This is a genomic window from Streptomyces sp. WAC05292 (genome assembly GCF_003949955.1).
Taxonomy (GTDB): domain Bacteria; phylum Actinomycetota; class Actinomycetes; order Streptomycetales; family Streptomycetaceae; genus Streptomyces; species Streptomyces globosus.
Genome location: NZ_RPSE01000001.1, coordinates 1 through 56,596, shown reverse-complemented (window position 1 = coordinate 56,596; position 56,596 = coordinate 1). Strand labels below are relative to the sequence as shown.

At 72.0% G+C, this 56,596-nt stretch carries 50 protein-coding genes, 1 pseudogene and 1 riboswitch; of the genes and pseudogenes, 25 read left to right on the top strand and 26 right to left on the bottom strand.

The features are described from left to right. Positions 1–496: 496 nt before the first annotated feature. Together serS and EF903_RS00245 are read left to right on the top strand one after the other, a co-directional pair. Positions 497–1,774 carry a serine--tRNA ligase gene (gene serS, locus EF903_RS00250; protein WP_125540547.1) on the top strand — a complete coding sequence of 426 codons (1,278 nt, stop codon included), beginning with the start codon at positions 497–499 and terminating at the stop codon, positions 1,772–1,774. Continuing rightward, positions 1,771–2,583, top strand: coding sequence for an HAD family hydrolase (locus EF903_RS00245; RefSeq protein ID WP_125540546.1), 813 nt, complete (start codon positions 1,771–1,773; stop codon positions 2,581–2,583). The genes serS and EF903_RS00245 overlap by 4 nt, the downstream gene beginning before the upstream one ends. A 258-nt stretch (positions 2,584–2,841) precedes the next feature. Here the strand turns inward: EF903_RS00245 and EF903_RS00240 are convergent, their stop codons facing one another. Genes EF903_RS00240 through EF903_RS00225 form a run of 4 tightly spaced genes read right to left on the bottom strand, consistent with a single transcriptional unit; the run spans position 2,842 to position 6,332 of the window. Next, positions 2,842–3,561: an ABC transporter permease gene (locus EF903_RS00240; RefSeq protein ID WP_125540545.1), complete on the bottom strand. Its 720-nt coding sequence runs from the start codon at positions 3,559–3,561 to the stop codon at positions 2,842–2,844. Between the two features lie 14 nt (positions 3,562–3,575). Next, positions 3,576–4,487, bottom strand: a complete 912-nt coding sequence (locus tag EF903_RS00235) for an ABC transporter ATP-binding protein (protein WP_125540544.1) — start codon at positions 4,485–4,487, stop codon at positions 3,576–3,578. After that, the gene (locus EF903_RS00230; protein WP_125540543.1) at positions 4,484–5,371 is read right to left on the bottom strand and encodes an ABC transporter permease subunit; all 888 of its coding nucleotides are present in this window, start codon (positions 5,369–5,371) and stop codon (positions 4,484–4,486) included. Before EF903_RS00230 ends, EF903_RS00235 begins: the two co-directional genes overlap by 4 nt. Then, the gene (locus EF903_RS00225; RefSeq protein WP_125540542.1) at positions 5,361–6,332 is read right to left on the bottom strand and encodes an ABC transporter ATP-binding protein; all 972 of its coding nucleotides are present in this window, start codon (positions 6,330–6,332) and stop codon (positions 5,361–5,363) included. The genes EF903_RS00230 and EF903_RS00225 overlap by 11 nt, the downstream gene beginning before the upstream one ends. A 216-nt stretch (positions 6,333–6,548) precedes the next feature. Here EF903_RS00225 and EF903_RS00220 point away from each other — a divergent pair, with 216 nt between their 5' ends. From EF903_RS00220 to EF903_RS00210, 3 genes are read left to right on the top strand one after another with little or no spacing between them, the layout of a single operon-like run. Continuing rightward, positions 6,549–7,424, top strand: a complete 876-nt coding sequence (locus tag EF903_RS00220) for a M24 family metallopeptidase (protein WP_125540541.1) — start codon at positions 6,549–6,551, stop codon at positions 7,422–7,424. Continuing rightward, positions 7,421–9,226 carry an SDR family oxidoreductase gene (locus EF903_RS00215; protein ID WP_125540540.1) on the top strand — a complete coding sequence of 602 codons (1,806 nt, stop codon included), beginning with the start codon at positions 7,421–7,423 and terminating at the stop codon, positions 9,224–9,226. The genes EF903_RS00220 and EF903_RS00215 overlap by 4 nt, the downstream gene beginning before the upstream one ends. Positions 9,227–9,243: 17 nt before the next feature. After that, on the top strand, positions 9,244–10,176 hold the full coding sequence (locus EF903_RS00210; RefSeq protein ID WP_125540569.1) for a MerR family transcriptional regulator: 933 nt from the start codon (positions 9,244–9,246) through the stop codon (positions 10,174–10,176). A gap of 130 nt (positions 10,177–10,306) precedes the next feature. On the opposite strand, the gene EF903_RS00205 is transcribed toward EF903_RS00210, so the two are convergent. After that, positions 10,307–11,062, bottom strand: coding sequence for an aquaporin (locus EF903_RS00205; protein ID WP_125540539.1), 756 nt, complete (start codon positions 11,060–11,062; stop codon positions 10,307–10,309). A 135-nt stretch (positions 11,063–11,197) separates the two neighbouring features. On the opposite strand from EF903_RS00205, the gene EF903_RS00200 reads away from it, so the two are divergent. The 3 genes from EF903_RS00200 to EF903_RS00190 all read left to right on the top strand — a co-directional run bounded on the left by EF903_RS00200 (position 11,198) and on the right by EF903_RS00190 (position 16,768). Beyond that, positions 11,198–11,746, top strand: coding sequence for an RNA 2'-phosphotransferase (locus EF903_RS00200; RefSeq protein ID WP_125540538.1), 549 nt, complete (start codon positions 11,198–11,200; stop codon positions 11,744–11,746). A 115-nt stretch (positions 11,747–11,861) separates the two neighbouring features. Then, positions 11,862–13,724 carry an HSP90 family protein gene (locus EF903_RS00195; RefSeq protein ID WP_125540537.1) on the top strand — a complete coding sequence of 621 codons (1,863 nt, stop codon included), beginning with the start codon at positions 11,862–11,864 and terminating at the stop codon, positions 13,722–13,724. Then, on the top strand, positions 13,721–16,768 hold the full coding sequence (locus tag EF903_RS00190; protein WP_125540536.1) for a tetratricopeptide repeat protein: 3,048 nt from the start codon (positions 13,721–13,723) through the stop codon (positions 16,766–16,768). Before EF903_RS00195 ends, EF903_RS00190 begins: the two co-directional genes overlap by 4 nt. Before the next feature lie 41 nt (positions 16,769–16,809). On the opposite strand, the gene EF903_RS00185 is transcribed toward EF903_RS00190, so the two are convergent. Continuing rightward, positions 16,810–17,715, bottom strand: a complete 906-nt coding sequence (locus tag EF903_RS00185) for an LLM class flavin-dependent oxidoreductase (protein WP_125540535.1) — start codon at positions 17,713–17,715, stop codon at positions 16,810–16,812. A gap of 118 nt (positions 17,716–17,833) precedes the next feature. Between EF903_RS00185 and EF903_RS00180 the strand changes: the two genes are divergently transcribed. After that, on the top strand, positions 17,834–18,718 hold the full coding sequence (locus tag EF903_RS00180; RefSeq protein WP_125540534.1) for a Cof-type HAD-IIB family hydrolase: 885 nt from the start codon (positions 17,834–17,836) through the stop codon (positions 18,716–18,718). Between the two features lie 51 nt (positions 18,719–18,769). On the opposite strand, the gene cydD is transcribed toward EF903_RS00180, so the two are convergent. The 3 genes from cydD to EF903_RS00165 all read right to left on the bottom strand — a co-directional run bounded on the left by cydD (position 18,770) and on the right by EF903_RS00165 (position 24,924). Beyond that, positions 18,770–22,336, bottom strand: a complete 3,567-nt coding sequence (gene cydD, locus EF903_RS00175) for a thiol reductant ABC exporter subunit CydD (protein WP_125540533.1) — start codon at positions 22,334–22,336, stop codon at positions 18,770–18,772. A 65-nt stretch (positions 22,337–22,401) separates the two neighbouring features. After that, complete coding sequence (cydB, locus tag EF903_RS00170; protein WP_125540532.1) at positions 22,402–23,403, bottom strand: cytochrome d ubiquinol oxidase subunit II; 1,002 nt, start codon at positions 23,401–23,403, stop codon at positions 22,402–22,404. Positions 23,404–23,421: 18 nt separating this feature from the next. After that, positions 23,422–24,924, bottom strand: a complete 1,503-nt coding sequence (locus EF903_RS00165; RefSeq protein ID WP_125540531.1) for a cytochrome ubiquinol oxidase subunit I — start codon at positions 24,922–24,924, stop codon at positions 23,422–23,424. 187 nt (positions 24,925–25,111) lie between these two features. On the opposite strand from EF903_RS00165, the gene EF903_RS00160 reads away from it, so the two are divergent. Further along, a complete protein-coding gene (locus tag EF903_RS00160; RefSeq protein WP_390335706.1) occupies positions 25,112–25,480 on the top strand; it encodes a cyclophilin-like fold protein in 369 nt (122 codons plus the stop codon). A gap of 75 nt (positions 25,481–25,555) precedes the next feature. Here the strand turns inward: EF903_RS00160 and hisC are convergent, their stop codons facing one another. After that, the gene (gene hisC / locus EF903_RS00155) at positions 25,556–26,635 is read right to left on the bottom strand and encodes a histidinol-phosphate transaminase (protein ID WP_125540529.1); all 1,080 of its coding nucleotides are present in this window, start codon (positions 26,633–26,635) and stop codon (positions 25,556–25,558) included. Positions 26,636–26,996: 361 nt separating this feature from the next. Here hisC and EF903_RS00150 point away from each other — a divergent pair, with 361 nt between their 5' ends. The 3 genes from EF903_RS00150 to EF903_RS00140 all read left to right on the top strand — a co-directional run bounded on the left by EF903_RS00150 (position 26,997) and on the right by EF903_RS00140 (position 30,544). Continuing rightward, complete coding sequence (locus tag EF903_RS00150; protein ID WP_125540528.1) at positions 26,997–28,112, top strand: LacI family DNA-binding transcriptional regulator; 1,116 nt, start codon at positions 26,997–26,999, stop codon at positions 28,110–28,112. 216 nt (positions 28,113–28,328) lie between these two features. Next, entirely contained in the window at positions 28,329–29,561 is a 1,233-nt protein-coding gene (locus tag EF903_RS00145; protein WP_125540568.1) for a metallophosphoesterase, read from the top strand. A 152-nt stretch (positions 29,562–29,713) separates the two neighbouring features. Further along, positions 29,714–30,544: a hypothetical protein gene (locus tag EF903_RS00140; protein WP_185902477.1), complete on the top strand. Its 831-nt coding sequence runs from the start codon at positions 29,714–29,716 to the stop codon at positions 30,542–30,544. A gap of 24 nt (positions 30,545–30,568) precedes the next feature. Here the strand turns inward: EF903_RS00140 and EF903_RS35790 are convergent, their stop codons facing one another. Then, positions 30,569–31,342 carry a hypothetical protein gene (locus EF903_RS35790; protein ID WP_312845872.1) on the bottom strand — a complete coding sequence of 258 codons (774 nt, stop codon included), beginning with the start codon at positions 31,340–31,342 and terminating at the stop codon, positions 30,569–30,571. Positions 31,343–31,578: 236 nt separating this feature from the next. On the opposite strand from EF903_RS35790, the gene EF903_RS00130 reads away from it, so the two are divergent. Beyond that, a complete protein-coding gene (locus EF903_RS00130; protein WP_260614680.1) occupies positions 31,579–32,715 on the top strand; it encodes a glycosyltransferase in 1,137 nt (378 codons plus the stop codon). Between the two features lie 116 nt (positions 32,716–32,831). On the opposite strand, the gene thiC is transcribed toward EF903_RS00130, so the two are convergent. Next, positions 32,832–34,619, bottom strand: coding sequence for a phosphomethylpyrimidine synthase ThiC (gene thiC / locus EF903_RS00125; RefSeq protein ID WP_125540527.1), 1,788 nt, complete (start codon positions 34,617–34,619; stop codon positions 32,832–32,834). After that, positions 34,614–34,756, bottom strand: a riboswitch (TPP riboswitch). (Overlaps the previous gene by 6 nt.) Before the next feature lie 72 nt (positions 34,757–34,828). Here thiC and EF903_RS00120 point away from each other — a divergent pair. Further along, positions 34,829–36,247, top strand: coding sequence for a YibE/F family protein (locus tag EF903_RS00120; RefSeq protein ID WP_399419799.1), 1,419 nt, complete (start codon positions 34,829–34,831; stop codon positions 36,245–36,247). Positions 36,248–36,266: 19 nt separating this feature from the next. On the opposite strand, the gene EF903_RS00115 is transcribed toward EF903_RS00120, so the two are convergent. The 4 genes from EF903_RS00115 to EF903_RS00100 form a co-directional block, all read right to left on the bottom strand. Continuing rightward, positions 36,267–36,716, bottom strand: a complete 450-nt coding sequence (locus EF903_RS00115) for an SsgA family sporulation/cell division regulator (protein WP_125540525.1) — start codon at positions 36,714–36,716, stop codon at positions 36,267–36,269. Between the two features lie 97 nt (positions 36,717–36,813). Continuing rightward, complete coding sequence (locus EF903_RS00110) at positions 36,814–37,551, bottom strand: IclR family transcriptional regulator (protein WP_125540565.1); 738 nt, start codon at positions 37,549–37,551, stop codon at positions 36,814–36,816. A 305-nt stretch (positions 37,552–37,856) separates the two neighbouring features. After that, positions 37,857–38,084: a DUF5326 family protein gene (locus tag EF903_RS00105; RefSeq protein WP_125540524.1), complete on the bottom strand. Its 228-nt coding sequence runs from the start codon at positions 38,082–38,084 to the stop codon at positions 37,857–37,859. Positions 38,085–38,283: 199 nt separating this feature from the next. Beyond that, positions 38,284–38,601 carry a cupin domain-containing protein gene (locus tag EF903_RS00100; RefSeq protein ID WP_114058315.1) on the bottom strand — a complete coding sequence of 106 codons (318 nt, stop codon included), beginning with the start codon at positions 38,599–38,601 and terminating at the stop codon, positions 38,284–38,286. A gap of 87 nt (positions 38,602–38,688) precedes the next feature. Here EF903_RS00100 and EF903_RS00095 point away from each other — a divergent pair, with 87 nt between their 5' ends. From EF903_RS00095 to EF903_RS00080, 4 genes are all read left to right on the top strand, one after another. After that, complete coding sequence (locus EF903_RS00095) at positions 38,689–39,072, top strand: phage holin family protein (protein WP_125540523.1); 384 nt, start codon at positions 38,689–38,691, stop codon at positions 39,070–39,072. Positions 39,073–39,110: 38 nt separating this feature from the next. Continuing rightward, positions 39,111–40,286 (top strand): cystathionine gamma-lyase, encoded by a 1,176-nt coding sequence (locus EF903_RS00090; protein ID WP_125540522.1) that lies wholly within the window; start codon positions 39,111–39,113, stop codon positions 40,284–40,286. A 171-nt stretch (positions 40,287–40,457) separates the two neighbouring features. After that, entirely contained in the window at positions 40,458–41,363 is a 906-nt protein-coding gene (locus EF903_RS00085) for a LysR family transcriptional regulator (protein WP_125540521.1), read from the top strand. A 60-nt stretch (positions 41,364–41,423) separates the two neighbouring features. Next, complete coding sequence (locus EF903_RS00080; protein ID WP_125540520.1) at positions 41,424–41,903, top strand: NUDIX domain-containing protein; 480 nt, start codon at positions 41,424–41,426, stop codon at positions 41,901–41,903. 35 nt (positions 41,904–41,938) lie between these two features. Here EF903_RS00080 and EF903_RS00075 read toward each other — a convergent pair whose 3' ends face one another. Next, on the bottom strand, positions 41,939–43,123 hold the full coding sequence (locus EF903_RS00075; protein WP_399419794.1) for a globin domain-containing protein: 1,185 nt from the start codon (positions 43,121–43,123) through the stop codon (positions 41,939–41,941). A gap of 140 nt (positions 43,124–43,263) precedes the next feature. Continuing rightward, positions 43,264–43,914: an HAD family phosphatase gene (locus tag EF903_RS00070; protein WP_125540519.1), complete on the bottom strand. Its 651-nt coding sequence runs from the start codon at positions 43,912–43,914 to the stop codon at positions 43,264–43,266. A 171-nt stretch (positions 43,915–44,085) separates the two neighbouring features. Between EF903_RS00070 and EF903_RS00065 the strand changes: the two genes are divergently transcribed. Together EF903_RS00065 and EF903_RS00060 are read left to right on the top strand one after the other, a co-directional pair. Then, positions 44,086–44,973 carry a GNAT family N-acetyltransferase gene (locus tag EF903_RS00065; protein WP_125540518.1) on the top strand — a complete coding sequence of 296 codons (888 nt, stop codon included), beginning with the start codon at positions 44,086–44,088 and terminating at the stop codon, positions 44,971–44,973. A 22-nt stretch (positions 44,974–44,995) separates the two neighbouring features. Continuing rightward, entirely contained in the window at positions 44,996–45,448 is a 453-nt protein-coding gene (locus EF903_RS00060) for a GNAT family N-acetyltransferase (RefSeq protein ID WP_125540563.1), read from the top strand. A gap of 11 nt (positions 45,449–45,459) precedes the next feature. On the opposite strand, the gene EF903_RS00055 is transcribed toward EF903_RS00060, so the two are convergent. Beyond that, a complete protein-coding gene (locus EF903_RS00055) occupies positions 45,460–46,845 on the bottom strand; it encodes a serine hydrolase (protein ID WP_125540517.1) in 1,386 nt (461 codons plus the stop codon). A gap of 10 nt (positions 46,846–46,855) precedes the next feature. Next, the gene (gene dnaB, locus EF903_RS00050; RefSeq protein WP_125540516.1) at positions 46,856–48,331 is read right to left on the bottom strand and encodes a replicative DNA helicase; all 1,476 of its coding nucleotides are present in this window, start codon (positions 48,329–48,331) and stop codon (positions 46,856–46,858) included. A gap of 432 nt (positions 48,332–48,763) precedes the next feature. Here dnaB and EF903_RS00045 point away from each other — a divergent pair, with 432 nt between their 5' ends. Further along, positions 48,764–50,101: an MATE family efflux transporter gene (locus EF903_RS00045; RefSeq protein ID WP_125540515.1), complete on the top strand. Its 1,338-nt coding sequence runs from the start codon at positions 48,764–48,766 to the stop codon at positions 50,099–50,101. Positions 50,102–50,175: 74 nt separating this feature from the next. On the opposite strand, the gene rplI is transcribed toward EF903_RS00045, so the two are convergent. The 4 genes from rplI to rpsF form a co-directional block, all read right to left on the bottom strand. Further along, positions 50,176–50,622: a 50S ribosomal protein L9 gene (gene rplI / locus EF903_RS00040; RefSeq protein WP_114058325.1), complete on the bottom strand. Its 447-nt coding sequence runs from the start codon at positions 50,620–50,622 to the stop codon at positions 50,176–50,178. Between the two features lie 18 nt (positions 50,623–50,640). Continuing rightward, positions 50,641–50,877, bottom strand: a complete 237-nt coding sequence (gene rpsR / locus EF903_RS00035; RefSeq protein ID WP_005315025.1) for a 30S ribosomal protein S18 — start codon at positions 50,875–50,877, stop codon at positions 50,641–50,643. A 43-nt stretch (positions 50,878–50,920) separates the two neighbouring features. After that, positions 50,921–51,496 (bottom strand): single-stranded DNA-binding protein, encoded by a 576-nt coding sequence (locus EF903_RS00030; RefSeq protein WP_125540514.1) that lies wholly within the window; start codon positions 51,494–51,496, stop codon positions 50,921–50,923. A gap of 71 nt (positions 51,497–51,567) precedes the next feature. Then, entirely contained in the window at positions 51,568–51,858 is a 291-nt protein-coding gene (gene rpsF, locus EF903_RS00025) for a 30S ribosomal protein S6 (RefSeq protein WP_003956532.1), read from the bottom strand. Between the two features lie 247 nt (positions 51,859–52,105). On the opposite strand from rpsF, the gene EF903_RS00020 reads away from it, so the two are divergent. The 3 genes from EF903_RS00020 (at position 52,106) to EF903_RS00010 (ending at position 54,770) form a co-directional block, all read left to right on the top strand. Further along, positions 52,106–52,420, top strand: a complete 315-nt coding sequence (locus EF903_RS00020; RefSeq protein ID WP_125540513.1) for a hypothetical protein — start codon at positions 52,106–52,108, stop codon at positions 52,418–52,420. Positions 52,421–52,552: 132 nt separating this feature from the next. Then, positions 52,553–53,671: a peptidoglycan bridge formation glycyltransferase FemA/FemB family protein gene (locus EF903_RS00015; RefSeq protein ID WP_125540512.1), complete on the top strand. Its 1,119-nt coding sequence runs from the start codon at positions 52,553–52,555 to the stop codon at positions 53,669–53,671. 67 nt (positions 53,672–53,738) lie between these two features. Then, complete coding sequence (locus EF903_RS00010; RefSeq protein ID WP_125540511.1) at positions 53,739–54,770, top strand: alanine racemase; 1,032 nt, start codon at positions 53,739–53,741, stop codon at positions 54,768–54,770. 74 nt (positions 54,771–54,844) lie between these two features. Here the strand turns inward: EF903_RS00010 and EF903_RS00005 are convergent, their stop codons facing one another. After that, entirely contained in the window at positions 54,845–56,299 is a 1,455-nt protein-coding gene (locus EF903_RS00005; protein WP_125540510.1) for a glycosyltransferase family 87 protein, read from the bottom strand. Positions 56,300–56,386: 87 nt separating this feature from the next. Further along, positions 56,387–56,596, bottom strand: a pseudogene (locus tag EF903_RS33765) (hypothetical protein); the annotation flags it as partial.

The following is a 56,596-nucleotide window of genomic DNA, read 5'->3' as shown; positions in this document are numbered from 1 at the left end:
ACAGGTCAGGGTGCGGACCTGTGGACTAGTCGACACTTCCGGCACCCCGGGTCGACTTGTCGGCCTTCGCGGACAGGGTTTCGTGCAGGAGAGCGGGGGATGAACTGCGTCATCCGCGTATCACGAACCAACTCTTTGGGGCGAGCCATTCCCACCCGAATGAGTGTGTGAGGGCGGTTTGAACCGTGATTCCCCGGGAGGGGGCAGTGGGAGGGATTGATCTAATTCCGTGTCCACAGATACGGCGCACACCCTGTGGACAACCCTGTGGGCTGCGGCTTCCCTGTGGACAATCGGTCCCTGTCCGCCTCCCCGGCAGTGTCCGGATGCTGGGATTATCCCGCATTCCCGGAAAGGGCAGGCTTTATGGGGCGCGGAGTGCCCGACGACTTCCGGCCACCGGTACAGAGTTTTCCATTCGTTGCAATTAGGACATAGCGACACGCAGCGTGATATCGGTGTGAGCCCGGGAAGCTCTGGCCGGTAGCCTGGTGGGGTGATTGACCTCCGGCTGCTCCGTGAAGACCCCGACCGTGTCCGCGCCTCGCAGCGCGCCCGTGGAGAAGACGTCGAACTCGTCGACGCCGTGCTCTCCGCCGACGAGCGCCGCAGGTCGTCCGGCATGCGCTTCGACGAACTGCGCAACGAGCAGAAGTCGCTCGGCAAGCTCATCCCGAAGGCCTCCCCGGAGGAGCGGGCGGAGCTGCTGAAGCGCGCGGAGCAGCTCAAGGCCGACGTCAAGGCCGCGGAGGCCGAGCAGAACGAGGCCGACGAGACCGCCCGCGCCCTGCTGCTCAAGCTCGGCAACGTCGTCCACCCGGACGTGCCCGTCGGCGGCGAGGACGACTTCAACGTCCTGGAGACACACGGCACCATCCGCGACTTCGCCGCCGAGGGCTTCGAGCCCAGGGACCACCTGGAGCTCGGCGAGCTGCTCGGCGCCATCGACGTCGAACGCGGCGCCAAGGTGTCCGGCTCGCGCTTCTACTACCTGACCGGCGTGGGAGCCCTCCTGGAGCTGGCCCTCGTCAACGCGGCCATCGCGCAGGCCACCGAGGCCGGCTTCATCCCGATGCTGACCCCCGCCCTGGTGCGTCCGCGCGCCATGGAGGGCACCGGCTTCCTCGGCCAGGCCGCGGAGAACGTGTACCACCTGGAGAAGGACGACTACTACCTGGTCGGCACCTCCGAGGTGCCCCTCGCCGCGTACCACATGGACGAGATCGTGGAGGCGGAGAAGCTGCCGCTGCGATACGCCGGCTTCTCCCCGTGCTTCCGCCGCGAGGCCGGCACGTACGGCAAGGACACCCGCGGCATCTTCCGCGTCCACCAGTTCGACAAGGTCGAGATGTTCTCGTACGTCGCCCCGGAGGAGGCCGAGGCCGAGCACGCGCGGCTCCTCGCCTGGGAGAAGCAGTGGCTGACCAGCCTGGAGCTGCCCTTCCAGGTCATCGACGTCGCCACCGGCGACCTCGGCGCTTCCGCCTCCCGCAAGTTCGACTGCGAGGCCTGGATCCCCACCCAGGGCAAGTACCGCGAGCTGACCTCCGCCTCCAACTGCGACGGCTTCCAGGCCCGCCGGCTGTCCATCCGCGTCCGCGACGGCAAGAAGACCCAGCCGCTCGCCACCCTGAACGGCACGCTGTGCGCCGTGCCGCGCACCATCGTCGCCCTCCTGGAGAACCACCAGCAGGCCGACGGCTCGGTGCGCGTCCCCGCGGTGCTCCGCCCCTACCTGGGCGGCCGCGAGGTCCTGGAGCCGATCGCCAAGTGAGCCCGGCCCCGTTCCCTTACCAGCTCGTCGCGACCGACCTCGACGGCACGCTGCTGCGTGGCGACGGAACCGTCTCGGAACGCACCCGGGAAGCCCTCGCCGCGGCCACCGCGGCGGGGGCCGTCCACATCGTCGTCACGGGCCGCGGCGTGGCCTGGACCCGCCACATCCTCGACGACCTCGGCTACCGGGGCATCGCCGTGTGCGGGCAGGGGGCCCAGGTCTACGACGCCGGCGCGCACCGGCTGCTGACGTCGGTGACGCTGGACCGGCAGCTGGCCGGCCTGGCCCTGGCAAAGCTGGAGGCCGAGGTGGGCCCGCTGGCGCTCGCCGCGAGCCGCGACGGGGTGGACGGCGACGTCCTGTTCGGGCCCGGCTACCGGGTCCAGGAGGGCCTGCCGGCCCTGTACCTGGAGGACACGGCGGCCGTGTGGTCGGCGCCGCTGAACAAGCTGTACATCCAGCACCCCGAACTCGGCGATGACGCCCTGGTCGACGCGGCCCGCCGGACGGTGGGTTCGCTCGTGGACGTCGTGATGGCCGGGCCGGGGATAGTGGAGATACTGCCGCTCGGGCTGACGAAGGCGACCGGCCTCTCACTGGCCGCGCGCCGGCTGGGGGTCAAGGCCGCCGGCACCATCGCCTTCGGCGACATGCCGAACGACGTCCCCATGTTCGGCTGGGCGGCACACGGCGTGGCCATGGCCAACGCCCACCCGGAGCTGAAGGCGGTGGCCGACGAGGTGACGGCCTCCCACGAGGAGGACGGCATCGCGGTGGTGCTTGAGCGCCTGCTCGGCACCGCGTAGGACCTTTTCCCGCCGCCGGGCCCCGGGCCCGGCGCACGGAGGCCCGGACATGGAGGCGGTCCGGGGCGGCCCGCACCTGACGGTGCGCTCGAAGTGGCCGCCCCGGACCTTTTGTTGCTCCCCGCACGGCTCACTCTGCCCGGGGCCGGTGTCCCGTACCAGTGATTTTCCGCCGCCTCGGCCAGACCCGGTCCCCGCCGCCTCCGCATCGTGTTTCACGTGAAACATGCGGTGCCCGCGGGGCCCGTACGCCGGTTGCTACTCCTCGCCGGCCAGGGTGAGCCGGCGCAGCTTCTGCCCCGCGTAGACGGTGGCGCCGACCGTGACGGCCACGAGGAGCGCGACCGCGGTGGGCAGGCCGACGGTCGCGTCGACGTAGCCCTCTCCGGCCACCTTCTCGGCCAGGGCCAGCGCCCACTGCTGGACGCTGAGGGTCTTGGCGCCCGAGACCAGGCTGCCGAACAGCGACTCCCAGATCAGGGCGTACACGAGGCCGAAGACGACCGCGTGCCGGCTGACCGTGCCCAGCAGCAGGAACAGCGCGCTGTAGGCGACGGAGGCGACCAGCGCGGCGATCGTGTAGGCGACCGCGATCTGCTGGCCGTTGTTGTTGAGGATGAAGCCGGCGATCAGCGTGGGGATGGCCGAGAAGGCCATCGTGACGGCGATCGCGACGATCAGCTTGGTCATGATGATCGTCGGCCGCTTCACGGGCTTCGAGAGCAGGTAGACGATCGAGCCGTCGTCGATCTCCGGTCCGATCGCGCCGGTGCCGGCGATCACGCCGATCAGGGGGACCATGGTGGCCAGGGCGAAGCCCCCCAGCAGGTCCGCCGCGATCTTGTCGTCGAGCCCGGTGAAGGCGCGGACGGCGCCGGCGATGACGATGAGCATGGCCGGGAGCGCGAAGAGGATCAACGCGCGGCGGCGGCCGAGGAGGGCCCGGTAGGTGAGCCGGGCCACGGTGGGGTTGTACATGGATGCCAGCTCCTTCAGGCCGCGACGAGGTAGGAGAAGACCGACTCGAGGGACTCGTCGGAGGGCGAGACCGTCAGGAGGCGGATGCCGTGGGCGCGGGCGACCTGCGGCAGGAGCTCGGTGAAGCGGCCGAAGTCGGAGGCCTGGATGCGCAGGGCCCCTTCCTGGACGTCCACCTCGATCCCCGAGGTGGAGGGATCCCCGATCAGGGCGGCGGCGAGGGCCCGGTCGTCGGAGGAGCGGACCAGGTAGCGGTGGGGGCGGTCCGTCATCAGGCGCCGGATCTTGCGGAAGTCGCCAGAGGCGGCGTGGCGTCCGGCGACGACCACCTCGATGTGGGAGGCGAGCTGCTCGACCTCCTCCAGGATGTGGGAGGAGAACAGGACGGTCCGGCCGTCGTCGCCCATGCGCCGCAGCAGGTCCATCAGCTGCATGCGCTGACGGGGGTCCATGCCGTTGAACGGCTCGTCGAGCAGCAGCACGGACGGCTCGTGGACGAGCGCCGAGGCCATCTTCACGCGCTGGCGCATGCCCTTGGAGTAGGTCGCGATCTTGCGGTCCTGGGCGTACTCCATTTCGACGGTGGCCAGCGCCCGCCGGGCAGCGGCGTCGTCGAGGCCGTGCAGCTCTGCGTTGGCGACGACGAACTCCCGGCCGGTGAGGAAGTCGTACATGGCCTCGCGCTCGGGCACGACGCCGATCTGCCGGTACACCTGCTCGTTGCCCCAGATCGGGGTGCCGTCGAGGGTGACGGCACCCGTGGAGGGGGCGAGGAAACCGCCCATCATGTTGATGAGGGTCGACTTGCCGGCGCCGTTCGGGCCGAGCAGGCCGGTGACGCCTGGGCCGATGCGCATCGTCACGTCGTTGACGGCGACGACGTTCCCGAACCAGCGGGAGGTGTGGTCGATGTCGATGGTGGTCACAGCCCGGCCTTCCGGTAGCGGGCCATCAGGGCGGCGTACGAGCCGGCGATGAGGGCCAGGATGACGAGCAGGTAGACGAAGCCGGCGCCCGTGGAGGGGCCCTCGCCGCTCGGGAAGGCGGAGGTCGCCCCGAGGAAGGCGGTCTGCATGCCGTCGATCAGGGTGATCGGGGAGAAGAGGCCCATCCACTCGATCGGGCCGGTGCTGCCCGCGCTGTAGGCGACGCCCTGGACCGCGGTCACCGCGCCGTACGGGATCAGCAGCATGGCGATGATGGCCGCGACGCCGAAGCCGCGGCGCGGTGTGAGTGCGGCCATGACCAGGCCGAGGCCGGCGAAGAGCACCGAGAGCAACAGCACGGAGACCAGTCCCTGGGCGAACCCCTTGGTCTGGTCCGCGAAGTCGAATTTGGCCAGCAGCGCACCGATCCACATGATCAGCAGCGGCGTGGCGGTGAGGATGAACAGGGCGGAGGCCATCGCCGCGTACTTCGCGACGACGTAGTCGACCCGCTCGATGGGACGCGAGAAGTACAGCGGCACCGTCTTGAAGCGGAGGTCGCGCGAGACGGACTGCGGTGCCTGCGAGGCGAGGAACAGGCCGATGACCATCTGGGTGGTCAGCGCGTACGTCGTGTACTTGATCGGCAGTTCGGTGGAGCCGGGCACCGCGATGGCGACGGCGACGATGATCAGCGCGGGGATGCACATCACCGCGAAGAGGATCATCGGGAGCACCTTGGACTTGGCCGAGCGGCCCAGTCCGTAGGCGCCCCGCAGCGACTGCGAGTACAGCGACTTGCGGGCGTACGAGCGGCCGAGCCGGGCGCCTTCGTACGACCGGTAGCCGATGTTGTGGATCTGGGTGGAGGTGTCAGGCGCCATCGGTACCGGCTCCCTTCCGCTGGTCGTTGTCGCGGAAGACCTCCGCGATGTGGTGCCGCCGCTGCTCCATGCGGACCAGGCCGAGGCCGAGGTCCGCGACGGTGTCGCGGATGGTGTCGTAGGTGCTCTCCCCGGTGGCCTCGACGAGGAGGATGTGGCCGGCGCCGGGCAGGCCCTGCTCCTCGCCCGCGTGCAGGGCCAGGCCCGCCTCGGTGAGCGCCTTGCGCAGGGCGGCGGTGCCGTCCGGGTGCGTGTCGGAGTCGGTCACCTCGACCGCGAGGGTCGCCGTGATCTGCGTGAAGTCGCTGGTGGAGCTGGAGCGCAGGAGCTTGCCGCCGTCGACGACGACCACGTGGTCGCAGGTCCGCTCCAGCTCGCCGAGCAGGTGCGAGGTGACCAGGACCGAGATGCCGAAGTCGGTGTGGACGCGGCGGATCAGGCCGAGCATCTCGTCCCGGCCGACCGGGTCGAGGCCGTTGGTCGGCTCGTCCAGAAGGACCAGCTGCGGGTCGTGGACCAGCGCCTGGGCCAGCTTGACGCGCTGCTTCATACCGGTGGAGTAGCCGCCGATGGGACGGTAGCGCTCCTCGTACAGCCCGACGTGCCGGAGCGTGTCGGCCGTCCTCTCGCGGGCGGCGGCCGGCGGGAGGCCGGACATGCGCGCCATGTGGACGACGAACTCGGTGGCGGAGACGTCGGGGGGCAGGCAGTCGTGCTCGGGCATGTAGCCGACACGCTCGCGGATGGCGCTGCCGTGCGTGGCGACGTCGAGTCCGAGTACGGCGGCGCGGCCCTCGGTGGCGGGGGACAGTCCCAGCAGGATCTTGATCAGCGTGGACTTGCCGGCTCCGTTGGCGCCCACCAGGCCGGTCACGCCCGGCCCGATGTCCACGGAGAGCCGGTCGATGGCGGTCACTCGGGGGTACCGCTTGCTCAGGCTTTCGGTCGCGATGACAGTCACGGCTCCGACGTTAGCGGCGGCGTCCGTGCCGGTCGTCAGACCTGGAGGGCGGTCCGGTGTCAGCCTTCAGGACTACGGACCCTGACGCGAGGCTGATGTGAACCGGACAAGTTTGTCCACAGGCGGCACGCCCGCCCCTTGACGCGGCCTTCGGGCATTGTCACATTCGTCAGTGGCAGTTACGGGCGGTACGGCTTCTGGGGACGGGCGGCTGGCATGGCTGGGGACACCGGGAAGGGCACCACCGCGGCACCGCGCACCGGGCGGCTCGCCGCCGACCTGCGCGGCTTCCGGGAGGTGCAGCGGCTCGCGTACGCCTGCGCGGAGGCGGTCGCCGCGCAGCTGCGGCCGGGCGTGACCGAGCGCGAGGCGGCGCGCATGCAGCGGGAGTGGCTGCGCGGGCACGGCGTGCGGGACTGGTTCCACCTGCCGTTCGCCTGGTTCGGGGACCGGACGGCCTTCGCGGGCTTCCGCGTGCCGCTGCAGTTCTTCCCGACGAACCGGGCACTCGAGCCGGGCATGCCCTTCATCCTCGACATGGCCCCGGTGTACCGCGGTTGTGCGGCGGACATCGGCTACTCCGGCAGCCTCGGCCTCAACCCCGTACAGGACCGCCTCCTGTCGGACCTGCGCGCGCACCGCGAGCTGATCCTGCGGCAGGTCCGCGAGCGCCGGTCGCTGCGCGAGATCTACGAGAACGTGGACCGGCTCATGGTGCGCCAGGGCTACGCGAACCGGCACCGCGCCTATCCCTTCGGTGTCATAGCCCACAAGGTCGACCGGGTGGCGGAGCGGCGCTGGTCGCCGACCGTGTTCGGATTCGGCACGCAGTCCCTCAAGGGTCTCGTCGCAGACGCGCTGCACGGGCATCGGGAGGGCTGGTCACCGCTCTGGAGCCCGTACCGGTTCTCCGACCACGCGCCGCAGCCCGGCATGTGGGCGGTGGAGCCCCACCTGGGCTTCAGGGGGACGGGCGCCAAGTTCGAGGAGATCCTCGTCGTCACGGACTCCCGCGACCCCGAGGAGAGTGCGTTCTGGCTGGACGACGATCTGCCGCACGTGCGGCGCTGGGCCGAGGAGGGGGCAGCATGAACGAGGCGGACGGGACGACCGGGGGGCGGCCGGCGGCACGGGGCCCGGCCGGCGCGCGCGAGCGGCGCGTCGCCACGGGCGGCGTCGAGCTGTGCGTGGTGGAGCTGGGCGAGCGGGACCGGCCGACGGTGGTGCTGGTCCACGGCTACCCGGACAGCAAGGAGGTCTGGTCCGAGGTGGCCGAGCGGCTGGCGGACCGCTTCCACGTCGTGCTGTACGACGTGCGCGGGCACGGCCGCTCGACGGCGCCGGTGCCGCTGCGCGGCGGATTCACCCTGGAGAAGCTCACCGACGACTTCCTGGCCGTGGCGGACGCGGTGAGTCCGGACCGGCCCGTCCACCTCGTCGGCCACGACTGGGGGTCGGTGCAGGGCTGGGAGTTCGTGACGACCGCCCGGACGGAGGGCCGGATCGCCTCCTTCACCTCCATGTCGGGCCCCTCCCTCGACCACTTCGGCCACTGGATCAAGGAGCGGCTGAGCCGGCCCACCCCGCGGCGGGCCGCACAGCTGCTCGGCCAAGGCGCAAAGTCCTGGTACGTCTACCTCCTGCACACGCCGCTGCTGCCGGAGCTCGCCTGGCGGGGCCCGCTCGGCAAGCGGTGGCCCGGGATCCTCCGGCGCATCGAGCAGGTCCCGGCCGGCTCGTACCCGACCCCTTCGCTCCCGTCGGACGCCGCCCACGGCGCCTGGCTGTACCGGGACAACGTCCGGGCGCGGATGCGCCACCCCCGCCCCGACGCGTACGCCCACGCGCCGGTGCAGCTGATCACGCCGACCGGAGACGCCTTCCTGTCCGAGCGGCTCTACGACGGGCTGGAGCGCTGGGCCCCGGACCTGGTGCGGCGCACCCTGCCCGCGAAGCACTGGGTGCCCCGCACCCGCCCCGACCAGCTGGCCGCGTGGATCGCCGACTTCGTCACCTCCCGGGAGGAGCCGGCCGCCCGTGCCCCGGAGCTCAAGGCGCCCGGCCGGTACGCCGACCGGTTCGCCGGCCGGCTCGTCCTCGTCACCGGGGCCGCCAGCGGCATCGGCCGGGCCACGGCGTACGCGTTCGCCGAGGCGGGCGCCCGCGTGGTCTGCGTCGACCGGGACGCCGAGGGTGCGGCGCGCACGGCAGAGATGGCGCGGCTCGTCGGCGCCGCGGGGGCGTGGGGCGAATGCGCCGACGTCGCCGACGAGGCGGCGATGGAGAAGCTCGCCGCGAAGACGGCCGCCGAGTACGGCGTCGTCGACGTGCTGGTCAACAACGCCGGGATCGGACTGTCGGGGACGTTCCTCGACACCACCGCCGAGGACTGGAAGAAGGTCCTCGACGTCAACCTGTGGGGCGTCATCCACGGCTGCCGGATCTTCGGCCGGCAGATGGCCGAGCGCGGCCAGGGAGGGCACATCGTGAACACCGCCTCCGCTGCCGCCTACCTGCCGTCCAAGTCGCTGCCCGCGTACAGCACCTCCAAGGCGGCGGTGCTGATGCTCTCGCAGTGCCTGCGGGCCGAACTCGCCTCCCAGTCCATCGGTGTCTCGGCGGTCTGCCCCGGAATCGTCAACACCGGCATCACCTCCACGGCCCGTTTCACCGGAGTGGACGGCGCCGAGGAGAAGCGGCGGCAGGAGCGCGCGGCGCGGCTGTACCGGCTGCGCAACTTCCCGCCGGAGAAGGTCGCCGACGCCATCCTGCGGGCCGTCGTGCACAACGAGGCGGTGGTGCCGGTGACGCCGGAGTCCAAGGGGGCGCTGTGGCTGTCGCGGTTCGCGCCCGGCGTGCTGCGGCGGCTCGCCCGGCTGGAGCCGCGCCTGTGACCGGGGCCGCGCCCGGGGTGTCCGAACAGGCGGCGGCCGAGTACCGGATCGAGGACCTGGCGCACCGCAGCGGGGCCACGGTCCGCACGATCCGGGCCTACCAGGACCGGGGCCTGCTGCCGAAGCCGCGGCGGCGCGGCCGGTCGAACGTCTACGGCGACGCCCACCTGGTGCGGCTGCGGCAGATCGCCGACCTCCTGGACCGCGGCTACACCCTGGCCTCCATCAAGGAGCTGCTCGAAGCGTGGGACGAGGGGCGCGGGCTCGGCGGGGTCCTGGGCCTGGTCGCCGAGGTGCAGGGGCCGTGGACGGACGAGGAGGCGGGCCGGGTCAGCCGGGCCGAGCTGGACGAGCGGTTCGGCGGCACCCCGGACGACGCGGCCGTCGCCGAGGCGTGCGACCTGGGCGTACTGGAGCGGATCCCCGGGCGCCCGGACGAGTTCCTCGTGCCCTCTCCGCAGGAGCTGGCGGTGGCCGCAGAGCTGTATGCGGCGGGAGTGCCGCTGCGGGCCATCGCGGGGCACCTGCGGGAGTTGCGCGGGCAGGTGGAGCACATCGCCTCTCGGTTCCTGGAGTTCACCACCGAGCACGTCTTCGCCCGCTACCTCGGACAGGTGCCGCCGACGGACGCGGACGCGGAGGAGGCCGCCGAAATGGTCCGGCGGCTGCGCCCGCTGGCACAGCAGACGGTGGACGCCGAGCTGGCGCGCGCGATGCGGCTGTTCGCGACCCGTCACCTGCGGCACCACCTCGGGGCGGCCGGGGGCGCGCAGCCTCCCGGGACGGCGGCCGTTGCGCTGCCCGCCGAGACCGTGCGGGCGGTGCAGGAGCTTGTGGGCGCCGAGCACGTGGCGGAGTTCGTCCGCGCCGCCGCCGAGCGGGAACTGCAGGCCCGGCGGATGAACGAGCTGGCACGCCGCGGAGCCAGCCGGGGGTCCGACACGGTGTGATCCACAGACCGCGGTAGTCCACAGGGCGGATCCCTCGTTTGCCGTCAAATCCCACCCAACCGGCTGTGGACAAGCCGGGTTTTCCTGTGGGCAAACCTGTGGACGAGACACCTTCCGGATGGCTTGCGCGTCAGCCCGCGATCCCGACCGCCCTGCCCGCCGGGGGCTCCGCCGCGCCGTCCGCCCGTACGGCCGCGCGCCCGCCGCGGCCTCCGTAGAGGAGGACGGCGAGGGCGATGCCGAGCGCTCCGCCGGCCAACTGCGCCGCCACGAAGCCGGGCAGCGACTGCGGGGCGATGCCCGTGAAGGAGTCGCTGAAGGCGCGCCCCACCGTGCCGGCGGGATTGGCGAACGAGCCGGAGGAGGTGAACCAGATCGCGCACGCGAGGTATGCCGCCACCGCCCCGGGAACGAGCCGCGGCCGCCCGGTGCGGTCCAAGCCCTGGATCACCAGGACCAGACCCGCGGTGGCGACGGCCTCGCCGACGAGGAGGTGGCCGCCGCCGCGGACCTGCGTGGCGAGGGCGCCGGGCACCCGGTCGAACATCGCCTCGGCGAGGACGGCCCCCGCAACGGCCCCCGCGGTCTGCGCGGCGGCGTAGGCGAGCGCCTCCCGGCCCGGCAGTCCAGTGCCGCCGCAGCGGCGCGCCCACCAGGAGGCAAGGCTGACGACGGGGTTGAGGTGGGCCCCGGAGAGCGGCCCGAAGAGGGTGACGGCCAGGCCGAGGCCGATGGCCGAGGCGAGCGAGTTGGCGGCCAGGGCGACGCCCGTGTCGTCGCTGAGGGCCGCCGCCTGGATGCCGGATCCGACGACCACCGCGAGGAGGCCCGCGGTGCCCGCGAACTCGGCGGCCGCGCGGCGCGGCAGGGAAGCGTGGATCGTCATGGGTCCTCCCCCGAAGCAGATGCGTAATGGAAAATATATTCCGCACAACGGAACAATGATGCGGGGGTGCCCCTGGGCCCCGAAGCGGGCCGAAATCCGGTGCGGAGCCCGACCGCGCCCCGGCAAGCTGGGCACATGGACGACAGACGCACCGTGAAGGTGTCCAAGTACATGTCGAAGCACCTGCGCCACCAGCCGGAGCGCATCGGACTGCACCTCGACCCGCAGGGCTGGGTCGAGATCGACGACCTGCTGGCCGCGGCCGCCGCCCACGGCTTCCCCGTCACGCGCGCCGAGCTCGACCACGTCGTCGCCGCCAACGACAAGCAGCGCTTCGCCGTCGACGGGACCCGCATCCGCGCCAACCAGGGCCACACCGTGCCCGTGGACCTGGCGCTCCCGGAGGCCGAGCCGCCGGCGCACCTCTACCACGGCACCGTCGCCGCGGCGCTGGACGCCATCCGCGCCGAGGGCCTGCGCCCGATGGCACGCCACCACGTGCACCTGTCCCCCGACCGGGAGACGGCCACCCGCGTCGGGGCACGCCGCGGCCGCCCGGTCGTCCTCGGCGTCGACGCGGCCGCGATGCGGGCCGCCGGGCACGTCTTCCGGATCAGCGCCAACGGCGTCTGGCTCGTGGACGCGGTGCCGCCGCGGTTCCTCCGCCTGCCGGGACCGCACTGAATTTCCCGGGAGATTGTCAGATCATCCCCCTAACCTGTTCCTCATTCCGGGATCCGTGAGGGGGGGCACCTCGCGATCACCGAACCACCCATGCACCAACGCGAGGTGACTTTCCATGACATCCGCATCCCCTGCCGCGCTCCCCGACGACCCCGGGTCCAACACCTTCCAGGTGGACCTGCGCGGCCTCGTCGACCTGCTCTCCCACCACCTCTACTCCAGCCCGCGCGTCTACGTCCGCGAGCTGCTGCAGAACGCGGTCGACGCCGTCACCGCAAGGCACGCGGTGGATCCGCAGGCCGCGGTCCGCATCCGCCTCGCCGCCTCCGGCGGACGCGTCACCATCGAGGACAGCGGCATCGGCCTGACCACCGACGAGGCGCACTCCCTCCTCGCCACCATCGGCCGCAGCTCCAAGCGCGGCGGCGAACACGGCCTGGAGACCGCCCGCCGCGAGTTCCTCGGCCAGTTCGGCATCGGCCTGCTCGCCTGCTTCGTCGTCGCCCGCCGGATCCGCGTCACCACCCGCTCCGCCCGCGACCCGCAGGCCGCCCCCGTCGAATGGCTCGCCGCCGACGACGGTACCTACACCGTCCGCGAACTCCCCCACGACGCACGCAGCGAGCCCGGGACCACCGTCGAGCTGGAGGCCCGCCCCGGCGCCGAGGAATGGGTGGCGCCCGCCAAGGTCGAGCAGCTCGCCCGCGACTACGGCTCCCTGCTGCCCTACGACATCATCTTCGACGACGGCACGGGCGGCGAGCCGCGGCCGGTCACCGACCGGCCCGCCGTCTGGGACCGCCCCTTCCCCACACCGGCCGCCCGGCGCGTCGCGCTCGCCGGCCACTGCTCCGGACTCTTCGGGTTCACCCCGCTCGACACCATCGACCTCGACCTGCCGCTCGCCGGAGTGCGCGGTGTCGCGTACGTCCTGCCCGAGCCGACCAGCCCGGCCCACCGCTCCGGCCACCGCGTCCACCTCAAGGGCATGCTGCTCACGGACCGGGCCGACAACCTGCTGCCCGACTGGGCGTTCTTCGTGCGCGCCGTCCTGGACACCGACACCCTCCGGCCGACCGCGTCGCGCGAGAACCTGTACGACGACGAGACCCTGGCCGCCGTCCGCGAGGCTCTGGGCGCCCGCATCCGCGCCTGGCTCGCCGAGCTCGCCGCGAGCGACCCGGAGCGCCTGGCCGCGTTCCTTGGCGTCCACCACCTCGGTGTGAAGTCCCTCGCCCGGCACGACCCCGAACTCCTCGGCCTGATGCTGCCGTGGCTGCCGTTCGAGACCAGCGCCGGATCGATGAGCCTCCAGGAGTTCACGGCCGCCCACCCCGAGATCCACTTCACGCGGTCCGTCGAGGAATTCCGCCAGATCGCCCCGATCGCAGCCGCCCACGGCCTCGGCGTCGTCAACGCCGGATACACCTACGACGCAGACCTGCTCGCCCTGCTGCCCGCCGTACGGCCGGACCTCAAGGTCGCCGAGCTCGACGCCGGAGCCGTCACCGAGCGGCTGGACCCCGTCCCGACCGCGGCCGAACTGGCCCTCGCCCCCTTCCTGTCCACCGCCCGCAGCCGCCTCCAGGCACAGGGATGCGACGTGGTGCTGCGCGCGTTCCAGCCCGTCTCCGTCCCCGCTCTGTACCTCGACGACCGGCAGGCCCGGCAGGAACGCGACCGCACCGCCGCCCTCGACAACGCCGACTCCCTGTGGACGGGCATCCTCGGCGCGCTGCGCGGGTCGGCGCCGCGGGCCCGCCTCGTCCTCAACCACAACAACCCGCTCATCCGGCGCATCGCCTCCCTGCCCGACGAAGGCCTCACCGGCACCGCCGTCGAATCGCTCTACGGGCAGGCGCTGCTGATGTCCCAGCGGCCGCTGCGCGCGGCCGACACCGCCCTGCTCAACCGGGCCTTCCTCGGGCTCCTGGAATGGGCCACCCACCCCGCCGACGCCCCGGAGGACCCGCAGTGACCACGATGACGCCCGACGAGGTGCGGCAGGCCCTCGCCGAGAACCGCAACGCCCCCAACGGGTCCGCCCGAAATGCCCACGCCGAGGCCCTGGCCGGCGCGGCCGAGGCCACCGGGGACAAGGCACTGTTCCGCGAGGCGCTGGACAACCTGATCACCTCCTACCTGCACAGCGCCGAATCCTCGAAGATGCTCGTCCCCTTCGCCCGGCTGCTCCAGGAGTACGACCAGGACCCCGGGTCCTTCGGCCAGTGGGACGTCCACACGCTGTTCTGGCAGTTCAAGTGGATCGGGACGGCCATCAGCGACTCCCCCGAGGTCCCCTTGGACTCCGCCGTCGCCTGGCTGGAGGAGATGGAGCGCCGCTACCGGCTCGCCGGCTACAGCGAACGGCCCGTCCGCGAGGCCGAGATGTGGCTCGCCCACGCCACCGGCGACGACGAGCGCGCCGACCGGGCGATGCGCGCCTGGCTCGCCGCCGAGCGGGACGCCATGAGCGACTGCCACGCCTGCGAGCTCAACAGCCAGGGCCAGTACGCCGCCCTGCGCGGCGACGACGCCCGCGCCCTGGAGCTGTGGCAGCCGGTCCTCACGGGCGGTCTGACCTGCGCGGAGGAACCGCACCGGGTACTGGCGGCCTCCCTGCTGCCCCTGCTGCGGCTCGGCCGCCTCGACGAGGCCCGCCGCAACCACATCCGCGGCTACCGGCTGGCGCGCGGCAACGAAAGCCTCCTCCCGTCGGTCGGCCGGCACATCGAGTTCTGCGCCCTCAGCGGCAACGAGTCCCGCGGCTTGGAGATCCTCGCCGAACACGCCGGGTACCTGGGCGCCCTCGCCAACGCCGACGACCAGCTCGACTTCCACGGCGGCGTGCTCGTCCTGCTGCGCCGGCTGGAGGAGCTGGGCCACGGCGGCAGCCCGGCCGTCCCCTACGGGGACGGCCCCCGCACGGTGTCCGCGCTGTACGCGCGCCTCCACGCGAGCTCCCTCGACATCGCCCGGCGCTTCGACGCCCGCAACCGAAGCCCCCGCACCTCGGAGCGCTTCCTGGCGCGAGTCGGCCGACAGCCGCTCGTGGGCGTACTGCCGCTCGGCGTCCGCAGCGCGCCGCTGCCGCAGGCCAAGGCGGAGGCGCCGCTCGCGGCCCCGTCCCGGCAGGCCGCCGGAACGGCGGAGGCGCCCGCACCGGCGGAGGGCTTCGCCGAGCTGGTGGAGCGGGCGCGCACGGCCCGAGACCAGGGCCACCCCTCCGCGGACGCACTCTGGGCCGAGGCCGCCGCCCGGGCCTCGACGCTGCCCGAAGACGCAGTGGACGCGCTGACGGCCGCCGACCTTGCCGACAGCCGCGCGCTCGCCGCCGCCCGCGCCGGCGCCCCGGACGCGACGGACCTGCTCGCCGCCGCCCGCGACGGCTACCGGGCCCTCGGGCAGGCGCAGCGCGCGGCGCTGGCGGAACTGCGGCTGGCCAGCGCAGCCGCACAGGACGGGGCTGCCCCCGAGCAGATCCGCACCCTCCTCGCGGCGGCGGCGGACGCCGCCGAGGCACTGGAGGGCAGCGAGCCGCTGCGCGGGCGCCGGATCGCCCTGGCGGAACTGGCCGCGCTCCGGCTGGAGCCCTACCTGCGCTCCCTGGAGGCACACCGCGGGGACGGCCGCCCCCCGGAGGACCACAGGCACGGCGCCGACGCCGCCGCGGAGCAGGCCGCCCGGCTCACGGACTTCGCCGCCGCCCACCGCGAGTCGCTGCCCGACCTCGCCGCGGAGGCGGAGGAGATGCTGGGCCGCATCGCCCTGTCGCAAGGCGATCCCGAGCGCGCCGCACCGCTGCTCGACGCGGCTGCCGCGCTGGCAGTGGCCGCGGGACGTCCCTGGCTGGCGGTCGACCCGCTCACGCTGCTCGCCGGTGTGCTGATGGCGCTGGGCCGCCCGCAGGAGGCCGAACAGGCGGCGCGTACCGGCCTGGAGCACGCGGCCGAGGTGACCGACGCGGAAACACAGGGCGCGATCCGCCTCACGCTCGCGGACATCCTGCTGCGCAGGGGCGACGCGGCCGCGGCCGAGGCGGCGGAGCACGCGCTGGCCGCGGCGCACTGGTTCGACCAGGCCGGACTGGCCGCCGGCGGCGGCGCGCAGGCCCGGTTCACCCTGGCCCGGGCCCACGCGGTGCAGGGGCACCACGTCGATGCGGCGGAGGTCCTGCGGTCGGCGCTCCCCGACCTCCTGGAGCACGGGGAGGGGCAGGCTGTGGGGGCCCGCGAGTTCCTGGGGGACCTGCTGGCGCAGCTGAACGAGCCGCAGGAGGCGGCGGAGCAGTATCTCCTCGCGGCGGAGACGGCCGAGCACTGGGAGGACCAGCGGCCCCACGCACACCTGGCGCACTCTGCAGCCGACCAGCTTGCCCGGACGGGCCTGCCGGAGGAGGCGGCCGCGGCCTTTGAACGCGCCCTGGAGCTGTACCGGAAGGCGGGCGGCGAGCCGGTCTCGGAGGCGCGGATCCTGCGGTCGCTGGCCTGGCAGGCCCTGCGGGAGGAGGTCACCGCCCCCGCGGTGGCGCAGGCCCGGTTCCGGATGGACCAGGCCGCCGGCGTCCTGCAGTCGGCGCTCGCCGGCGAGCCGGAGGCGCCGCACCTGCTGGCCGAGCTGGCCCAGACCTGGTACCAGCTGGCCCAGCTGGCCGACCGGCAGGTGGTCAGGTCCGAGGCGCTCGGCGACACCTACGGCGACGGCGGCGGGGAAGACGTCGGCGGCGGACCGCGGCCGGCCGGCCGGCTGGACGCGCAGGAGACCGCGGCCCTCAGGCGCGAGGAAATCGAGCTGTGCGGGCGTGCCGCCGCGGTCTACCGGACGCTGGGGCCGGACCACCTCGCCGACCGCCTCCAGTGCGAGCAGTACGCCGCCTGGACCGAGCAGGAGCTCGGGCTGGAGGAGGAGGGCGCGGCGCGGATCGCCGCGCTCGTCGCGGAGTTCAAGTCCCTTCCCGAGGGAGTCGTCGGCGACCTGCTGGAGCGAGCCGAGTACACGCTCGCCCAACTGTCCCAGAACTGACCCGCCCCCCGGCCGGCAGGCCGGGGGGCCGGCCGGGGGGCTCAGCGGGCCAGCTGGGCCAGGCCCTCCGTGGCGATCTCCTCGAAGACGCGCTCGTCCGAGGCGAAGTCGGAGTCGGGGATCGGCGCGTGGATCACCAGCTCCGTGAACCCGAGTTCCTGATGGCGGCCCGCGAAATCGACGAAGGCATCCACGGACCGCAGCATGGTGTTGCGCTCCGGGGTGAAGCCGGTCAGCAGGATCCGCTCGATCGAGGAGGTGTCCCGCCCGGCCTCGGCGAGCGCCTTGTCGAGGCGGCTCGACTGTCCCCGCAGTGCTTCCAGCGACTGCTCGGGGGTCCCTTCCTCATACAGCTTCGGGTCGCCGGTGGTCACCCAGGCCTGGCCGTGGGCGGCGGCGAGCTTCAGACCGCGGGGGCCGGTCGCGGCGACCGCGAACGGCAGCCGGGGCTGCTGGACGCAGCCGGGGATGTTGCGCGCCTCGTCGGCGGAGTAGTACGCACCCCGCGCGCTCACCGCCGGTTCGGTCAGCAGCCGGTCCAGCAGGGAGAGGAACTCGGCGAAGCGATCCGCGCGTTCTCGCGGGGTCCATGGGTCCTGCCCCAGCACGCTCGCGTCGAAGCCGCTGGTTCCCGCCCCGATGCCGAGCGTCACCCGCCCGCCGGAGATGTCGTCCAGCGTCATGAGTTCCTTGGCGAGGGTCACCGGGTGGCGGAAGTTCGGCGAGGTGACGAGCGTGCCCAGCCGGAGCCGCTCGGTGGCCGCTGCCGCTGCCGTGAGGGTGGGAATCGCGCCAAACCAGGGAAGGTCGCGGAATGACCGCCAGGACAGGTGGTCGTAGCTGTAGGCGGTGTGGAAGCCCAGTTCTTCGGCGCGCCGCCATTGGTCGCGACCGCCTTCGTGCCACGGACGTACAGGCAGGATCACCGTGCTCAGACGCAGACTCATGCGATTGAGCGTAGGGCCGTGTGATGTTTCACGTGAAACCGAGCAGGCCGCTGTTTCACGTGAAACATCGCCACCGCGGCCGCTCCGTCAGCGGATCGAGACCTGTCGCCGCAGGTGCATGGGTGAAGATGGACCCGTGACCTCGGCTCCCCAGCGCCCGGAAGGGCCCACCCCGACCCCCCGGCTCATCGCCACCGACCTCGACGGCACCCTGCTGCGGGACGACAAGTCCGTCTCACTGCGGACCGTGGCCGCTCTCGCCGCTGCCGAGGAGGCCGGGATCGAGGTCTTCTTCGTCACCGGGCGCCCCGCCCGTTGGATGGACGTGGTCAGCGAGCACGTGCACGGGCACGGCCTTGCGATCTGCGCGAACGGCGCGGCGGTCGTCGACCTCCACGCGGGCCGCAGCTTCGTCGAGGTGCGGGCCCTGCCCCGAGCCACCGCCCTCACGGTCGTGCAGACGCTGCGCGCCGTCGCCCCCGGCACGTCGTTCGCGGTCGAGATGACCACCGGCATCAACTACGAGCCCCTGTACCCGCCCTTCTTCCAGGACCCGGGTGCCAATGTCGCAACCGCGGAGAAGCTGCTGGACGGGGAGGGCGACGACACCGCCGCTCCCGTGCTGAAGCTCCTGGCCCACCACCCCGAGCTCGCCCCGGACGCGTTCCTGGAGCTGGCCCGGACCGCTGCGGGCGGACACGCCTCGATCACCCGGTCCAGCCCGACGGCCCTGCTGGAGATCAGCGGCCTGGGCGTGTCCAAGGCCAGCACCCTGGAGCTGTGCTGCGCCGAGCGGGGGATCACGCCGTCCGAGGTGGTCGCCTTCGGCGACATGCCGAACGACGTGGAGATGCTCCGCTGGGCAGGCACCTCCTACGCGATGGGCAACGCCCACCCCGACGTCGTCGCGGCCGCTTCGGGCCAGACGGTCGCCAACAACGAGGACGGGGTCGCGGTCGTCATCGAGCGCATCCTCGCCGACCTCGCCGCACAGCGGGGCTGACGCCGGCGCGAGGCCGGCCCATCCGATCAGCCGGCCCGTCCGATCGAACGATCAGCGGGAGAGTCCGGCCAGCACGCCGTCGGCCCTCCGCTCCCGCTCCAGCAGCCGGCGCAGCGGGCCGTCCACCGAGGCGAGTTCGGCGTACGGACCGCGCTGTGAGACCGCACCGCCGTCCAGGACGATCACCTCGTCCACGGCCTCCAGGCCGGCCAGCCGGTGCGTGATCAGCAGGGTGGTCCGCCCCTCCGTCGCGGCCAGCAGGTCGGCAGTCAGCGCGTCCGCGGTCACCAGGTCGAGGTGCTCGGCGGGCTCGTCCAGAACCAGGACGGGGAAGTCCGCCAGCAGGGCACGGGCCAAGGCCAGACGCTGTCGCTGTCCTCCCGAGATCCGCTCTCCGTGCTCGCCCACCAGAGTGTCGAGGCCGTCGGGGAGTCCCTCGGCCCAGTCCAGCAGCCGGGCCCCGGCCAGAGCCCGGCGCAGGTCATCCTCGCTCGCCTCGGGGCGCGCCAGGCGCAGGTTCTCCCGTACGGAGCTGTCGAAGATGTGGGCGTCCTGGGCGCACAGGCCCACCAGCCGGCGGACCTGGTCGCCGTCGAGGGTGCGGGCGTCCGTCCCGGCCAGGGTGTAGGAACCGGCCACCGGGTCGAGGAAGCGGAGCAGGACGTGCGCGAGCGTGGTCTTGCCGGCTCCGGAGGCGCCGACGACGGCCGTGCGCCGTCCGGCCTCAAGGACCAGGTCCAGTCCGTTCAAGGCGTCGTGCTCCTGGCCCGGGTGCCGTGCGGTGAGGCCCGTGAGGCGGAGCGGGAAGGGCGAGGCGGGGGCCTCCACGGGCCGTTCCGGCTCGGCGACCGGCTCGGGGGTGTCGAGGACCTCGTGGAGCCGCTCGGCGCTGCGGAGCACGCGCTGCCGGAACTGCACCGCCTGCGGCAGCCCGGCGACGGCCTCGAAGGCGGCCAGGGGGGTCAGGACCGCCACGGCCATGGCGACACCGGAGAGCCGGCCGTCCTGGACGGCTGCGGCGGCGAACGCCGCGGCCGCGGCGACCGTGAGCCCGCACACGAGAGCGGACAGGCCGCTGCCAAGTCCGGTGGCGGCCGCCCCGCGGGCGGCGATGGCCGTCAGGGTCCGGTCGCTGTCCCTGACCGCCTCCTTGCGGCGGCCCAGGGCGCCGGCGACGGCCAGCTCCGCGGTCCCGGTCAGCAGGTCGGCTGTCCGGGTGGCGAGCTCGCCGCGGACGGGGGCGAGCCGGCGCTCGGCCCGGCGGGCACACGCGCCGCTGACCAGCGGCACCCCGACGCCGGCGGCGAGGAGCCCGGCGGCGAGGACGGCGCCGGCCTCGGGCAGCAGCCAGGCGGTGAAGGCGACCGACCCGCTCCCGACGAGGACTGCGGTGCCGACCGGGAGCATCCAGCGCAGCCAGTAGTCCTGGAGGGCGTCCGCGTCGGCGACGAGCCGCGCCAGCAGGTCGCCACGCCGTTGCCCGCGCAGCCCGGCGGGGGCGATGCGCTCCAGCCGCCGGAAGACGGACACGCGCAGGTCGGCCAGCATGCGCAGGACGGCGTCGTGCGAGACGAGCCGCTCCGCGTACCGGAACACGGCGCGACCGATGCCGAAGGCGCGTGTGGCTGTGACGGCCATCATCAGGTAGAGCACGGGCGGCTGCTCCGAGGCCCGGGAGATCAGCCAACCGGAGACCGCCATCAGTCCGACGCTGCATCCGACGGCCAGTGCGCCGAGCAGCAGTCCGAGACGGAACCGCCCCTGCCACGCTCGGGCGGCTGCCCTGACCCGGCGCAGGTGGCCCGCCCCGGCGGCGTGACCCGCTCCGGCCGGCGCCGACTGATCTGCTTCGGCCGGCTCCGAGGTGACCGGCACGGCGGAACCGCGGAACCCGCCGTCGCCGGCGGCCGGGGCCGGCCGTGCGGCGGCGGCTCCGGGGGCGGGCTCACCGGCGGGGTCCGCGAGGGCGGATCCGATCTCGACGACCCGGTCAGCGAGGGCGAGCAGCGCCGGCCGGTGCACGACCAGCAGGACGGTCCGGCCGGCCGCGAGGCGCCGTACCGCCTCCACGACGGCGGCCTCGGTCTCCCCGTCGAGCGCGGCTGTCGGCTCGTCGAGCAGCAGCACCGGCCGGTCGGCGAGGAAGGCGCGGGCCAGCGCGATCCGCTGCCGCTGCCCGGCCGAGAGCCCCGCCCCGCCCTCGCCGAGCACCGTGTCGGCACCCTGCGGCAGAGCCCCGACGAACTCCCGGGCTCCGGCGTCCTCCAGGGCCCGGGCCACGGCATCGTCGGAGGCGTCGGGCCGGGCGAGGCGCACGTTCTCCGCGACCGTTCCCGCGAAGAGGTGCGGCCGCTGGGGCACCCAGGCGACGTGCTGCCGCCACTCATCCGGATCGAGGGCGGACAGGTCGGTGCCGCCGATCCGCACCCGTCCCGCGCTCGGCGCGGTGAATCCCAGCACCACCTGCAGCAGGGTGGACTTGCCGGCGCCGCTCGGGCCGGTGAGGGCCACGCATTCGCCGGGCCCGACGGTGAGGGAGACCGCTGCGGGCGAGTCCGCGCCACGCCCGGGATACCGGACGGCCACCCCGTCGACATCGAGGGAGAATCCGGCCGGACCGGGGGCGGGGAGGGCAGCCGGCATGCCCGGCACCGGCCGAGGGGCCGGCGTTTCGAGCACCTCGAAGACCTCCTCCGCAGCGGCGAGCCCCTCCGCGGCCGCGTGGTACTGGGCGCCGACCTGGCGCAGCGGCAGGTACGCCTCGGGCGCCAGGATCAGCACCACCAGCCCGGTGTAGAGGTCGAGCTCGCCGTGGACGAGCCGCATGCCGATGGTCACGGCGACGAGCGCCACGGAGAGGGTGGCGAGCAGTTCCAGCGCGAAAGACGACAGGAACGCGATCCGCAGGGTCTGCATGGTGGCCCGGCGGTAGTCGCCGGTGATCCGGCGGATCGATTCGGCCTGCGCCTTGGCCCGGCCGAAGACCTTGAGCGTCGGCAGACCGGCCACGACATCGAGGAAGTGCCCCGACAGCCTGGACAACAGCTGCCACTGCCGGTTCATCCGGGACTGCGTGGCCAGCCCGATCAGCACCATGAACAGCGGAATCAGCGGCAGGGTGACCACGATGATCGCCGCAGACACCCAGTCCTCGGTGACGATGCGGGCGAGGACGGCGGCCGGGACGGCCACCGCCAGGCCGAGCTGCGGCAGGTAGCGGGAGAAGTAGTCGTCGAGGGCGTCCACGCCCCGGGTGGCCAGCGCCACCAGGGAGCCGGTCCGCTGCCCGCTCAGCCAACCGGGCCCCAGGTCGGCGGCCCGGTTCAGGAGCTGTCCGCGCAGGTGCGACTTGACGGCGGCCGAGGCCCGGTGGGCGGCCAGCTCGGTCAGCCACGCGAGCAGGCCGCGCCCCAGCGCGACGGCTGCCAGGAGCAGCAGGGGCCTCTGCAGGGCCTGAGCGTCGAGGCCCTTCTCGAAGGCACCCACCACGATCTCGGCGATCAGCATCGCCTGGGCGATGACCAACCCCGCCCCGGCGCACCCGAGGACTACGACGGCCCCCAGGAAGAGGCGGGTGGACCTTGCGTACCGGAGCAGGCGCGGGTCGATCGGTTTCACGTGAAACATCCCTCAGGAGACGGATGGCCGGGTCGAGGCGGCAGGCGCCCCGACCCGGATGGGGCTCAGTGCGCGTCGGCGATGTGCTGCGTACCGATCCGCTTGCGGAACACCCAGTAGGTCCATCCCTGGTAGAGCATGACGACGGGGGTGGCCACCGCCGCACACCAGGTCATGATCTTGAGGGTGTAGGGGCTGGACGCCGCGTTGCTGACCGTGAGGCTCCATGCGTCGTCCAGCGAGGACGGCATCACGTTCGGGAAGAGCGTCAGGAAGAGCATCGTGACGGCCGCCGCGATGGTGACGCCGGACAGGGCGAACGACCAGCCTTCCCGCCCCGCGATGTTGGCCCCCAGTGCCCCGGCCAGCGCGGCCACGGCGACGGCGAACGCGACCAGGCTGGTGCCGTCGCCGTGCGCGGCCTGCGTCCAGCCGAGGAACCCCGCGGCCGCCACTGCGGTGGCGACGCCCAGGCGGGTCGCCAGTGCGCGCGCCCGGTCGCGGATGTCACCCACGGTCTTGAGCGCGGCGAAGACGGCTCCGTGGAAGGTGAACAGGGCGAGGGTGACCAGGCCGCCGAGCAGGGAGTATCCGTTGAACAGGTCGAGGACGCCGCCGACGTACTCCTTGTTCCGGTCGATCTCCACGCCGTGCACGATGTTGGCGAACACCACGCCCCACAGGAACGCGGGGATCAGGGAGGTCCAGAAGATCGCGTGCTCCCAGTTGGCCTGCCACCGCTCCTCGGCCCGCTTGTGCCGGTACTCGAAGGCGACACCTCGGATGATCAGGCACACCAGGATGGCGAGGAGCGGCAGGTAGAAGCCGGAGAACAGGGTGGCGTACCAGTCCGGGAAGGCGGCGAAGGTCGCGCCGCCCGCGGTGAGCAGCCACACCTCGTTGCCGTCCCACACCGGCCCGATCGTGTTGATCAGGACCCGCTTCTCGGCGCGGCCGCGGGCCAGCAGCTTGGTCAGGACCCCGATGCCGAAGTCGAAGCCCTCCAGGAAGAAGTAGCCGGTCCACAGGACGGCGATGAGCACGAACCAGACGTCGTGGAGTTGCATGGCGGGATCCCCTCAGCCTCAGTACGAGAAGGCCATCGGCCGGTCGGAGGTGCCGTCCCCGCCGATCCGGGTGGGCGGGTTGAGGTCGGCCTCGGTGAGCTCGGGCGGGCCGGCCTTGACGTACTTGACCAGGAGCTTGACCTCGATGACGGCGAGTACGGCGTAGAGCGCGGTGAAGATCGCCATCGAGGTGAGGACCTCGGCCTGGGACACGCCGGGCGAGACCGCGTCCCGGGTGCGCAGCACCCCGTAGACGACCCACGGCTGGCGGCCCATCTCGGTGAAGATCCAGCCCCAGGAGCTGGCGATCAGCGGGAAGCCGAGCGTCCAGACTCCGGCGAGCCAGTACAGGCGGGTCAGGCGGGCGCCGAGGGGCGTGCGGAAGAGGACCAGGTGCGGCCGTTCGTCCTCGCCGGTCCGCAGGGCGGCCGGCAGCAGGAACTTCCGCCGGGTCAGCCAGAGGCCGACCGCGCCGATGGCGAAGGAGGCCATGCCGAAGCCGATCATCCAGCGGAAGCCCCAGTAGGCGACGGGGATGTTCGGCCGGTAGTCGCCGGGGCCGTACTTCTCCTGCTCGGCCTTGTTGACGTCGTTGATGCCGGGAACGAAGGAGTCGAAGTCGCTGTCGGCGAGGAAGGAGAGGAGGCCGGGCACCTCGATGGCGACCTTGTTGTGGCCCTTGTCCACGTCTCCGTAGGCGAAGATCGAGAACGGGGCGCGCTCCTCGCCGTCCCACAGGGCCTCGGCGGCGGCCATCTTCATGGGCTGCTGCTTGAACATGACCTTGGCCAGTACGTCGCCGCTGACGGCGACGAGCGCACCGCCGATGACGACGGCCACCAGGCCGAGCCGCAGCGAGGTGCGCATCTCCGGGATGTGCTTGCCGCGCATCAGGTGGAAGGCAGCGATGCCGACCATGAAGGCGCCACCGGTCAGGACGGCCGCGGTGAGGGTGTGGAAGACCTGGGCGAGCGTGGTGTTCTGCGTCAGGACCAGCCAGAAGTCGGTCAGCTCGGCCCGTCCGCTCTCCGGGTTGATGCGGTAGCCGACGGGGTGCTGCATCCAGGAGTTCGCCGCGAGGATGAAGTAGGCGGAGAGCACCGTGCCGATCGAGACCATCCAGATGCAGGCGAGGTGGATCTTCTTGGGCAGCTTGTCCCAGCCGAAGATCCACAGGCCTATGAAGGTGGACTCGAAGAAGAAGGCTATGAGGGCCTCGAAGGCCAGCGGGGCGCCGAAGACGTCGCCGACGAACCGCGAGTAGTCGGACCAGTTCATGCCGAACTGGAACTCCTGAACGATGCCGGTGACGACGCCCATCGCGATATTGATCAGGAAGAGCTTGCCCCAGAACTTCGTCGCCCTGAGGTACTTCTCCTTCTCGGTCCGCACCCAGGCCGTCTGGAGGACCGCGACCAGCGCGGCGAGGGAGATCGTGAGGGGGACGAAGAGGAAGTGGTAGACGGTCGTGATGCCGAACTGCCAGCGCGCCAGTGTTTCCGGCGCCAAAGCTACGTCCACGTCGTCATCTCCTTCAGGTCGCCGTGGATGGCCGCTTCCGACCCGTCCGCTTCCAGCCGATACCGGGAGGAAGCAGGCGAGCTTGTGAACGCGTTCACATTCACAAGCATTATGGCGCATCCCTTTCGGCGACTTTCAGCCGGGGTCCCCCTGGTACGCGAATTCAACAGATTGTTGAATGATGCGCATGAAGATTCGCATCTCCTGGCCCGCGGGCCACCTCACCGCAACCCTCGACGAGACCCCGACCAGCAAGGCTCTGGCCGAGGCGCTCCCGATCTCCGCCTCGGCCCACACCTGGGGCGAGGAGGTCTACTTCGACACCGGCGTCAGCGTCGCGCTGGAACCCGGTGCACGGCAGGTCGTCGAGCCGGGCACCGTCGCGTTCTGGACCGAAGGGGACGCCCTCGCGCTCCCCTACGGCCCCACCCCCGTCTCGCGCGGCGGCGAGAGCCGCCTCGCGAGCCCCTGCAACGTGCTCGGCTCCTTCGACGGCGACCCCCGCCTGCTGGCCACGGTCCGCGACGGCGACCCCGTCCGCGTGGAGCGCGCGTAGGGCGCACGCCCCCGCCCCGCGGCCCACGCGCCCGGTCTCCGGGCACCGCACCCCCGAGTGCTCCGTCCGCGATCGCTACATCTGCTTGAAGAAGGCCTCGGCCGTGTGCAGGAAGAGGTCGTTCGCCTCGGGCTCGCCGATCGTGACCCGCAGGCCCTCGCCCACGAAGGGCCGGACCACCACACCGGCCTTCTCGCAGGCCGCCGCAAACTCGGCCGTGCGCTCGCCCAGCCGCATCCACACGAAGTTCGCCTGCGTGTCCGGCACCGTCCAGCCCTGGCCCAGCAGCGCCTCGTGGACGCGGTCGCGCTCGCACACCAGCGCGCCGACCCGGCCCATCAGCTCGTCCTCGGCGCGCAGCGAGGCGACCGCCGCGTCCTGGGCGAGCTGGCTGACACCGAACGGCACCGCCGTCTTCCGCAGCGCCGCGGCCACCCGCTCGTGCGCCACCGCGAAGCCGACGCGCAGCCCGGCCAGGCCGTACGCCTTGGAGAACGTGCGCAGCACGCACACATTGGGGCGGTCGCGGTAGAGCTCGATGCCGTCGGGCACCTCGGTGTCGCGGACGAACTCGCGGTACGCCTCGTCGAGGACCACCAGGATGTCCGAGGGCACCCGGTCCAGGAAGCGCTCCAGCTCGGCGCGGCGTACCGCGGTACCGGTGGGGTTGTTGGGGTTGCAGACGAAGATCAGGCGGGTCCGCTCCGTGATCGCCTCGTACATCGCGTCGAGGTCGTGCACGTCCCCGTCGGTCAGGGGCACCTGCACGGACGTCGCGCCCGAGATCTGCGTGATGATCGGGTAGGCCTCGAAGGACCGCCAGGCGTAGACGACCTCGTCGCCGGGGCCCGCAGTCGACTGGATCAGGGACTGGGCCACGCCGACGGAGCCGGTGCCGGTGGCGATGTGGTCCGCCGGGACGCCGAACCGCTCGGCGAGCTCGTTCACCAGGTCCGTGCACGCCATGTCGGGGTAGCGGTTGAACCGGCCGGCGGCGGCCACGGCGCTCTCCAGCACGCCCGGCAGCGGCGGGTAGGGGTTCTCGTTCGAGGACAGCTTGTACGCGACGGGACCGCCGGCGGCGGCGGGCTTGCCCGGCTTGTAGGTCGGAATGCCGTCCAGCTCGGCGCGCAGCTTCGGGCTCTTCTCGCTCACCTGGGGTCCTCCTCGACCGTCCCGTCCGACGTCGCCGTCGACTCAATACTGCTCACCTTATGAGGATTCCGCCGTCCCGAAAATGGCCGCGCCTGGATTGCGGGGGAGCGCACGCATATATGCGTGCGCCGGTGGCCTGCGCCGTGGCGCGCATCCCTCGTACAGGTGAGTTGGTGCGGGGCGCGGGCGCGTCCGTTTTGGCATGCCCGTACCCGACGACAAAGGGCCAGCTCACTCTCCGCAGGCAAATACCTTTGTTTCCAAGGTCATTGAGGGCCACGAACCATGCAGAAACGTGCCTGTCAACGCGTGCATATGCACCCGGCCCCCCTGCCGTACCGCGCCCTACTATCGGCTCGCCATGACAGCAGCAGGGAAGCACCAGGTGAGCCGGACCGAGACCACCCGGCGGGCCGCCGGCCGACAGGGCCGGGCCGGCATCAGGGACGTGGCCGCCGCAGCGGGCGTCTCGATCACGACCGTCTCCGACGCGCTCAATGGCAAGGGGCGGCTGCCGGACGCCACCCGCCGCCACGTCCGCGAGGTCGCCGACCGGCTGGGCTACCGCCCCTCCGCCGCCGCCCGCACCCTCCGTACCGGCAAGTCCGGCCTCATCGGCCTGACCGTGACCACGTACGGGGATGAACCTTTCACCTTCACCGAGTTCGCCTACTTCGCCGAGATGGCCAGAGCCGCCACCTCCGCCGCGCTCGCCCGCGGCTACGCCCTCGTCATCCTCCCCGCCACCTCCCGGCACGACGTGTGGTCCAACGTCGCCCTCGACGGCACCGTCGTGATCGACCCCTCGGACCACGACCCGGTCGTCAGCGAGCTCGTGCGCCAGGGCCTCCCGGTGGTCTCGGACGGCCGCCCCGCCGGCACCCTCCCCGTCACCGCCTGGGTGGACAACGACCACGAGGCGGCCGTACTCAACCTGCTCGACCACCTCGCCGCCGCCGGCGCCCGCCGCATCGGGCTGCTGACCGGCACCACCACGGACACCTACACCCGCCTCTCCACCACCGCCTACCTCAACTGGTGCGAGCGCACCGGCCAGGACCCGGTCTACGAGTCCTACCCCGCTCACGACCCGTGCGCCGGCGCCGTCGCGGCCGACCGCCTGCTCGCCCGCCCCGACCGCCCCGACGCCGTCTACGGACTCTTCGACCCCAACGGGACCGACCTGCTGGCCGCCGCCCGGCGCTACGGGCTGCGGGTTCCCGAGGACCTGCTCCTCGTGTGCTGCAGCGAGTCCACCGTCTACGCCAACACCGAACCGCCGATCACGACGCTGTCCCTCAAACCGCGCCGTATCGGCACCGCCGTCGTACAGCTCCTCATCGACGCCATCGAGGGCGTGCACACCGGCCGCCCCGTCGAGCAGGTCGTCCCCACGGAGCTGATCGTCCGTACGTCGTCGCAGCGCAGGAGGCCCCGGACCACGGTCAGTGCGCCCAGGTCACCGGCCCAGGACTGACCGCCGCGCCTCCCGGCAGGCGGGGTCGGGGACCCCGCCGCGCAATTCGACAGTGCCGATTTCGGGAGAAAGCGGCAGGAACGATCGGTTCCGCACAGGATTCACCACCCCTGGTGCGTCACACAGCGCGAGCCGCATTCCTATGATGGGCGCACGACATCACGGATCCTCCGAGCCGGAGGCCAGGGGGATCCGCAGGTGTACGGCAGCGCGACGGTGGTGGAGGGGTCGATGACTCAGGGGGCCGGTCAGGGACCCGCGATGCGGACGGAGACGCTGCGGGACTTCCGGGTGCCGGTCGACGAGTCCCATCCGTACGGCGCGCCCGCGGGACGTCCCGAGGAGGCGCCCGTCTACGGCGAGTACCCCGCCTACTACGGCGAGCCCGCGCCGGGATCGGCGCCTCCGCCGCCCGCACCCCCGGCGCACGCCCCCGTACCGCCGCCGGCTCCGGCCGTACCGCCCGTCCCTGCGCAGCCGCCGGCCGGCGGGCCGCCCGCGCAGGGCAGCGGCCACGCCGACTACACACCCACCCAGCGCGACCTGCCGGTCATCACCCGCGCGGCCGTCGGCGGCCCGGGTGACACCGTCCAGGTCCAGTACGTCCCCCAGGACTCCCCGACCGGGCCCGGGCCGCTCTACGTCGTCGGCGACGTCCACGGCTACCTCGACGAACTCGTCGCCGAGCTGCAGGCGCAGGGCCTCATCGACGCCGACCGGCGCTGGTCCGCGGGCAACGCCCGCCTGTGGTTCCTCGGCGACTTCACCGACCGCGGCCCCGACGGCATCGGCGTGATCGACCTGGTCATGCGGCTCTCCGCCGAGGCAGCCGCCGCGGGCGGCTACTGCAAGGCCCTCATGGGCAACCACGAACTGCTGCTCATCGGCGCCAAGCGGTTCGGCGACACCCCCGTCGCCTCGGGCGCCGGCACCGCGACGTTCCAGGCGGCCTGGCTGCTCAACGGCGGCCAGCGCACCGACATGGAGCGCCTGGAGGACGTCCACCTCCAGTGGATGTCGCGGCTGGACGCCGCCGTCCTCGAGGACGGCCACCTGCTGCTGCACTCGGACACGACCGCGTACCTCGACTACGGCGACTCCGTCGAGGACGTCAACGACACCATCCACGAGCTGCTCAACCGCAACGACGCCGACATCACCTGGGACCTGTTCCGCAAGTTCACCAAGAGGTTCGCCTTCCGCGACGAGGAAACGGGCCCCCAGGCCGTCCGCGAGCTCCTCTCCACCTACGGGGGCAGCCGCATCGTGCACGGCCACAGCCCCATCCCCTACCTGCTCGGCGAGGTCGGCACCGAGGACGGCGACGAGTCCCGCGGCCCGGAGGTGCACGGCCCCCACGTGTACGCGGACGGGCTCGCCATCGCGATGGACGGCGGCGTCACCATGGCCGGCAAGCTCCTGGTGCAGCAACTCCCCCTCCCCGAATGACGCTTGTCACGAGCGGGGCAATTCACGAAACCCCCTGTCACGGCGCGGCATGGGCCCTCTACCATCGCCCTATCCGTAGCAGGCTCTCCTCCGTTTGCGCCGGCTGACCCCGAATCCACGCGGGTAAACCGGCCGCCACGGAGCATCGGGGGATGCACATGAACAGCGCTCCGCACCTGCTGGCCGAGGACCGGCCCGAATTCGACCGGCTCCTCGACGAGGCACTGCGCACCGCACACGAGCGGCCCGAGCTCGCCGCGCTCGGCGAGCGGCTGAGCGCCGGACAACTGCGGGCCATGGCGGTCGGGGCCAGTGCCCTGCTGACCGCCGCGGCAGCGGCCGAGTACGACCACTTCGTGCAGGTGCGCGGCGCACGCCGCACGGAGATCCGCTCCACGCCGCGGTCGGGCGGCCCCGGGGGCGTCGCGGAGGAGAGCGGCGCCGGGCTCAGCGCCGTCGTCGCGGTCCTCGCGCCGGTCCTCGCAGCCGCCGCCATGCTGATCTTCCTGCTGGTCGGCTACGTCCTGAAGGCGATCGAGCCCGAACCCGCCTTCGCGGACACCCTGCTGACGGCGGGGTGGTTCTTCGGGGCGCTGACGGCGGTCACCCTGCTCGGCGCGGTCGTCGGGCTGCTGGTGACCGCCCTGCGGAACCGGGCGACGGAGGTCGTGGCCGGAGCCGAGGACCGGGCTGCGCCCGACGAGGTCTCCCTGGCTCGCGAGGCCTGGCGGCAGGCACTGCTGGAGCGGGGCATCCTGCCGTTCCTGCGGGATGCCCTCGCCGCCCCCGGCGCGGGGCCGGAGCACGCCGCGCCCGGCACGCCGAAGGCCGGGCGCATCCCCGATCTGGGGTACACCCGGCCCGACTTCAGCAGTCCCCGAGCCCCGTCGCAGGGGGCCCGGCCCGGCTACACCGCTCCGGACTTCAGCGGCCCGGAGTTCGGCAGCCCGGGGTTCGGCAGCGCCGGCCGCGAGCCGCTCTGACGAAGTGCGGCCGGCAGCACAGCGCTAGTGCGCGTCCGCCGGACGGAGGTTCATGTCCTCCTGCGCGACCGACTTGTTGGCGAACCGGGCGAGGCCGTTGGCCCCGGCGACCGGCTGCGGGTTGGCCGCCGTCCACACCTCGTTGCAGGTGAGGGAGTCCGGGGTGCCGGGGTTGATGGTGCAGCTCGTCTCGTAGATCTCCCCGCCTGTGGTCAGCACCTCGATGTTGACGATGTTGGCCTGGGAGGAGACCGATACGGCGCATGCGTCGGTCGGGTACGTCTCGCCGGTGTCCGTCAGGTCGTACCAGCGCCAGGGGGTGGGGGCAGGCGTCAGGTCCCGGATGCCGGCATAGGTGACGGTGTCGGAGAGCACCGCCTTGACCTCGCGGGCCGCCGCGGGCCGGACGGCGTCCACGTCGAAGCACTGGCCGCTGGCGCCCTGGGGGCCGGTGGGGCCCGTCGGCCCCGTGGCGCCGCGCGGACCGGTCGGGCCGGTGGCGCCCGTCTTGCCCTTGGGCCCGCGCGGACCGGTAGGACCGACCTTGCACTTGTCGCCGCCGGCGGGCTGGGCGGAGACCGCCGGCGGGTCCGTCGCCTTGTTCGCCGCCGCCAGGTCGCAGTGGTCGCCGGTGTCCGACACCACCGCACCGGCAGGCCCGGGCGCTCCCACGGCGGCGGGGGCGGCGACGGCCGCACCCATGACCAGGGCCAGGGAGGCGAAGGTGCCGCCGGCCAGCCAGCCCGCCCGGCGGGGCAGCGGTCCCAGCGAAGATCGGGTCCTGTCCTCAGAACTCATGTAGCGCTCCTCCTGCACACGGGATCGAATGCCTTCCCGAAGCCCGTACACGAACGCGGACTCCGCGAGGAGACACTCTGTGCAGACCCGCCCGCCACCGCTGACCGGCTCGCCCGCCGGTCATTAAAACGGACGAGAACAAGGGGCCACTTGGCGGTGCGCACGGCAGCCGCGCGGGGCCGCCCTCCGGCGTGCCGCCCGGTGGAGGCGGCGCCGCGTCCCTAGGGTCGGCGGCCGTGAAACCGACCATCTGCCTCTGCATGATCGTGAAGAACGAGTCCGCCGTCATCGAGCGCTGCCTGGACTCCGTGCGGGACCTCATCGACACCTGGGTCATCTCCGACACCGGGTCGACGGACGGCACCCAGGACCTCATCCGCAAGGCGCTGCACGGCATCCCGGGCGAGCTGCACGAGGAGCCCTGGACCGACTTCGGCCACAACCGCAGTCTCAACATCGCGCACGCCCGCGACAAGGCCGACTACCTCCTGCTCCTCGACGCCGACCTCGTCCTGCGGCGCAACGGCCCGCTGCCCGAGCTCACGGCGCAGTCGTACATGCTCCGCCACGAGGGTTCGACGGAGTACCGGATCAAACGGCTGGTCCGCGGCGACCTGCCATGGCGCTACGAAGGGGTCACCCACGAGTACCTGACCTGCGACCGCCCCGGCGAGTACGAGGACCGCCCGAGTGTGCAGGAGAACCTGGACGCGCTCTCTGTCGTGGACCACGCGGACGGAGGCTCGCGCCACGACAAGTTCGAGCGCGACGCCCGGCTGCTCGGGGCCGAGCTGGAGCGGGACCCCTCCAACACGCGGACGGTCTTCTACCTCGCCCAGACGATGCGGGACATGGGCGAGACCGCCGAGGCCATCAGGCTCTACGAGCAGCGCGCCGCCATGGGCGGCTGGGAGGAGGAGGTCTACTACGCCCTGCTCCAGTCCGGCGTCCTGCGCGCCGAGTCCGGCGACTGGCCCGGAGCGATGGACGCCCTCACCCGGGCCTGGGAAACCCGGCCCACCCGGTTGGAGGCCTGCTACGAACTGGCCTCGCGGCTGCGGGTGCAGGGCCGCCACCACTCCGCGCACGCGGTCACCAGTGCCGTCCTGGACCGGCCGGCCCCGCCGGACCTGCTGTTCGTGCACCCCTGGGTGTACCGGTGGGGACTGCTCTTCGAGCACTCGATCACGGCGTACTGGGTCGGTGACATGGACGCCTCGCTGCGTGCCTGCGACCGCCTGCTGGCGCTTTCCGACCTGCCGGAGGTCTACCGCAGGCAGACCGAGGCGAACCGCGGCTTCGCGCTCGCGGGCGGCGGCTCTCCCCTTCCTGTTTCACGTGAAACATCGCCCCAGCAGCCGACCGCGGTCTGACCGGCCTGCACCCGGGTCGCCGGACCTCCCGGCGGGGACCGCCGGGAACGGCAGCGCGGGGCGGGCCCGCGGCTCCCCCCATGGGTCGCGGATCCGCCCCGCCGGTCCCCGGGGGATCAGTCGGCGAGCGGGAGGTACACCCTGTTGCCGCTCGCCGCGAACTCGGCGGACTTCTCCGCCATGCCCGCCTGGATCTCCTCGGCCTTCAGGTCTCCTCCGTGCTCGCGGCGGATGTCCTGCGAGATCTTCATCGAGCAGAACTTCGGACCGCACATGGAGCAGAAGTGCGCGGTCTTGGCCGGCTCGGCCGGGAGGGTCTCGTCGTGGAACTCGCGCGCCGTGTCCGGGTCGAGGGCCAGGTTGAACTGGTCCTCCCACCGGAACTCGAACCGCGCGTCCGACAGGGCGTCGTCCCACTCCTGGGCGCCCGGGTGGCCCTTGGCCAGGTCGGCCGCATGCGCCGCGATCTTGTACGTGATGACGCCCGTCTTGACGTCGTCGCGGTTGGGCAGGCCCAGGTGCTCCTTGGGCGTGACGTAGCAGAGCATCGCCGTGCCCCACCAGGCGATCATCGCGGCGCCGATGCCCGAGGTGATGTGGTCGTAGGCCGGTGCCACGTCCGTGGTGAGCGGGCCGAGCGTGTAGAACGGCGCCTCCTCGCAGATCTCCTGCTGGAGGTCGATGTTCTCCTTGATCTTGTGCATCGGGACGTGCCCGGGGCCCTCGATCATGGTCTGCACATTGTGGCGCTTGGCGATCGTGTTCAGCTCGCCGAGCGTCTTGAGCTCTGCGAACTGCGCCGCGTCGTTGGCATCCGCGATGGAACCGGGGCGCAGGCCGTCACCGAGCGAGTAGGTGACGTCGTACGCCGCGAGGATCTCGCAGAGCTCCTCGAAGTTCGTGTAGAGGAAGTTCTCCTTGTGGTGCGCCAGGCACCAGGCCGCCATGATCGAGCCACCGCGGGAGACGATGCCAGTCTTGCGGCGGGCGGTCAGCGGGACGTACGGCAGCAGCACGCCGGCGTGGACCGTCATGTAGTCGACGCCCTGCTCGGCCTGCTCGATGACCGTGTCCTTGTAGATCTCCCAGGTCAGCTCCTCGGCCTTTCCGTCGACCTTCTCCAGCGCCTGGTAGAGCGGCACGGTGCCGATCGGCACGGGGGAGTTGCGCAGCACCCACTCGCGCGTGGTGTGGATGTTGCGGCCGGTGGAGAGGTCCATGACCGTGTCGGCGCCCCAGCGGGTGGCCCAGGTCATCTTCTCCACCTCCTCCTCGATGGACGAGGTGACGGCGGAGTTGCCGATGTTGGCGTTGACCTTCACCAGGAACCTCTTGCCGATGATCATCGGCTCGATCTCCGGGTGGTTCACGTTGGCCGGCAGGACGGCACGGCCGGCCGCGATCTCCTCGCGGACCACCTCGGGGGAGACGTTCTCGCGGATCGCGACGTACTCCATCTCCGGGGTGACCTCGCCGCGGCGCGCGTACGCGAGCTGCGTGACGGCCTGGCCGTCGCGCCCCCGGCGGGGCAGGCGCGGTCGGCCGGGGAACACCGCGTCGAGGTTCTTGAGGCCCCCGCGCGGCGACGTGTGCTTGATGCCGTCGTCCTCGGGGCGCACCGGGCGGCCCGCGTACTCCTCGGTGTCGCCGCGGCCGATGATCCAGTTCTCGCGCAGCGGGGGCAGCCCGCGGCGCACGTCCGTCTCGATCTGCGGGTCGGTGTACGGCCCGGACGTGTCGTAGAGCGTCACGTCCTTGCCGTTGGTGAGGTGGACCTGGCGAACCGGCACGCGGATGTCGGGGCGGGAGCCCGCGACATAACCCTTGTGCCAGCCCGGCTGGCGCTCGGTCTGGCCGTCGGCGTCCCGGCCGGCGGCAGGCGTGCGTGCGTCCTGAATGGTCATGAGACCTGATCTCCCTACGCCGGCATTACCCGGTAACAGGTTCGGCGGTCGGCGCAGCCTCCTCCCGTACGCATGTCCGCGCGTACGGTGATCAGCGCCCTCTCAGCCCGGTGCTCCGAGCTCCCGCGTTGTGCAAAGGTGCCCCCACGCTAGCGTCATCTGTGGCGTGCTGAACAGTGGGCCCCCTCATCTCTTGCGATGATCAGCCGGTGACGCCCTCGACGACGCCCCCCGGCGAGCCCATCGATCCGCACGAGCCCCCGCCCTCGGGCGGCCGTGCACCGAACGGCCGCGGCCACTCCCACGAACCGGGCCACTCCCACGGCCACGGGCACGGGCACGGGCACAGCCACGGGCACGGGCCGGCGGCGCCCGTCTCGAAGCACCTGCGCAAGGTCATCGCCGCCGTGCTGATCCCGTTCGCCGCCGCCGTGTTCGTCGGCATGGCCGTGCTCTGGCCGAACGGCGCTCCCGCGCACGAGCGCTCCGGGGTGGGCTTCGACCGCCAGACGGAGCAGGCCCGCGTGGTCGCGCTGGAGACCGTCGACTGCAAATCGGTGAACGCCTCCCAGGTGCCGCCGACGGGCGACACCTCCACCCCCTCGGGCCGCGAGGCGGTCGCCCGGCAGAACGGATCCTGCAAGAAGGCCACGGTCGAGGTCGGCACCGGGCCCGACAAGGGGCGGACCTTCTTCGAAATCGTCCAGCCGGGCGCGCCGCGCCAGTTGGCCGACGGACAGGAGGTCGTCGTGGCCTACGCCCCGGACGCGCCCCGCGACCTCCAGTACTCGGTCATCGACGTCAACCGCAAGCTGCCGCTGGCCGTGCTCGCCGGCCTCTTCGCGCTCGTCGTGGTCCTGGTGGGCCGCATGCGCGGGCTGTTCGCGCTGATCTCGCTCGCCATCAGCTTCACCGTGCTGACGCTGTTCATCCTGCCGGCGATCCTGCAGGGCGCCAATCCGCTGCTCGTGGCGGTCATCGGAGCCAGTGCCATCATGCTGGTCGCCCTCTACATGTGCCACGGCCTGACCGCCCGGACCTCGGTCGCGGTCCTGGGCACACTGGTGTCCCTGCTGCTGATCGGCCTGCTGGGCTCGGTGTTCATCGACTGGGCGTTCCTCAGCGGCAACACCGACGACAACACCGGGCTGATCCACGGCCTCTACCCGGAGATCGACATGAGCGGCCTGCTCCTCGCGGGCGTCATCATCGGATCGTTGGGCGTTCTCGACGATGTGACGGTCACCCAGACGTCGGCCGTGTGGGAACTCCACCAGGCGGATCCGTCGATGGGACCGCGGGCCGTCTACCTCGCGGCCATCCGCATCGGCCGGGACCACATCGCGTCGGTGGTCAACACGCTGGTCCTGGCCTACGCGGGCGCGGCGCTGCCACTGCTGCTGCTGTTCTCGATCGCGAACAGCAGCATGGGGTCGGTGGCAAACAGCGAGCTCGTCGCGGAGGAGATCGTGCGAACCCTGGTGGGGTCGATCGGCCTGGTGGCCTCGGTGCCGGTGACCACGGCCCTGGCGGCGCTGGTCGTCTCCGCGGACCGGCCCGGCTCCCAGGGCGCCGGCGGCACACCCGCGGCGGGCCGGGGCGGTCGGGGGCGCCGGCGCAAGCGCTGATCCGGCCGCGTCCGCCGGGCTAGCCCGCGTTCTGCTCGTTCTGCCGCGCCTCGGACAGGATTCGGTCGAGGGCTTCGTCCAGGCTGCCCTCGAAGTCGCCGAGGCTGCGCTCCTGCCCGAGCGGAACGATCCGGTCGGTGCGGTCGAGGAAGGCGACGAGCGGGGCGGCGCCGGCCCGGAACAGCGCCCGGTCGCTGCCGACCTGCAGCCGGATGTGGACGTCCGACAACTCGTCGGGAGAGGTGGGGGCGACGTGCACATCGCCCTCGCCGCACGGCTTGTTGATGCCGTCGAGGAGGAGTTCCCGCCCGAACGCCCAGGTCACCGGGGCATCCCCGGGAAGGTGGAAGGTCAGGCGCACCGCATACGGATCGCCGGCGTCGTACCGGAGCTCCACCGGGATCCGGAACGAGAGCTCCTCGGAAACGAGGAAGCTCATCATGACCTCTGCCTGAACCGATTCGCGCATTGCCTACCCCGCTGTCGTGGAAGTGGCCAGGAATGACCCCCCGAGACCCTCTTGACAAGGGTGGTGGAAGCCATCGCGGATCACAAGGAGTGAGTTTTCAGATACTGATAGAGAACGAGAGGGTGCTCAACAGCGCGCCTACTTCACTCCGTAGTCGTCCGACTACACAGGGCAACTTGTCAGCCTGGTGCAAGGGGAGAGAAATCGCCATGGTCGCGGCGGCGTCCCCTGCGGTGATCGGGATGGCCGCGCACACCGTGCCCAGCGCGTACTCCTGGTGCTCCGTCACGGGCTGCATGCGGCCGAGCGATCCGATGCGCTGCTCCAGCGCGCGCTGGTCCCTGACCGTGTACGGGGTGATGGCCTCGACGGGGTGCCGGTCGTAGTAGTCCCGGCGGGTCTCCTCGTCGAGCTGGGCCAGCAGGCACTGGCCGATCGCGTGGGCGTGGCCCGTGGCGCGGAAGTCCGCCCACTCCTCCACCGCCGGGTCGGAGGGCGTGTCCGAGACGCCCACCACCTCGATCTCCCCGTCCCGGAACACCGCGAAGTACACGGGGGCGCCGACCGCGTCGCGGAAGTGGGCCAGCGAGTCGAGAATCATGCTGCGACGTTTCTGCTGCATCCCGCCGCCCGCCAGCCGTCCGGCCGCGGCCCCGAGGACGAACACGCCGCCCTCGCGGCGCAGGTATCCCTCGTAGGTGAGCGTGCGCAGCAGGTGGTACGCGGTGGGCAGCGGGAGGCCGGCCTCACGCGCGAGCTGTTTCGCCGGGGCTCCCCCGCTGTGGGAGCCCGCTGCTTCGAGCAGCCGCAGCGCCCGCTGCACCGAACCGATCAGCGTGGACACACCGGCATTGTGAACCGGAGACACAGCTCACCCCCAGGCCTGGCGGCGGGCCAGGGGAGCCCGCCCTGCGGGGGCCGCCCCCGCCACACGCCGCGGGTCCTGGGGGTCATGCTCGGGCCATGAGTGGCATAGCCGCAGGTCACAGCGGTGCTTTCGGCGTTCGCTCCCAGGAGCGGCACAGGCGCGACTCTATCCACCGTCGCGCGCGCCGCGAGTTTCCGCGTGCCCCACGTTCCCCCACTCGGGTTAACCGCGGCGGACGCCGCACTCGCCCCGCGGAGCCGCCCCGGCCGCCGCTACCAGTCGCGTGAGGAGGACTTCGTGCTGCTCCCGCCGAACTTCTTCACCAGGAAGACCAGTCCGCCGACCAGCGCCGCGAACAGCAGCAGCTTGAAGGCGAACCCGATCAGGGCACCGAGGATGCTCGTGATGACGCCGCCGAAGACGAACAGCACCAGAAGGGGGATCGCAACCCACTTCACCCACCAGGGCATGCCGGCGAACGTCTCTCGGATGCCGTCCATTGCTCGACCTCTTCCTCTTCCGCCCGCGTGGCCGCGTGCGCGTCGCATGTCGTCGTACGGTCGTGTTTCCTGACTCGATGCTAGGAGGGCGCGGACGCCGGCGGGGGCCCGCGAGCCCCCGGAGTCCCCTGATCCGGCCCTTAGGGGACTCCGGGGCCCGACCCGGAGGCGGACCCTGCGCGGATCCGGTGCCAAGCGGTCAGGCCTCCGGCGGAGAGAACACCACCAGCACCTTCAGGTCCTCGCTGATGTGGTGGAACTTGTGCGGGACCCCGGCCGGCACGTAGACGACACTGCCCCGGGCCACCGTTGTCGTCTCCTCCCCGACCGTGATCGAGGCTCGGCCGCTCACGACGAAGTACACCTCGTCCTGGCGGTGCGGCTGCTGCGGGTCGCTCTGGCCGGCGTCGAGCGCGTACAGGCCGACCGACATGTTCGGCTCGCGCAGGAACTGCAGGTAGGCGCCGTCGTTCGCGAGGCGCTCCGCCTCGAGCTCGTCCAGCCGGAAGGCCTTCATCGTCGTTGTGCCCCTCGTGTTCTCGCGTCCCGGCATCGGCGGATCCGCCGATGTCCCAGCGGGATCTTCTCTGCCACGATCAGACACATGACGAATTTCGTAGTCAAGACGCTGGCGAACGCCGCCGCCCTCGCCGTGGCCATCTGGCTGGTCTCCGGCATCACGCTGGACGACCACTCCAGCTCCCTGGGGCACAGGACGCTGACCCTGGTGCTGGTCGCCCTGGTCTTCGGCCTGGTCAACCTCATCGTCAAGCCGGTCGTGAAGTTCCTGTCGCTGCCGCTGTTCGTCCTCACCCTGGGCCTGTTCACCCTCGTCGTGAACGCCCTCATGCTGCTCCTGACGTCCTGGCTGGCCAAGCAGCTCGACCTCAGCTTCCACGTCGAGGGCTTCTGGAGCGCCCTCCTCGGCGGCCTGATCATCTCCGTCGTGTCATGGGCAGTGAACCTGGCCCTGCCCGACAAGGACTGACCGGCCGCAGGGCCCGCCCACCGCGAAGGAGCACACGCATGATCGGGAACGACCGCACCGAGGGCCGGGCCCCCGCACCCGCCCCGGCGGGGGAGGGCACCCGCGCCGTGCGCGCAGGCCTTCCGGAGCCGGTGAAGAACGAGCCGCCGCTGCCCGGCCCCGTCTTCGCCGCCCACTTCCACCTCCCCGGGGAGGTGGAGGGCCCGTACACCTACGGGCGGGACACCAACCCCACCTGGACCCTGCTGGAGCAGGCCATCGGCGAGCTGGAGGCGCCCGGCGCGGACGGCGCGCAGACCGTGGTCTTCGCCTCCGGCATGGCCGCGGTCTCCGCCGTCCTCCTCTCCCAGTCCCGGGCCGGCGACACCGTCGTCCTGCCCGACGACGGCTACCAGGCACTGCCCCTGATCCGCGAGCAGCTCGCGGCGTACGGGGTCCGCGTCCGCACCGCCCCCACCGGCGGCGACGCCCAGCTCACCGCCCTGGACGGCGCCAGGCTGCTGTGGATCGAGACGCCCTCCAATCCCGGACTGGACGTCTGCGACGTACGGCGCCTGGCCGAGGCGGCACGGGCGGGCGGCACCCTGGTGGCCGTCGACAACACCCTCGCCACCCCGCTCGGGCAGCGGCCGCTGGAGCTCGGCGCCGACTTCTCCGTGGCCAGCGGAACCAAGGGGCTGACCGGCCACGGCGATGTCCTGCTCGGCTACGTCGTCTGCCGCGACCCGGAACTCGCAGCGGGCATCCGGCGCTGGCGCAAGATCATCGGCGCCATCCCGGGCCCCATGGAGGCCTGGCTGGCCCACCGCTCCCTGGCCACCCTCCAACTGCGCACCCACCGCCAGTGGTCCAACGCCCTGGCCGTCGCCGAGGCCCTGGCCGGACGGGCCGAGGTCACCGGGCTCCGACACCCGGGACTGCCCGGCGACCCCTCGCACGCCACGGCCGCCCGCCAGATGCAGGGCTTCGGCTCGGTCGTCTCCTTCACGCTGCCCGACCGGGCCCACGCCGAGCGGTTCATGGCGGCACTGCGCCTGGTCGAGGACGCGACGAGCTTCGGCGGCGTCCGGTCCACCGCGGAACGGCGGCGCAGGTGGGGCGGCGACGCCGTCCCGGAGGGCTTCATCCGCTTCTCCGCCGGCATCGAGGACGGGGTGGACCTGGTCGCGGACGTGCTGCGGGCCCTCGACGACGCGGCCGCGGACGCGTCCTGAGCAGGCGCGGAAGGCGGTCCGAGCCTCCCCCCTCCTGGCTCGGACCGCCTTCGGGTTCCACGCAAGAACCACGCGTTCCAGGCTAGTTGACCCTGCGTCAGAGTCCAATCACCGTAGCGACAGGGGCCTATCGGCATATTTATAGTGGAAGGCCCACCGAGAGGGGCCGCCATGGACCTGGCCCTGCTGCGCACTTTCGTGGCCGTGCACCGGGCGGGCTCGTTCACCCGGGCCGCCGCCCTGCTCGGGCTGTCGCAGCCCGCCGTCACCTCGCAGATCCGGACGCTCGAACGCCAGCTGGGACGCCCCCTGTTCCACCGGCGCTCCCGCGGCGTCACGCCAACCGCCGTCGGCGACGAGCTCGCCCACAAGGCCGCCCCGCACCTCGACGCCCTGTTGCGGATCACCGAGGCCGAGCGGGAGGCGGCCGGCGCCCAGCGGACGCTGCACCTCGCCGGTCCGCCCGAGTTCCTCTCCCTGCGGGTCCTGCCCGCGCTCGCTCCGCTCGTCGGCCAGGGCCACACCCTGCGCACGGCTCTGCGGACCGACGCAGCAGAAGCCCTCGACGGCCTCGCCTCCGGCCACCACGACCTCGTCACCACGACCGTCCGACCGCGCGGCGGCCTCTTCACCGCCACCGCCCTCTGCGACGAGGAGCACCTCCTGGTCGCCGCCCCGTACTGGGCGGCGCTCGTCGACCCGGAACGGCTGCGCGACACCGGGCCGGCCGCCCTCGCCGGCATTCCGCTGATCGAAGTGCACGAGAGCATGCCGCTGGCCACGCGGTACTGGGCGGCCGTCTTCGAGAGCCGCCCCGACACCCGGCCCGACGCCGCGACCGTCGTCGTCCCCGACCTGCGGGCCGTGCTGGAGTGCGTACGGGCGGGCGCCGGGCTCGCCGTACTGCCCCGCTACCTGTGCCGGGAGGCCCTCGACCGGGGCGAGGTCGTCGCCCTGCCCGAGCCTCCCGTCCCGCCGCTGCGCACCTGGTTCCTCGTCGTCCGCACCGGAAGCCTCGCACTCGCCCACCTGTCCCGCGCCCACGAGCTGCTGGTGGGGGCGGCGGCGCACTGGTGAACCGGCGCATTCCGGCCGCCGGCGCGTTTCAGAACCGTGGTCCCGGGCCACTCTTTCCCCATGACCGAACGTCCCGTGGTCAAACGCACCGCCCGCGCGATCCTGCTCGACGGTGACGACCTGATCCTCATCAAGCGCACCAAGCCCGGCGTCGACCCCTACTGGCTCACTCCCGGCGGCGGCGTCGAGCCCACCGACGCCACCGTCGTCGACGCCCTCCACCGCGAGGTCCACGAGGAGCTCGGCGCCAAGATCACCGATGTGGTGCCCTGCTTCGTGGACACCGTCGAGCACATTGCCGAGGGCGGCGTGACCGGGGTGAAGGTGCAGCACTTCTTCGTCTGCCGCCTCGCCGCGATGGACCCGGGCCAGCGGCACGGCCCCGAGGTCGACCAGCCCGAGGGCGAGTACGAGATCGTCCGCGTGCCGTTCAGCCGGGTCGGCATCGCCGCCGTCCACCTCGTCCCGCTGTCCCTGCGCCACTACCTCGACGGCAACATCGAGGGGGTCCGGGCCATGCACGCGCCCGATCTGGGCTGAGCCCATGCGGCCGGCCGGTTCCGGGGGCCAGGGCGTCAGCCGGCCGCGCCCACCAGGTCGCCGACCGCGTCGTAGCGGATACGGTCCTGCGGGATGCCGATCCGCCGCAGCTCGTCCACCCCGCTGCGGATCATCGCCGGCGGCCCCGAGACGAAAGCGTCGTACGAACTCCACGGCCCGTGCTCGCCCACGGCCTGGGGGAGCTGCCCGGCCAGCCCTTCGCCGACCACCGGGCGCACCGACAGCCAGGGGTGCGAGCGCTGGAGGCCCAGCAGGGTGTCCTTGTCGTAGAGGTCCCCGTCGCTGCGCGCCCCGAAGAAGACCTCCACCGGCCGGCGCTCGCCGTGTTCAGCCACGTCCTCGATCAGTGCCTTGATCGGGGCGATCCCCGTGCCGCCGCCCAGGCAGAGCATGCCGTTGTCGGTGCTGTGGTCGACCACCATGGAGCCGGCAGGGGGGCCGAGCCGGAGCACGTCGCCCGGCCGGGCGTGGCGCACCAGGGCATTGGAGACCCAGCCCGCTGGCACGGCCTTCACGTGGAAGGAGAGCAGCCCGTCGGCCCGCGGCGCGGAGGCGAAGGAGTAGTGGCGCCAGACCCGGGGCCACCACGGGGTCTCCAGGCTCGTGTACTGGCCTGCCACGAAGGGGTACGGCTGATCGGGGCGGACCGTCAGCACCGCGATGTCCGGGGTGCGCAGCTCGTGGGAGACGACCTCCGCGTGCCACCAGGCAGGGGACGTCCGCTCGTCCTCGGCAGCCGCGTCGATCATCGTCTGGGAAATGGCGGTGTACGCCCGCACCCACGCCGCTTCCGCCTCGGCTCCCCAGCTGGCGGTCGCGTGGCGGGCCAGCGCGCCGATCAGCGCCTCGCCGACCACCGGATAGTGGGCGGGCTGTGTGCCGTACTTGCGGTGGCCCGTGCCCAGGCGCCGCAGGTAGGGGGTGAGCACGCCGGGGTCGTCGATGTGCTCGGCGGCGGTCAGCAGCGCCTTGAGGAGCCGATCGCGCTGGGTGTCCATCGCGACGGGGAACATGTCCCGCAGTTCCGGGTGCCGGGTGAAGACCAGGGCGTAGAAGTAGGACGTCACCCGGTCGGCGACGGGGGCGATCTCCTCCAGCGTCCGGCGGATGAGCAGTGCATCCGGGGACGGTTCGGCCCGACCGCTCCCGGGCGGTATCCGGGTCGCGGGTCTGGCCGGTCTGGTGGGCGGAGCGTCCATGCGGTGCCTCGCTTCGAGCATCTCGGTCGACAAGCACGCCACGGCCTTCGATCCGTGGTTCCGGGTCCCACAGCCTGCCAGCCGATCGAAAACACCCGCGGGGGATTGGGGAAAGTCAGCGTTCCCTACGCTCTTTCCTCCTAAGATGCTGCGACTCCCGGGCGTGCCGCGGCCACGAGCTGGTAGGCCTCCCTGAGGTCCCGGCCCTCGTAGACGTGCGTCGCCCGTTCGGCAAGGAACGGGCGGGCGTTGACCGCAACCGACACCGGCACGGCTTCGAAGAGCACCTCGTCCGTCGCCGAGTCCCCGTACGCCACGCAGTCGGTCCGGGCAAGCCCGAACCGCTCGCACAGCCGGTCCGCCACAGTGACCTTGTCCTTTGGCGTCAGGATGCCCGCCACATCCATCGGGCCGATGAACGGGACCTGCGGAAAGAGCGAGCCGTGGGCGGCGTGCGCGCCCCACTCCAGCAGCAGCTCAACGAAGAACGACGGTGACAGCGAGACCACGGCGCAGAACTCGCCGCGTTCCCTGATCTCCGACCACACCTCCTGGATGCCCGACAGCCAGGGGGAGCCGTCGAAGGCCGCACGGACATGCGCCGTCGTCAGCTCCGCCCACAGCGCGTGCACCGCGAGGGAGAACTGCGGCGGGTCCAGCTTTCGGGCGCTGAAGGCCCGTTCCAGTTCCGCGATCTCGGCACCCAGGCCGAGCTGCCGGGAGATCTCGACCGGCGCCGCCGATCCGTACATCAGGGTGCCGTCGAGGTCGAACAGGTGCAGGCGCGTCATGCCAGGGAGGCTAACGGCTGGTTTCACGTGAAACGGCGGGTTCCACGGGAAACCCGGACGTGGTTTCACGTGAAACACCGCCAGGTTTCACGTGAAACATCAGCCGGTTCACCGGCGAACTTCGGCCGAATTCCCCTGGACGCCCCTCCCTCGATGATCCAGTCTGGCCGGGTGACACCACCACACCTCACCGACCTGCCGATCCGGGCGCTGACCGTGGACGACCTCCGCCGCTGCGCCGACCTGTCCCAAGACCGCGGCTGGCCGCGCGAGGACCACAAGTGGGGACTCCTCCTCGCCGCAGGCGCCGGATACGGCATCGATGCTCCCGACGGAGCGGGGCTCGCCGCGGCTTGCGTCGTCACCTCGTACGGACCCGCCCCCGATGAGCCCGAACTGGCGGCGATCGGGATGGTCCTGGTGGCCGACCGGTACGCCCGCCGCGGCCTCGGACGCCGGCTGATGACCCATGTCTGCGACGACGTCCTGAAGGATGTCCCGCTCACCCTCCATGCCACGCCCCACGGCCGGCCCCTCTACGAGGAACTCGGCTTCGCCGCGACGGGGCGGGCCGAAATGCTGAGGGGCTCCTTCCGCCCCGGCCCCGCAGGGACGGATCCGGCCGCGGCCGTGGTGCGCCCGGCCGCCGGCGAGGACATTCCGCGGATCGTGCGCCTCGACACCGAGGTCTTCGGAGCCGACCGCACCCACATGGTCACGCGGCTTCCGGCGTTCGCGGACCGCCTGCTCGTCGCCGAGGACGGAGCGGGCCGGCTCATCGGCTACGCGGCCATGTGGCCCAACATGGAGACCCATGTGATCGGCCCGCTGATCGCACGGGACACCGAGGCCGCGAAGGCCCTGACGACCGCGCTCGCCGCCCTGACCGACCGGCCCCTGCGCACGGACGTCGACGTACGCCACGAGGAGTTCATCGCCTGGCTCAGGCAGCACGGCCTGGAGACCGTCGCCTTCAACGCGGTCATGACCCGCACCCTCCCCTCCCTTCCCGGCGACTGGACCCGACGCTGGGCCCCGCTCACCGTGGCCGCCGGCTGAGAAAGGAAACCCCGTGTCCGACCTGCCCGAGGCCGTCATCCGCCCGGCATCCGAAGAGGACCTTCCGGCCATCGTCGCCATGCTCGCCGACGATCCCCTGGGCGCCGCGCGCGAGTCGCCGGACGACCTCTCCCCCTACCGGGCGGCCTATCGGCAGCTCGCCGCGGACCCGAACCAGCACGTGATGGTCGCGGTCCGCGACGGTCGCGTGGTGGGCACCCTCCAGCTGACCTTCATCCCGGGCCTGTCCCGCAAGGGCGCCATGCGCTCGGTCATCGAGGGCGTCCGCGTCCACGCCGACGAACGGGGCAGCGGTCTCGGCACCCGGTTCATCGAGTGGGCGGTCGAGCGGTCCCGGGAGGAGGGCTGCCGGCTGGTGCAGCTCACGTCGGACGTGACGCGCAAGGACGCCCACCGCTTCTACGAGCGGCTCGGCTTCACCGCCTCCCACGTCGGCTTCAAGCTCGCCCTCTGACCGACTGCGGCTCAGCCGATGCCGCGCCAGCCCTGCGGGTCCACTCCGCCGGGGACGGGCGCCTCGGGATCGTAGGGCTGCCGGGTGAACACGAACGAGCCGAGGTCGAGGTGGCTCACCGCGCCGTCCGGCCCGCGCACGGCACGGAGGGTCTCGCCCGCGTAGTAGCCGGACAGGCCGACCCAGCTGCCGTCGGGCCGCGGACGGAACCGGGCGGCTCGGCCCTGCACCGCCACCGGGCCGAGCTCCAGGTGGCCGTCGGAGCGCAGCCGCACCACGTGCGCGGCCGTCCCCCAGTACCAGGGACCGCACACCTCCAGGGCCACCGGGTCCGCCTCCGCGAAGGGCTTCCACGGGGCGGGGATCCGCGGCTCCGCCTCGGCCACGAGGTGCAGCAGCTCCGCCGCGACCGTCGCAGCGGGCAGGCCCGACGTGCAGTTGGCGAGCACGACCGCCGACACATCGTCAGCCGCGCTCAGCCACAGGCCGGCGACGAAGCCGGGCAGCGAGCCGCTGTGTCCGGCGATCCGCCGGGCGCCGCTCTGCACGAGCTGCAGGCCCAGCCCGTACCCGAGGTCGGCGAGCCCCGGCTCCGGCGGCGACGCCGCGACGGCCATCTCCGCGACCGCCGCCGCGTCGAGGACGCGGTCGTCGCCGTGGATCAGGAACTGCCCGAACCGTGCCAGGTCCCGGGTCGTGGACCACAGCTGGCCCGCCGGGGCCATCAGGCCCAGGTCCTCCGCGGGTTCGGGAAGCATCACGTCGGCCCACGGGTGGACGGCCCAGCCGTCCGCATACGGCGCCTGGGGCTGCACCGTGGTGCGGTCCAGGCCGAGGGGCTCCAGCACCTCCGCGCGGAGGACCTCCTCCCACGGCTTGCCCCGCAGCGCTTCGACGAGCGAACCGAGCAGTGTGTAGCCCGGATTGGAGTAGTGGTGGCGGCGGCCCGGCTCGAACCGGAAGGGCTCCTCTCCGAGCACGTCCGCGAGTTCCGGGCGGAGCGCCGCGGACGAGCGCTCCCACCACTCTCCGGGGGTCTCGGCGGCCAGCCCGCCCGTGTGGGACAGCAGTTGGGCGACGGTCACCTCGCCGGCACCGGTTCCCGGCAGGTGCTTCTCGACCGGATCGGCCAGGGCCAGAAGCCCCTCGTCACGCAGGCGCATCACGAGCACCGCGGTGAACGTCTTGGTGATGGAGCCGATCCGGTACTGCACGTTCCCGTCGGGGCCGCGTCCCTCCGCCGACGTGCGTGCACCCTCCCAGACGACCGCGCCCCCGCGGGCCACCGCGGCGACCAGCGAGGGCGCCCGGCCCTCGCTCTGGGCCGCGGCGATCCGGTGGAGCAGCGCGCGCCGGGTTGCGGGGAGCAGGTGCAGTTCGTCAGGAAGGGCGTCCATGCCCCGGATGCTACGTGTTGGCCATGTCCACGAACCGCGAATAGTGGCCCTGGAAGGCCACCGTGATCGTCGCGGTCGGACCGTTTCGGTGCTTGGCCACGATCAGGTCCGCCTCGCCGGCGCGCGGCGACTCCTTCTCGTACGCGTCCTCGCGGTGCAGCAGGATGACCATGTCGGCGTCCTGCTCGATGGAGCCGGACTCACGCAGGTCGGAGACCATCGGCTTCTTGTCGGTGCGCTGCTCGGGGCCTCGGTTCAGCTGGGAGAGCGCGATCACGGGCACCTCCAGCTCCTTTGCGAGGAGCTTGAGGTTTCGGGACATGTCCGAGACCTCCTGCTGGCGGCTCTCGGGCCGGCGGGAGCCGCCCGACTGCATCAGCTGGAGGTAGTCGATGACCACCAGGGCAAGGTCGTTGCGCTGCTTGAGGCGGCGGCACTTCGCCCGGATCTCCATCATCGACAGGTTCGGGGAGTCGTCGATGTAGAGCGGGGCGGCCGAGACGTCGGGCATCCTGCGGGCCAGGCGGGTCCAGTCGTCGTCGGTCATGGTGCCGGAGCGCATGTGGTGCAGGGCCACCCGGGCCTCCGCGGACAGCAGGCGCATCGCGATCTCGTTGCGCCCCATCTCGAGCGAGAAGATGACGCTGGGCAGGTTGCTCTTGATGGAACAGGCGCGCGCGAAGTCCAGGGCGAGGGTCGACTTGCCCATGGCGGGACGGGCGGCGATGACGATCATCTGGCCGGGGTGCAGGCCGTTGGTGAGGGAGTCGAGGTCGGTGAAGCCGGTCGGGACGCCGGACATCTGGCCGCTGCGCGAGCCGATGGCCTCGATCTCGTCGAGCGCGCCCTCCATGATGTCGCCGAGCGGAAGGTAGTCCTCGGAGGTGCGCTGCTCCGTGACGGCGTAGATCTCGGCCTGGGCGCTGTTGACGATCTCGTCGACGTCTCCGTCGGCCGCGTACCCCATCTGCGTGATCTTCGTACCGGCCGCCACCAGGCGGCGCAGGACGGCGCGCTCGTGGACGATCTCCGCGTAGTAGGAGGCGTTCGCGGCCGTCGGGACCGACTGGACCAGTGTGTGGAGATAGGAGACGCCGCCGACCTTGCCGATCTCGCCGCGCCGGGTGAGCTCGGCGCCGACCGTGATCGGGTCGGCGGGCTCGCCCTTGGCGTACAGGTCGAGGATGGCCTGGTAGATCGTCTCGTGGGAGGGCCGGTAGAAGTCGTGGCCCTTGATGATCTCGACGACGTCCGCGATGGCGTCCTTGGAGAGCAGCATGCCGCCGAGCACGGACTGCTCGGCGTCGAGGTCCTGGGGCGGGACCCGCTCGAAGCCGCCGCCGTCCCAGGCGCCGCCCTCGCGGGCGTCCCCGCGCTGCTCGTCCCCGCGGCCGCGGCCGTCCCCGCCGCGGCGCGAGCGGGTGGGCAGACGGTCACCCGGACCGCTGTCGGCCCAGGGGTCGTCCGTGGGCTCGGGCATACTCACCGGGCCGCCTCCTCCCGTCCGCAGCGCGGACCTCGCCGTGCCGGTCTTCGTACGGCACGGCTCTGACATTCGGGACACCCGATCCGCTCGCGGCGGGTCGGGCAACGCACAACGGTAGGCCCGGAGGCGGCATCAGCCAATCTTGTTATCCACAGGCTGTGTGGATGAGATGTGGACGACCGAGCCAATGCTGTGGGTAACTCGCCCGAAGCTGTGCACGGACCGGGGGACAGCGCTGTGGACAAAATCACCCATCACCCCTTGCCACAGCCCTGACCTGCATTTTCTTCGACAACAGCCCACGCCGGAGAAAAATCTCGGCACCTTCCCCCAGATCGCCTCGGACGAGGTGCCACGCACACCCGAGCACATCCACAGGTAAGGATCTGAACGCCCTTGCGTCTATTACCTGTGGAAGATTAGATTGAGCCCATGACCCAAGCCCTCGAACCGCGGAAGGCGACCCCGCGACGGCACGACCGCGAGATCCTCGCCCTTGCCGTCCCGGCCTTCGGTGCACTCGTCGCCGAGCCCCTGTTCGTGCTGGCCGACAGCGCCATCGTGGGGCACCTCGGCACCCCCCAGCTGGCCGGCCTCGGCATCGCCGCCGCCCTCCTCACCACCGCGGTGAGCGTGTTCGTGTTCCTCGCCTACGCCACCACCGCGGCCGTCTCCCGGCGCGTCGGCGCGGGTGACCTCAAGGCCGCCATCCGCCAGGGCATGGACGGGATCTGGCTCGCCCTGCTGCTCGGGGCGGCCGTTGCCGCCGCGGTCCTGCCCACCGCGCCCCGGCTGGTCTCGCTCCTGGGCGCCTCCGACACCGTCGCCCCGTACGCCACGACGTACCTGCGGATCTCCGCGCTCGGCATCCCCGCGATGCTGATGGTCCTGGCGGCCACCGGAGTCATCCGGGGCCTGCAGGACACCAGGACCCCGCTCTACGTGGCCGTAGGCGGCTTCGCCCTCAACGCCGGCCTGAACGCCGCCCTCGTCTACGGGGCCGGCCTCGGCATCGCGGGCTCCGCGTGGGGCACGGTCCTCGCCCAGTTCGCCATGGCCGGCGCCTACCTCGTCGTGGTCGTCCGCGGTGCCCGCCGGCACGGGGCCTCCCTGCGCCCCGATGCGGCGGGGATCCGGGCCTGCGCGCAGGCCGGCGCGCCCCTGCTGGTGCGGACGCTCTCCCTGCGCGCCGTCCTGATGATCGCCACGTTCGTGGCCGCGCGCCTCGGCGACGCCGATGTCGCCGCCCACCAGATCCTGCTCTCCCTGTGGAGCCTGCTCGCCTTCGCCCTCGACGCCATCGCCATCGCAGGCCAGGCCATCATCGGCCGGTACCTGGGCGCCGGGGACACCGACGGGGCCAAGGCCGTGTGCCGCCGCATGGTGCAGTGGGGCATTGTCTCGGGCACCGTCCTCGGCCTCCTGCTGGCCGCCGCCCGCCCACTGATCGTCCCGCTCTTCACCACCGACCCCGCGGTGGAGGAGGCGCTGCTGCCGGCCCTGCTCGTCGTGGCCGCCTCGCAGCCGGTCGCCGGGATCGTCTTCGTCCTCGACGGCGTCCTCATGGGGGCCGGGGACGGCCGCTACCTCGCCTGGGCCATGCTGGCCACCCTGGCGGTGTTCGCCCCGGCCGCCCTGCTCGTACCGGTACTGGGCGGCGGCCTCATGGCCCTGTGGATGGCGATGACATTGATGATGCTGGTCCGCATGGCGACCCTCCAGCTGCGGACCCGCTCCGGGCGCTGGGCCGTCGCCGGGGCGACCCGCTGACAGCCGACGCATGTTTCACGTGAAACACGGCAAAGGGCCGCACCCCGAGAGGTGCGGCCCTTCGTACGCGGCACTCAGGCGGCGACGACCTCGACGCCCACGTTCGCGGCGACCTCGGCGTGCAGACGCACGGAGACCTGGTACGAACCGAGGGTCTTGATCGGAGCAGCCAGCTCGACGCGGCGCTTGTCGACCTTCGGACCACCGGAAGCCTCGATCGCCGTGGCGATGTCGGCCGGGGTCACGGAGCCGAAGAGGCGGCCGGCGTCACCCGAGCGGGTGGCCAGACGGACCTTCGTGCCCTCGAGCTTGGCCTTGACCTCGTTGGCCTGCTCGATGGTCGCAATCTCGTGGATCTTGCGGGCGCGGCGGATCTGCGCCACGTCCTTCTCGCCACCCTTGGTCCAACGGATCGCGAAACCACGCGGGACCAGGTAGTTGCGAGCGTAGCCGTCCTTGACGTCGACGACGTCGCCGGCGGCACCGAGGCCCGAGACCTCCTGGGTCAGGATGATCTTCATGTGTCGGTCACCCTTTCCTTATCGCGCGGTGGACGTGTAGGGCAGCAGCGCCATCTCACGGCTGTTCTTCACGGCCGTGGCGACGTCACGCTGGTGCTGCGTGCAGTTGCCGGTAACGCGGCGGGCACGGATCTTGCCGCGGTCGGAAATGAACTTCCGCAGCATGTTCGTGTCCTTGTAGTCCACGTACGCGGTCTTGTCCTTGCAGAACGCGCAGACCTTCTTCTTCGGCTTGCGCACAGGCGGCTTCGCCATGGTGTCTCTCCTGTGTGATCAAGAAGTGGGGATGCGAGCTTCCCTAGAAGGGAGGCTCGTCCGAGTAGCCGCCGCCGGAGCTTCCGCCCCAGCCACCGCCGCCGCCCTGCTGCTGCTGGCCGCCGGCCGGCGCGCTGGACGCCCACGGGTCGTCGGAGGGAGCTCCGCCGCCCTGCGGACCGCCGGAGCTTCCGCCCCAGCCACCGCCGCCGCCCTGCTGCTGGCCTCCGCCGTATCCACCCTGGCCGCCGCGACCGGTGGTCTTGGTGACCTTGGCCGTGGCGTTCTTCAGGCTGGGGCCGACTTCCTCGACGTCCAGCTCGAAGACCGTGCGCTTGACACCCTCACGGTCCTCGTACGACCGCTGCTTCAGCCGGCCCTGCACGATGACGCGCATGCCCCGCTGAAGGGACTCGGCGACGTTCTCAGCCGCCTGCCGCCACACCGAGCAGGTCAGGAACAGGCTCTCGCCGTCCTTCCACTCGTTCGTCTGGCGGTCGAAGGTGCGGGGGGTGGACGCGACACGGAACTTCGCGACCGCCGCACCCGAGGGGGTGAAGCGCAGCTCGGGGTCGTCGACGAGATTGCCGACGACCGTGATGACGGTCTCGCCTGCCATGGATGAACCTCTCGGCGGGGATTGCTGCTGGCTGCTGTGCTACTCGAACCCGATTACCGCTGAACCGGGGTTCAGTGGGTCTCGGGGCGGAGGACCTTGGTCCGGAGAACCGACTCGTTCAGGTTCATCTGGCGGTCGAGCTCCTTGACGACCGCAGGCTCGGCCTGCAGGTCGATGACCGAGTAGATGCCCTCGGGCTTCTTCTTGATCTCGTAGGCGAGACGGCGACGGCCCCAGGTGTCGACCTTCTCGACCTTTCCGTTGCCCTCACGGACGACGGAGAGGAAGTTCTCGATCAGCGGGGCGACAGCGCGCTCCTCGAGATCCGGGTCGAGGATGACCATCACTTCGTAGTGACGCATGTGGAACCCACCTCCTTTGGACTCAGCGGCCACGGTCGTTCCGTGGCAGGAGGGTCGTGATGCGTACGCACGGCGCCTGAGAGCAGACACCGCGCAGACCGTACAGACTACCCCGCCGACTCCTTCCGGTTGAAATCCGGCACCGGAGCGCCACAATCTGTAGGCAACGGGTGTGCTCGGTGCTATGCCCGGCCGGACCGCGGCCAGCCCGCAGCACCCTCCGCCCCAGCCAGGAGGTGCTTTTCCGATGGCACAGGCAGTACGCACCCAGTCGTCGATCTCGCTGCTCGCAACCGACGGCAAGCCGCACCCCGTCCAGGACGCCCTGATGGCGGCCACCCTCGTCCTCGGCTTCGTGTCGTTCGTCACGGCCTTCTTCCACGACCTGCACCTGCTCACCTCGTGGACCGGCCTCTTCGGGATCCTGACCGGCGGGTACGGACAGTTCATCTCCGAGACGACACGCGAGCGCTTCGCGCTGATCATCGGCCTTGGCGCATCGGGCCTCGGCTTCTTCCTCGGCATGGCCCACGGCGGGCTCTTCGGAGGCTGGCTGGGCTGACCGGGGCACCTCCGCGGCAGGGCGCCCGCCGCTGACCGGGGGCGGGACCGGCCCGTCCCCCAGAAGGGTGGCGCCCTTGTCGCAGTAGGCTTCGCGCCATAGCCAGCGAAGCCGCCGGAGGAGACGCCCCGAATGAGCCTGTCCCTGAGGACCATCAGCCGAGAGCAGCATCTGGGATACCTCCAGAGCCTGCCCTCGGCTAGCCACTGCCAGGTCCCGGCGTGGGCCGACGTGAAGAACGAGTGGCGGTCCGAGAACCTCGGATGGTTCAACCAGAACGACGAACTCGTCGGTGCCGCACTCGTGTTGTACCGCCAGCTGCCCAAGGTGAAGCGGTACCTCGCCTACCTGCCCGAGGGCCCCGTCATCAACTGGTTCGCCCCGAACCTGGAGGAGTGGCTCCAGCCGATGCTGGCCCACCTCAAGCGGCAGGGCGCCTTCACCGTGAAGATGGGCCCGCCCGTCGTCATCCGGCGGTGGAACTCCGCCGCCATCAAGGCCGGCATCCAGGACCCCGAGGTCAAGCGGCTGCGCGACGTCGAGGCCTCGCACATCGAGCCGCGCGCCTTCGAGGTGTCCGACAAGCTCCGCCGCATGGGCTGGCAGCAGGGCGAGGACGGCGGCGCCGGCTTCGGCGACGTCCAGCCGCGCTACGTCTTCCAGGTGCCGCTCGCGAACCGCTCGCTGGACGACGTCCTCAAGGGCTTCAACCAGCTGTGGCGCCGCAACATCAAGAAGGCCGAGAAGGCCGGCGTCGAGGTCGTCCAGGGCGGTTACGAGGACCTGGAGACCTGGCAGCACCTGTACGAGATCACGGCCGTGCGCGACAAGTTCCGCCCGCGCCCGCTCAGTTACTTCCAGCGCCAGTGGACGGCCCTCAACTCCGAGGACCCCAACCGCATGCGGCTCTACCTCGCCAAGCACGAGGGCGAGGCCCTGGCCGCCGCCACGATGATCACCGTCGGCCAGCACGTCTGGTACTCGTACGGCGCCTCCGCCAACCACAAGCGCGAGGTGCGCCCGTCGAACGCGATGCAGTGGCGCATGCTGCGCGACGCGTACGCCCTGGGCGCCAGCGTGTACGACCTGCGCGGCATCAGCGACACGCTGGACGAGAACGACCACCTGTTCGGCCTCATCCAGTTCAAGGTCGGCACGGGCGGCGAGGCCGTCGAGTACGTCGGCGAATGGGACTTCCCGCTCAACAAGGTGCTGCACAAGGCGCTCGACATCTACATGTCGCGGCGCTGACGCTCCGCACCCCCACACCACCGCACCGCTGCATCAGCAGCCGTTTCCAGAGAGGCTCCGGACGGGCATGGCGCTCACGCTCTACGTCGACACCGCGCGCTGGCGTGCGCACCAGAAGCAGATCCTCGACCAGTTCCCCGGAATGGTCCCGGTCTGCAAGGGCAACGGCTACGGCTTCGGCCACGAGCGGCTCTGCGAGGAGGCGACCCGGCTGGGCACCGACATCCTGGCCGTCGGCACCACCTACGAGGCCGCGACCATCAAGGACCTGTTCGGCGGCGACCTGCTCGTCCTCACCCCGTTCCGGCGGGGTGAGGAGCCGGTGCCGCTGCCGGACCGGGTGATCCGCTCCGTGTCCTCCCTGGACGGGGTCCGCGGCCTGGTCGGCGCCCGCGTCGTCATCGAGTGCATGAGCTCCATGCGCCGCCACGGCATCTCCGAGCAGGACCTGGGCCAGCTGGCCGCGGCGATCGAGGACGTGCGGCTGGAGGGCTTCGCCCTGCACCTGCCGCTGGACCGCCCGGACGGCTCGGACCCGGTCGAGGAGGTCATCGGCTGGATGGACCGGCTGCGGGCGGCCCGCCTGCCGCTGCACACCATGTTCGTCAGCCACCTGCGCTCCGAGGACCTGGCCCGGCTCCAGGCGCAGTTCCCCCAGACCCGCTTCCGGGCCCGCATCGGGACCCGGCTGTGGCTCGGCGACCACGACGCGACCGCCTACCGCGGCAGCGTCCTGGACGTCACCCGCGTCGCCAAGGGCGACCGGTTCGGCTACCGCCAGCAGAAGGCCGCCTCGGACGGCTGGCTCGTCGTGGTCGCCGGCGGCACCTCGCACGGCGTCGGCCTGGAGGCCCCCAAGGCCCTCCACGGCGTGATGCCGCGCGCCAAGGGCGTGGCCCGGGCCGGCCTGGCCACCGTCAACCGGAACCTTTCGCCGTTCGTCTGGGCGGGCAAGCAGCGGTGGTTCGCGGAGCCGCCGCACATGCAGGTCTCCATCCTGTTCGTGCCCTCCGACGCGCCCGAGCCCAAGGTCGGCGACGAACTCGTGGCGCACCTGCGGCACACCACGACGCAGTTCGACCGCCTCCTCGACGCGTAAGAGGCGGCGGGCCCGGGGCCGTCCGCCCCGGGCCCGCCGCCCGTACCCGCCCGGCAGCCGCCGGGCGCGCTCCGTCATCCGCCGCGGGCGGCGCCCCACTCGACCCGCTGCTCCGGCTCCACGTGCCGCTGACCCCGCAGGGCGTCCGACAGGGTGAACACGTCCCCGGCGCCGTCCAGGACGCCGCCCGACGGGTCGTCCGAGCCGTCGCGGCGCACGACGTCCCGCTCGGGCATCAGGATGTCGCGGACCACCACGGCGCACAGGTACAGCGTCCCCAGCAGGTGCACCGCGATGGCCAGCTGGTAGCCCTCGGGCGGCAGCCCCTGGTGCTTGTCCCCGCTGGTGGTGTAGGCCAGGTAGAGCCAGATCCCGAGGAAGTACATGACCTCGCACGCCTGCCACACGAGGAAGTCGCGCCAGCGCGGCCGGGCCAGCGCCGCGAGCGGGATCAGCCACAGCACGTACTGCGGCGAGTAGACCTTGTTGGCCAGGATGAAGACGGCCACCACCAGGAACGCCAGCTGCGCGAAGCGCGGACGGCGCGGGGCCGTGAGCGCCAGCAGCCCGATGCCCGCGCACAGCAGCAGCGTCAGACCCGTCGCGTAGGTGTTCGCGTCGGTCAGGGGGTTCCCCGTCCGCTGCGAGATCAGCAGCCACACGGAGCCGAAGTCGATGGGCCGCTCCTGGCTGAACGTGTAGAACTTCTGCCAGCCCTCCCAGGCGAACAGCATCACCGGCAGGTTCACCACCAGCCACGACGCGGCCGCGCCGAGGGCGGCCGCGCCGAAGGCGCGCCACTTCCCGGCCCGCCAGCACAGCACGAACAGCACCCCGAGCAGCAGCACGGGATAGAGCTTGGCGGCCGTCGCCAGGCCGATCAGGACGCCCGCGAGGAGGGTCCGGCCCCGGGACCAGGCGAGCATGCCCGCCGCGGTCAGGGCGATGGCCAGCAGGTCCCAGTTGATCGTCGCCGTGAGCGCGAACGCCGGGGCGAGGGCGAAGAGCAGCGCGTCCCAGGGCCGGCTGCGGTGCGTGCGGGCGACGCACACGGCGATGACGGCGGCGCAGGCCATCAGCATGCCCGCGTTGGCCATCCAGTACATCTGCTCACGGTGCTGCATGGAGCCGCCGCCCGGGGTCAGCCAGGACGCGACTTCCATGAAGAGTCCCGTGAGGACCGGGTACTCCAGGTAGGCCATGTCGCCGGGGATCCGGTCGAAGTACGGCGTGAGGCCGTCCGCGAAGCCCCGGGCCACGAAGAGGTGCGGGATGTCCGAGTAGCAGGCGTGGGTGTACTGGGAGCCCGCGCCGCGGAACCAGGCCCAGTTGTAGCAGGGCAGCTTCTGCACCATGCCGAGCGCGAACATCCCGATCGCGGTCAGCGCCACCACGCGCACCGGGTGGAGCCAGTGGCCGCCCAGCCTGGCGTGGCGGCCGATCGGCCCGCCGATGAACTCGCTGCCGGCCGCGGCGACCTCGTCCTCCCGGGTGGGAAGGACGAGCCGGCCCTCGTGCACCTTCGTCATGCGCTCATCCTGCCGTACGCCGCCGGACGCGCGGGAGGGCCGCCGCAACCGGTGCGGCGGCCCTCCGTGGCACGAGGGGCGGCGGGGTCAGCCCGTGAAGCCCGTGCTGCCGCCCCAGCTGGTGACGCCGCCCGGGCGCCCCGGCCGCACCGAGGGGGACGGGCTCGGCGAGCCGGACGAGCCGTCGCTGCCGCCGTCGACACCGCCGCTGTCGTCGGGGATGCAGTACAGCTCCCACGGCTTGCAGGGGCGGCCCGTACCGCCTCGGGAGCGGCTCGGGGACGGTGACGGGGAGGC

Excerpts from the sequence above, each read along its gene's own strand:
- EF903_RS00240 (WP_125540545.1), bottom strand. The coding sequence starts at position 3,561 with ATGTACAACCCCACCGTGGCCCGGCTCACCTACCGGGCCCTCCTCGGC.
- EF903_RS00230 (WP_125540543.1), bottom strand. The coding sequence starts at position 5,371 with ATGGCGCCTGACACCTCCACCCAGATCCACAACATCGGCTACCGGTCG.
- EF903_RS00220 (WP_125540541.1), top strand. The coding sequence starts at position 6,549 with ATGGCTGGGGACACCGGGAAGGGCACCACCGCGGCACCGCGCACCGGG.
- EF903_RS00215 (WP_125540540.1), top strand. The coding sequence starts at position 7,421 with ATGAACGAGGCGGACGGGACGACCGGGGGGCGGCCGGCGGCACGGGGC.
- EF903_RS00205 (WP_125540539.1), bottom strand. The coding sequence starts at position 11,062 with ATGACGATCCACGCTTCCCTGCCGCGCCGCGCGGCCGCCGAGTTCGCG.
- EF903_RS00200 (WP_125540538.1), top strand. The coding sequence starts at position 11,198 with ATGGACGACAGACGCACCGTGAAGGTGTCCAAGTACATGTCGAAGCAC.
- EF903_RS00195 (WP_125540537.1), top strand. The coding sequence starts at position 11,862 with ATGACATCCGCATCCCCTGCCGCGCTCCCCGACGACCCCGGGTCCAAC.
- EF903_RS00185 (WP_125540535.1), bottom strand. The coding sequence starts at position 17,715 with ATGAGTCTGCGTCTGAGCACGGTGATCCTGCCTGTACGTCCGTGGCAC.
- EF903_RS00180 (WP_125540534.1), top strand. The coding sequence starts at position 17,834 with ATGGGTGAAGATGGACCCGTGACCTCGGCTCCCCAGCGCCCGGAAGGG.
- cydB (WP_125540532.1), bottom strand. The coding sequence starts at position 23,403 with ATGCAACTCCACGACGTCTGGTTCGTGCTCATCGCCGTCCTGTGGACC.
- EF903_RS00160 (WP_390335706.1), top strand. The coding sequence starts at position 25,112 with ATGAAGATTCGCATCTCCTGGCCCGCGGGCCACCTCACCGCAACCCTC.
- EF903_RS00150 (WP_125540528.1), top strand. The coding sequence starts at position 26,997 with ATGACAGCAGCAGGGAAGCACCAGGTGAGCCGGACCGAGACCACCCGG.
- EF903_RS00140 (WP_185902477.1), top strand. The coding sequence starts at position 29,714 with ATGCACATGAACAGCGCTCCGCACCTGCTGGCCGAGGACCGGCCCGAA.
- EF903_RS35790 (WP_312845872.1), bottom strand. The coding sequence starts at position 31,342 with ATGAGTTCTGAGGACAGGACCCGATCTTCGCTGGGACCGCTGCCCCGC.
- thiC (WP_125540527.1), bottom strand. The coding sequence starts at position 34,619 with ATGACCATTCAGGACGCACGCACGCCTGCCGCCGGCCGGGACGCCGAC.
- EF903_RS00115 (WP_125540525.1), bottom strand. The coding sequence starts at position 36,716 with ATGCGCGAATCGGTTCAGGCAGAGGTCATGATGAGCTTCCTCGTTTCC.
- EF903_RS00105 (WP_125540524.1), bottom strand. The coding sequence starts at position 38,084 with ATGGACGGCATCCGAGAGACGTTCGCCGGCATGCCCTGGTGGGTGAAG.
- EF903_RS00100 (WP_114058315.1), bottom strand. The coding sequence starts at position 38,601 with ATGAAGGCCTTCCGGCTGGACGAGCTCGAGGCGGAGCGCCTCGCGAAC.
- EF903_RS00095 (WP_125540523.1), top strand. The coding sequence starts at position 38,689 with ATGACGAATTTCGTAGTCAAGACGCTGGCGAACGCCGCCGCCCTCGCC.
- EF903_RS00090 (WP_125540522.1), top strand. The coding sequence starts at position 39,111 with ATGATCGGGAACGACCGCACCGAGGGCCGGGCCCCCGCACCCGCCCCG.
- EF903_RS00085 (WP_125540521.1), top strand. The coding sequence starts at position 40,458 with ATGGACCTGGCCCTGCTGCGCACTTTCGTGGCCGTGCACCGGGCGGGC.
- EF903_RS00080 (WP_125540520.1), top strand. The coding sequence starts at position 41,424 with ATGACCGAACGTCCCGTGGTCAAACGCACCGCCCGCGCGATCCTGCTC.
- EF903_RS00075 (WP_399419794.1), bottom strand. The coding sequence starts at position 43,123 with ATGGACGCTCCGCCCACCAGACCGGCCAGACCCGCGACCCGGATACCG.
- EF903_RS00070 (WP_125540519.1), bottom strand. The coding sequence starts at position 43,914 with ATGACGCGCCTGCACCTGTTCGACCTCGACGGCACCCTGATGTACGGA.
- EF903_RS00055 (WP_125540517.1), bottom strand. The coding sequence starts at position 46,845 with ATGGACGCCCTTCCTGACGAACTGCACCTGCTCCCCGCAACCCGGCGC.
- EF903_RS00045 (WP_125540515.1), top strand. The coding sequence starts at position 48,764 with ATGACCCAAGCCCTCGAACCGCGGAAGGCGACCCCGCGACGGCACGAC.
- rplI (WP_114058325.1), bottom strand. The coding sequence starts at position 50,622 with ATGAAGATCATCCTGACCCAGGAGGTCTCGGGCCTCGGTGCCGCCGGC.
- rpsR (WP_005315025.1), bottom strand. The coding sequence starts at position 50,877 with ATGGCGAAGCCGCCTGTGCGCAAGCCGAAGAAGAAGGTCTGCGCGTTC.
- EF903_RS00030 (WP_125540514.1), bottom strand. The coding sequence starts at position 51,496 with ATGGCAGGCGAGACCGTCATCACGGTCGTCGGCAATCTCGTCGACGAC.
- rpsF (WP_003956532.1), bottom strand. The coding sequence starts at position 51,858 with ATGCGTCACTACGAAGTGATGGTCATCCTCGACCCGGATCTCGAGGAG.
- EF903_RS00020 (WP_125540513.1), top strand. The coding sequence starts at position 52,106 with ATGGCACAGGCAGTACGCACCCAGTCGTCGATCTCGCTGCTCGCAACC.
- EF903_RS00015 (WP_125540512.1), top strand. The coding sequence starts at position 52,553 with ATGAGCCTGTCCCTGAGGACCATCAGCCGAGAGCAGCATCTGGGATAC.
- EF903_RS00010 (WP_125540511.1), top strand. The coding sequence starts at position 53,739 with ATGGCGCTCACGCTCTACGTCGACACCGCGCGCTGGCGTGCGCACCAG.
- EF903_RS00005 (WP_125540510.1), bottom strand. The coding sequence starts at position 56,299 with ATGACGAAGGTGCACGAGGGCCGGCTCGTCCTTCCCACCCGGGAGGAC.